At 45.5% G+C, this 57,671-nt stretch carries 41 protein-coding genes and 2 pseudogenes (1 of these 43 running past the window's edge); 10 read left to right on the top strand and 33 right to left on the bottom strand.

Going from position 1 to position 57,671, the window contains the following annotated elements; all coding sequences use genetic code 11:
* On the bottom strand, positions 1-560 hold the 5' end (the start) of the coding sequence (locus D8886_RS06465; RefSeq protein ID WP_125434695.1) for a bifunctional DnaQ family exonuclease/ATP-dependent helicase. It extends 1,885 nt beyond the left edge of the window; 560 of the gene's 2,445 nt are visible here — the first part of the coding sequence; it begins with the start codon at positions 558-560; its stop codon lies off the left edge, out of view.
* Between the two features lie 135 nt (positions 561-695).
* Between D8886_RS06465 and D8886_RS06460 the strand changes: the two genes are divergently transcribed.
* Positions 696-1,331: an MBL fold metallo-hydrolase gene (locus D8886_RS06460; protein ID WP_002930033.1), complete on the top strand. Its 636-nt coding sequence runs from the start codon at positions 696-698 to the stop codon at positions 1,329-1,331.
* Positions 1,332-1,413: 82 nt separating this feature from the next.
* On the opposite strand, the gene ftsX is transcribed toward D8886_RS06460, so the two are convergent.
* From ftsX to prfB, 3 genes are all read right to left on the bottom strand, one after another.
* On the bottom strand, positions 1,414-2,340 hold the full coding sequence (ftsX, locus tag D8886_RS06455; RefSeq protein WP_002930032.1) for a permease-like cell division protein FtsX: 927 nt from the start codon (positions 2,338-2,340) through the stop codon (positions 1,414-1,416).
* Positions 2,333-3,025, bottom strand: a complete 693-nt coding sequence (gene ftsE, locus D8886_RS06450) for a cell division ATP-binding protein FtsE (RefSeq protein ID WP_002895890.1) — start codon at positions 3,023-3,025, stop codon at positions 2,333-2,335. Before ftsE ends, ftsX begins: the two co-directional genes overlap by 8 nt.
* 44 nt (positions 3,026-3,069) lie before the next feature.
* Positions 3,070-4,165 (bottom strand): peptide chain release factor 2 gene (prfB, locus tag D8886_RS06445; RefSeq protein ID WP_125342290.1). Its coding sequence is split into 2 segments (ribosomal slippage): positions 3,070-4,092 and positions 4,094-4,165, totalling 1,095 coding nucleotides; the frame shifts between segments, so codons are not numbered across the junction.
* Positions 4,166-4,476: 311 nt separating this feature from the next.
* Here prfB and D8886_RS06440 point away from each other — a divergent pair.
* Positions 4,477-5,337, top strand: coding sequence for a metallophosphoesterase (locus tag D8886_RS06440; RefSeq protein ID WP_002930031.1), 861 nt, complete (start codon positions 4,477-4,479; stop codon positions 5,335-5,337).
* On the opposite strand, the gene D8886_RS06435 is transcribed toward D8886_RS06440, so the two are convergent.
* From D8886_RS06435 to D8886_RS06425, 3 genes are all read right to left on the bottom strand, one after another.
* Positions 5,331-6,122: a DUF2785 domain-containing protein gene (locus D8886_RS06435; RefSeq protein ID WP_002930030.1), complete on the bottom strand. Its 792-nt coding sequence runs from the start codon at positions 6,120-6,122 to the stop codon at positions 5,331-5,333. The two genes, D8886_RS06440 and D8886_RS06435, sit on opposite strands and share 7 nt — an antisense overlap.
* Before the next feature lie 88 nt (positions 6,123-6,210).
* Complete coding sequence (locus tag D8886_RS06430) at positions 6,211-8,907, bottom strand: cation-translocating P-type ATPase (protein WP_125434693.1); 2,697 nt, start codon at positions 8,905-8,907, stop codon at positions 6,211-6,213.
* A 285-nt stretch (positions 8,908-9,192) separates the two neighbouring features.
* Positions 9,193-9,579: a YwiB family protein gene (locus tag D8886_RS06425; protein ID WP_185761267.1), complete on the bottom strand. Its 387-nt coding sequence runs from the start codon at positions 9,577-9,579 to the stop codon at positions 9,193-9,195.
* 115 nt (positions 9,580-9,694) lie between these two features.
* Here D8886_RS06425 and D8886_RS06415 point away from each other — a divergent pair, with 115 nt between their 5' ends.
* From D8886_RS06415 to D8886_RS06400, 4 genes are read left to right on the top strand one after another with little or no spacing between them, the layout of a single operon-like run.
* Positions 9,695-10,996 carry an HD domain-containing protein gene (locus D8886_RS06415; RefSeq protein WP_125434687.1) on the top strand — a complete coding sequence of 434 codons (1,302 nt, stop codon included), beginning with the start codon at positions 9,695-9,697 and terminating at the stop codon, positions 10,994-10,996.
* A 1-nt stretch (position 10,997) separates the two neighbouring features.
* Positions 10,998-11,807, top strand: a complete 810-nt coding sequence (gene yidA, locus D8886_RS06410) for a sugar-phosphatase (protein WP_125434685.1) — start codon at positions 10,998-11,000, stop codon at positions 11,805-11,807.
* Positions 11,807-13,021 (top strand): aminoacyltransferase, encoded by a 1,215-nt coding sequence (locus D8886_RS06405; RefSeq protein ID WP_185761266.1) that lies wholly within the window; start codon positions 11,807-11,809, stop codon positions 13,019-13,021. Before yidA ends, D8886_RS06405 begins: the two co-directional genes overlap by 1 nt.
* Before the next feature lie 14 nt (positions 13,022-13,035).
* On the top strand, positions 13,036-14,271 hold the full coding sequence (locus D8886_RS06400; RefSeq protein ID WP_125434681.1) for an aminoacyltransferase: 1,236 nt from the start codon (positions 13,036-13,038) through the stop codon (positions 14,269-14,271).
* A gap of 33 nt (positions 14,272-14,304) precedes the next feature.
* On the opposite strand, the gene D8886_RS06395 is transcribed toward D8886_RS06400, so the two are convergent.
* The 7 genes from D8886_RS06395 to pcrA all read right to left on the bottom strand — a co-directional run bounded on the left by D8886_RS06395 (position 14,305) and on the right by pcrA (position 25,302).
* A complete protein-coding gene (locus D8886_RS06395) occupies positions 14,305-18,183 on the bottom strand; it encodes a GBS Bsp-like repeat-containing protein (RefSeq protein ID WP_185761265.1) in 3,879 nt (1,292 codons plus the stop codon).
* Between the two features lie 63 nt (positions 18,184-18,246).
* Complete coding sequence (tpiA, locus tag D8886_RS06390; protein ID WP_125434679.1) at positions 18,247-19,005, bottom strand: triose-phosphate isomerase; 759 nt, start codon at positions 19,003-19,005, stop codon at positions 18,247-18,249.
* A 279-nt stretch (positions 19,006-19,284) separates the two neighbouring features.
* Positions 19,285-20,139 (bottom strand): dTDP-4-dehydrorhamnose reductase, encoded by an 855-nt coding sequence (gene rfbD, locus D8886_RS06385; RefSeq protein WP_125434677.1) that lies wholly within the window; start codon positions 20,137-20,139, stop codon positions 19,285-19,287.
* Between the two features lie 72 nt (positions 20,140-20,211).
* The gene (locus tag D8886_RS06380; RefSeq protein WP_125434675.1) at positions 20,212-21,138 is read right to left on the bottom strand and encodes a glycosyltransferase family 2 protein; all 927 of its coding nucleotides are present in this window, start codon (positions 21,136-21,138) and stop codon (positions 20,212-20,214) included.
* A gap of 101 nt (positions 21,139-21,239) precedes the next feature.
* Entirely contained in the window at positions 21,240-22,520 is a 1,281-nt protein-coding gene (locus D8886_RS06375; protein WP_125434673.1) for an O-acetylhomoserine aminocarboxypropyltransferase/cysteine synthase family protein, read from the bottom strand.
* A 98-nt stretch (positions 22,521-22,618) separates the two neighbouring features.
* Positions 22,619-23,017: an NUDIX hydrolase gene (locus D8886_RS06370; protein WP_061602706.1), complete on the bottom strand. Its 399-nt coding sequence runs from the start codon at positions 23,015-23,017 to the stop codon at positions 22,619-22,621.
* Positions 23,014-25,302: a DNA helicase PcrA gene (pcrA, locus tag D8886_RS06365; RefSeq protein ID WP_125434671.1), complete on the bottom strand. Its 2,289-nt coding sequence runs from the start codon at positions 25,300-25,302 to the stop codon at positions 23,014-23,016. The genes D8886_RS06370 and pcrA overlap by 4 nt, the downstream gene beginning before the upstream one ends.
* Positions 25,303-25,562: 260 nt before the next feature.
* On the opposite strand from pcrA, the gene D8886_RS06360 reads away from it, so the two are divergent.
* The gene (locus D8886_RS06360; RefSeq protein ID WP_125434669.1) at positions 25,563-26,759 is read left to right on the top strand and encodes a cation diffusion facilitator family transporter; all 1,197 of its coding nucleotides are present in this window, start codon (positions 25,563-25,565) and stop codon (positions 26,757-26,759) included.
* Positions 26,760-26,791: 32 nt separating this feature from the next.
* On the opposite strand, the pseudogene D8886_RS06355 reads toward D8886_RS06360, so the two are convergent.
* Together D8886_RS06355 and lepB are read right to left on the bottom strand one after the other, a co-directional pair.
* A pseudogene (locus tag D8886_RS06355) lies at positions 26,792-27,417 on the bottom strand (hydrolase).
* A gap of 141 nt (positions 27,418-27,558) precedes the next feature.
* Entirely contained in the window at positions 27,559-28,116 is a 558-nt protein-coding gene (gene lepB, locus D8886_RS06350) for a signal peptidase I (protein ID WP_125434667.1), read from the bottom strand.
* 295 nt (positions 28,117-28,411) lie between these two features.
* On the opposite strand from lepB, the gene D8886_RS06345 reads away from it, so the two are divergent.
* Positions 28,412-29,668 (top strand): ISL3 family transposase, encoded by a 1,257-nt coding sequence (locus D8886_RS06345; RefSeq protein ID WP_125434665.1) that lies wholly within the window; start codon positions 28,412-28,414, stop codon positions 29,666-29,668.
* Positions 29,669-29,721: 53 nt separating this feature from the next.
* Here the strand turns inward: D8886_RS06345 and pyk are convergent, their stop codons facing one another.
* The 3 genes from pyk to D8886_RS06330 form a co-directional block, all read right to left on the bottom strand.
* Entirely contained in the window at positions 29,722-31,227 is a 1,506-nt protein-coding gene (gene pyk, locus D8886_RS06340) for a pyruvate kinase (RefSeq protein ID WP_125434663.1), read from the bottom strand.
* Between the two features lie 55 nt (positions 31,228-31,282).
* Positions 31,283-32,293, bottom strand: coding sequence for a 6-phosphofructokinase (gene pfkA, locus D8886_RS06335; protein WP_125434661.1), 1,011 nt, complete (start codon positions 32,291-32,293; stop codon positions 31,283-31,285).
* Between the two features lie 84 nt (positions 32,294-32,377).
* A complete protein-coding gene (locus D8886_RS06330; RefSeq protein WP_312023308.1) occupies positions 32,378-35,488 on the bottom strand; it encodes a DNA polymerase III subunit alpha in 3,111 nt (1,036 codons plus the stop codon).
* A gap of 180 nt (positions 35,489-35,668) precedes the next feature.
* On the opposite strand from D8886_RS06330, the gene D8886_RS06325 reads away from it, so the two are divergent.
* Positions 35,669-36,376 carry an ABC transporter ATP-binding protein gene (locus tag D8886_RS06325; RefSeq protein ID WP_125434657.1) on the top strand — a complete coding sequence of 236 codons (708 nt, stop codon included), beginning with the start codon at positions 35,669-35,671 and terminating at the stop codon, positions 36,374-36,376.
* A 14-nt stretch (positions 36,377-36,390) separates the two neighbouring features.
* Positions 36,391-37,224, top strand: a complete 834-nt coding sequence (locus D8886_RS06320; RefSeq protein ID WP_002910114.1) for a hypothetical protein — start codon at positions 36,391-36,393, stop codon at positions 37,222-37,224.
* A 42-nt stretch (positions 37,225-37,266) separates the two neighbouring features.
* Here the strand turns inward: D8886_RS06320 and D8886_RS06315 are convergent, their stop codons facing one another.
* The 14 genes and pseudogenes from D8886_RS06315 to D8886_RS06250 all read right to left on the bottom strand — a co-directional run.
* Positions 37,267-37,962: an LrgB family protein gene (locus D8886_RS06315; RefSeq protein ID WP_125434655.1), complete on the bottom strand. Its 696-nt coding sequence runs from the start codon at positions 37,960-37,962 to the stop codon at positions 37,267-37,269.
* Positions 37,955-38,335 carry a CidA/LrgA family protein gene (locus D8886_RS06310; RefSeq protein WP_002900667.1) on the bottom strand — a complete coding sequence of 127 codons (381 nt, stop codon included), beginning with the start codon at positions 38,333-38,335 and terminating at the stop codon, positions 37,955-37,957. Before D8886_RS06310 ends, D8886_RS06315 begins: the two co-directional genes overlap by 8 nt.
* Positions 38,336-38,508: 173 nt before the next feature.
* On the bottom strand, positions 38,509-38,730 hold the full coding sequence (gene asp5, locus D8886_RS06305; RefSeq protein ID WP_125341668.1) for an accessory Sec system protein Asp5: 222 nt from the start codon (positions 38,728-38,730) through the stop codon (positions 38,509-38,511).
* A gap of 1 nt (position 38,731) precedes the next feature.
* On the bottom strand, positions 38,732-38,914 hold the full coding sequence (gene asp4 / locus D8886_RS06300; RefSeq protein WP_002904193.1) for an accessory Sec system protein Asp4: 183 nt from the start codon (positions 38,912-38,914) through the stop codon (positions 38,732-38,734).
* Positions 38,907-40,259: an accessory Sec system glycosylation chaperone GtfB gene (gtfB, locus tag D8886_RS06295; RefSeq protein WP_125434653.1), complete on the bottom strand. Its 1,353-nt coding sequence runs from the start codon at positions 40,257-40,259 to the stop codon at positions 38,907-38,909. Before gtfB ends, asp4 begins: the two co-directional genes overlap by 8 nt.
* Positions 40,243-41,763, bottom strand: a complete 1,521-nt coding sequence (gtfA, locus tag D8886_RS06290) for an accessory Sec system glycosyltransferase GtfA (protein ID WP_125341670.1) — start codon at positions 41,761-41,763, stop codon at positions 40,243-40,245. The genes gtfB and gtfA overlap by 17 nt, the downstream gene beginning before the upstream one ends.
* Positions 41,764-41,775: 12 nt before the next feature.
* On the bottom strand, positions 41,776-44,157 hold the full coding sequence (gene secA2 / locus D8886_RS06285; RefSeq protein WP_125434651.1) for an accessory Sec system translocase SecA2: 2,382 nt from the start codon (positions 44,155-44,157) through the stop codon (positions 41,776-41,778).
* The gene (gene asp3, locus D8886_RS06280; RefSeq protein ID WP_002895934.1) at positions 44,150-44,629 is read right to left on the bottom strand and encodes an accessory Sec system protein Asp3; all 480 of its coding nucleotides are present in this window, start codon (positions 44,627-44,629) and stop codon (positions 44,150-44,152) included. Before asp3 ends, secA2 begins: the two co-directional genes overlap by 8 nt.
* On the bottom strand, positions 44,626-46,155 hold the full coding sequence (gene asp2 / locus D8886_RS06275; protein ID WP_125434649.1) for an accessory Sec system protein Asp2: 1,530 nt from the start codon (positions 46,153-46,155) through the stop codon (positions 44,626-44,628). Before asp2 ends, asp3 begins: the two co-directional genes overlap by 4 nt.
* Positions 46,145-47,725 (bottom strand): accessory Sec system protein Asp1, encoded by a 1,581-nt coding sequence (asp1, locus tag D8886_RS06270; RefSeq protein WP_125434647.1) that lies wholly within the window; start codon positions 47,723-47,725, stop codon positions 46,145-46,147. The genes asp2 and asp1 overlap by 11 nt, the downstream gene beginning before the upstream one ends.
* Positions 47,726-47,733: 8 nt before the next feature.
* The gene (gene secY2, locus D8886_RS06265; protein WP_125434645.1) at positions 47,734-48,957 is read right to left on the bottom strand and encodes an accessory Sec system protein translocase subunit SecY2; all 1,224 of its coding nucleotides are present in this window, start codon (positions 48,955-48,957) and stop codon (positions 47,734-47,736) included.
* A gap of 32 nt (positions 48,958-48,989) precedes the next feature.
* Complete coding sequence (locus tag D8886_RS06260) at positions 48,990-49,994, bottom strand: sugar transferase (RefSeq protein WP_049543071.1); 1,005 nt, start codon at positions 49,992-49,994, stop codon at positions 48,990-48,992.
* A gap of 16 nt (positions 49,995-50,010) precedes the next feature.
* Positions 50,011-53,235, bottom strand: a complete 3,225-nt coding sequence (locus D8886_RS06255) for an SP_1767 family glycosyltransferase (RefSeq protein WP_125434643.1) — start codon at positions 53,233-53,235, stop codon at positions 50,011-50,013.
* A gap of 344 nt (positions 53,236-53,579) precedes the next feature.
* Positions 53,580-56,840: pseudogene (locus tag D8886_RS06250) on the bottom strand (LPXTG cell wall anchor domain-containing protein); the annotation flags it as partial.
* Between the last annotated feature and the right edge of the window lie 831 nt (positions 56,841-57,671).

Raw genomic sequence — 57,671 nt, 5'->3', positions numbered from 1 at the left:
ATGCTATCTGCCAAAGTTAACATTTTCTCAACCAAGGCCTTGGGTAGGCTCTTGATTTTGTCTTGTATTTTTAAAAATAGCTGAGCCGTTGCTTGAGCATCTGCCAGAGCAGTATGGGCGTTTTCCAAAGAAATATCCAGCAAATTGCAAAGATTGCCCAAAGAATATTTATCAAAGGTCGGGTAGAAGACCTGAGCCAACTCTACCGTGTCCACACGCGGTGTCAGCAAGTCAAACCCTTCCCAGAAAAGGGCCTCCGCTAGTAGATTGGCATCAAACTTGACATTATGAGCGACAAAAATCGCATCCTGAATCAACTCATATACCTCAGCTGCTACCTGAGAAAACTCCGGTGCTCGGCCAAGCCGCTCATCATTCAATCCCGTCAGCTCTTTGATATGTTCATCCAGTTCCTCATGAGGATTGACATCTGTTTCATAAGTCTTGGTAATGATTCCATTCTCAATCAGAACAATGCCAATCTGGATAATCTTTGCACTGCTGCCCGTTCCTGTAGCCTCCAAGTCCACAACGGCATACTTATAATCATTTTGTGTCATACTGCTAAGATTATATCATAAAAGCCATTCTGAGACATCTGAAAATTTTCAGCTCTAGCCTAGAAAGCAATTCTGTGCAAAAAAACCGCTTTTCTGTTACACTCAATAGCAGAATATATTTTCCGAGGAAATCAGATGAAAATTCATAAAATTATCAACCTTGTAGCTTTTGAAAATACCTATATCTTAGAGAATGATCAGGGCCTCCTAGTCGTCGATCCTGGCAGTGACTGGAAAAAGATTGAGCGAAAGCTGGAGGAACTCGCCAAGCCTGTTATTGCTATTCTTTTGACTCACACCCATTATGACCACATTATGAGCTTAGAAAAGGTCCGAGAGCACTATGCTGCCCCACCTGTCTATGTGGCTGAGAGTGAAAGCAGCTGGCTTTACACACCGACAGATAACCTATCTGGTCTGGCGCGCCATGCTGATATGGATGATATCATCTGTCGACCAGCAGAGGAGTTTTTCTCCTACGAGACAGACAATGACCTTGGAGGCTTTCATTTCTATGCGCTTGCAACACCTGGCCACTCTATCGGAGGTGTCTCTCTAGTCTTTCCAGATGACCGCCTTGTTTTGACGGGCGATGCCCTCTTTCGGGAAAGCATCGGACGAACGGATCTGCCGACAGGAAACATGGAACAATTGCTGACGTCCATTCGTGAAAAACTTCTGGTATTGCCCAAAGACTATGCTGTTTATCCTGGTCATGGGCATGACACCACTATTTCACATGAAAAAGTCTTTAATCCATTTTTAGCTTAGTAGACATTTAAGCAATTACCTATAGTTATCTATAACAAAACCAGAGTTTGAAATTCTTCAAACTCTGGTTTTTTATGTATTATTAAATCTTCAAGAAGCGTCTCATAGAGAAGACAGATCCCAATGATCCGATAAGAATACCCAATACGAAGAGTATTGCTATCATAATCGGACTAAAGAGTTTCGGATCAATCATAGAAAGCCCTTGACCGACTAGGCTCTTATTCATAGTCTGGAAGGCTATTTTGTATATAAAATACACTGCCACTGACGGAATTGTTGCCCCTAGCAAGCCAATCCAGGCCCCTTCAAACAAGAAAGGTCCACGGATATAGCTATTCTTGGCACCAACCAAGCGCATGATTTGGATCTCGCGACTGCGGGAAATAATGGTAATCCGAATAGTATTGGAAATGAGAAGGACAGCAACAAAAATCAGAAGCGCTGCACCAATCAAGCCCCACGTTTGGATAAAATTAGAAAGCGCAAAGAGCTTTTTGGTATTGGTACCACCATTTTGAACCTCTGAAACACCATCAATCTTCCGAGCATCTTTTGTAACAGATTCTACATACTTAGGCGCCTTGGTCTCAACAATATAAGCATCGTAAAGTGGGTTGGCATCACCGTCAAAAATCTTCCACTCGCTACCCATGGTTTCTGTCAGCTGCTCATATTGTTCTTCCTTACTAGAAAAAGTAACCTTATCTACATTTTTCATAGAAGTCAGAGCATCATAGACCTTATGGTAGTCCTCATTCTGAACTGTTTGGCCTTCTTTTACAATCGTTTCGCTATTGTCGGCAACATCCTTACGCATGTAGACCATAACGCGGACATTATTTGAAATATCATTTGCCAGCTTAGCTGTATTTAAAATTACTGAAGCAAAGACAGCCACTAAGCTCAAGGTAATCATAACCGAGCTGACAGCCGCTACAGTCATCCAACCATTCCGCGTAAGACTCTTAAGCGACTCAATCAAATGGCGAAAAAATCTTCTAATCATCGTATCCGTATTCTCCTTCCGCTTCATCACGTACCACACGGCCATTTTCAATAGCAATAACGCGGTGACGCAGAGTATTTACAATCTGGCTGTTGTGGGTTGCCATCAGGACAGTCGTTCCCTGAAGGTTAATCCGCTCCAGCAGGTTCATAATCTCCCAAGAATTATCTGGGTCCAAGTTTCCTGTCGGCTCATCCGCAATTAGGACTTTAGGATTGTTAGCAATAGCACGCGCAATGGCAATCCGCTGCTGCTCACCACCGGAAAGCTCGTTAGGGAATGAGCGAACCTTATGCTTAAGGCCAACTAGGTCCAGCACTTCCATAACCCGCTTTTTAATATTGCGGCGGCGCTCACCGATAACTTCCATGGCATAAGCAATATTCTCATACACTGTCTTTTTAGGAAGAAGTTTATAGTCTTGAAAGACGACTCCAACCTGACGGCGCAGCATTGGAACATCACGCTTCTTAATCTTAGCTAAGTCAAAATCAGCTACTTTCAGACTTCCCTTATCCAGCTTTATCTCCCGGTAAAGCAAACGAATAAAGGTTGACTTTCCCGCTCCTGAAGGGCCTACAATATAGGCAAACTCCCCAGGTTCTACGTTAATAGACACACTACGCAGGGCAGTGGTCCCGTTGCCATACTTCTTGACAACATCTTTCATTTCAATTATTGACATCTATTGAAATTTCCTTTCAATCTAATTCTAATCTCTTACACTTCCTAGTTCAAACGCCATTTCAAATAAGCGTCGATGAAACCATCCAAATCTCCATCCATCACCTTGTCCACCTGTGCTACTTCGTAACTGGTCCGATGGTCTTTGACCATAGTATAAGGCGTAAAGACATAAGAGCGGATTTGGCTGCCCCAGGAAATCTCCTTCTTATCTCCCTTGAGTGAATCAACTTCGGCTGCTTGTTTCTCTTGCTCTAGCTGATAAAGCTTAGCCTGCAGCATCTTCATCGCCCGATCACGGTTTCCATACTGGGTCCGGTCAACGGTAGACTGCACCACAATTCCCGTAGGAATATGGGTCAGTCGCACACCGGTAGAGACTTTATTGACGTTCTGCCCGCCGGCTCCTCCCGAGCGGAAAGTGTCCATCTTAATATCGTCATCGCGAATTTCCACCTCAATGGTGTCATCCAGCTCTGGCATGACCTCTACTGAGGTAAAGGAAGTATGGCGACGCTTAGCTGAGTCAAATGGCGAAATCCGGACCAAACGGTGGACTCCCATTTCTGACTTGAGCAAGCCATAAGCGTGCGGCCCTTCAAATGAAAGAGTCACTGACTTGATGCCTGCTTCATCACCAGCTTGATAGTCCAAGACCTCTACTTTGAAGCCCTTGGCATTGCCAAAGCGTGTATACATACGCAGCAGCATATCTCCCCAATCCTGGGCCTCTGTACCACCAGAGCCCGGGTGAATTTCAAGGATAGCATTGTTATTGTCATAAGGCTCAGATAGGAGCAGGGTCATTTCATAGCTGGTCATCATTTTCTCGAGTTCGGCCAGCTTTTCTTCTAACTCACCCTGAACCGACTCATCTTCAGCCAGAAAATCAAGCAAGATTTCCGATTCATCAAAAAGCTCGGTCATCTGATGGAAATTTTCATAGGTTTGCTTGAGTTCATTCAGATCTTGAGATGTCTTTTGGGCTGCAATGTTGTCATCCCAAAAGTCGGGTTCTGTCATCTTATTTTCTAAGATGGCAATTTCTTCTTCCAGACCTTCTAAGTCAAAGAGACCCCCTGAAAGAAGCTAATTTTTCACGATTTGCGTCAATCTTTTGACGAATTTCTGAAATGTCCATAAATACCTCTTTTCACATATCGTTTAATTATAACATAAATTAAACAGTTTGCCTAATCTCACATTCAGCAGCTTACATTTTATCGGATTTTCCCTAGCTAGGCAAGACAAGCGACTCCTTGTCACCTAATTGTTAGAAAAGTAATATAATGACATGGGGTTGGAAGAATTATTTCAAGACTTCCTAGACTTCATTCATGGATAAACGAAATACAAGATTACGAAAATTTATGAGGTGTTTTGATAAAAAGGGAGACTCTCCATAGGGCCTTAAGCATTTTCAAGTTTTGAAAAATATGCTAGACTAAAACCATGACAAGAATCGGATTTATGAGCGACCTCCATCTGGATTCCAATCAATTTGGAGACTTTGAGCGACAAGCACTCCGCCAGCTTTTAAGAGAAGAAGGGATTGACCACCTACACATCGCAGGGGATTTGTCCAACGACCTGACCAATATCAGTTTGCCCTTTCTTGAAACTTTGAAGCAAGAGATTCCCCTTTCTTTTAATCTGGGAAATCACGATATGCTGGGACTTTCTGAGCAAGAAATTTCAAACTATGATTTTCAGGTCCAACAGTTCGGCCAGACCAAGCTCGTCAGCTTTTCTGGCTGGTACGACTACAGCTTTGTTCCAGAAAAAAGCAAAGAAGAGCATCTGCGCACCAAGACCAATTTCTGGTTTGATCGCAGATTAAAGAGAGCCTTAGACGACCCTAGTATTACAGCTCAGACGTTGCAAGAGTTAGAAAAACTGCTGATGACTTTAGATGGTCCCATTATTGTTGCTCTGCATTTTGTCCCCCATCAAGACTTTCTATACGACCATCCCTATTTCCAGCGCTTCAACGCCTTCCTAGGAAGCCAAGCTTTTCATCAGCTCTTTGTCAAATACAGGGTGAAAGAAGTGATTTTTGGTCATCTCCACCACCGCCACCAAAGCCGTGTTATCGAAGGTGTCCGTTACCATATGCGTCCTCTGGGCTACATCCGCGAATGGGAACTGACTCGGAACTTTTTTAATGACTTTCCTCAGTATAAGATCCCCCAGATGTACCGCCTGCACAAGCGTTATAATGCTGTTAAAGATTTAGTCGAATTTCGAGACTATAAGAAAAAACACCTGGCAGCTGAACTGCGAGATGCTTTAACAGTAATTGAAGTTCAGTAATGGAAATGTTGAATAGCAGCTCTCAGCTCATCTGAGAGCTGCTTTTTGCTGTCCAACTTCACATAGACTTCTAATAAGCAGGAGCGAAAATTGGAAAAAGAAATGAAGTCTTGGTTGTTTTCCAATGGAAAACTCTGTGATTGAAGCCATAGTCTAAGTTCACGCTGCGACAGTTTTTCCTTTAAGACAGCTTGATAGAGCATCTGGGCTAAGCGCCAATCCTCATCATTTCCGAAACGGACTGAAACTCTTTTAAAAACTTGATGAATGACCTCTAAAACCTCTGGCATCCTACTAGAGGGAAAGTCCGGATGACAAGCCACTTCTGTCAATAAGTCTGCTCCATGAGCGAAGGCATGAACCCAACCGTATTTCCTGGAGTAACCCCTTGTGTCTCTTTCTACTGACAGGTAGGTTAGCCCCTTATCTAGTAAATATTTTCTTCCTTGCACTGATAATGCCTGATAATACGAAGAGTTTGGATTACCATCACAGTTTAAGAGATTGGCATAAAGTAAAGCTGTGAAGGAGCGTGTTAAGGTAGCTTGACCATTTTTATCACTCTTGTAAAAAAGTCCTTGTCTGTTAACTGCTTCTTGAGCCAAGAAACGAAACTGTTCAGCTGAAAATATGTCAGTCTGAAGTCCCCTTGCTAAGGACGAAAAGACTAACTCATCACGGATTGTCGCTTCTGGATGACCAATATGATCCAGTAACCATAAGATTTCTTCCTCATAATATAAAGGAGAAGCCTCTTCCAACTTCTTTCGTAAGTTTTGATACATACTTTCACCGTCCTTTCGAGTTCCTTTCTTTGAATTTGATTATATCGCCTTGTACGCAAAAAAGCCATCCGCAGATGACTTTTTGCTGTTAAATAGCATTCCTATCCATACCTAATTTACGTTGGATGAACTTAACAATCTCAACAATAACAATCATGGCAAAGCTACCAATCAGAACAACTGTCCATTGTGACAAGTCCAGCTTGGTTACATGGAAAATCTTTTCCAGCGGATCGATTACAATAGTTGAAATCAATAGGATGAAAGAAACCAGAATAGACCAGTTAAAGGTCTTAGACTTGAATGGTCCAACTGTAAAGATAGACTGGTAAACAGATTTCACATTATAAGCATGGAAGAGCTGGATGAGTCCAAGAGTTGCAAAGGCCATTGTCAGAGCGTCCGCATGGATAGCCTTGATATCACCGACATGGACGGGATTAGAGATAGCATAACCATAAACCGCCAGAACCAAAGCTCCCTGCAGGACACCCTGATAGATGATAGAGCTCATCACTCCACCTGAGAAGAAGCTAGACTTACGGCCACGAGGCTTATGACTCATGACACCTGGCTCAGCAAGTTCAACCCCCAGAGCAATGGCAGGGAAGGTATCCGTTACTAGGTTAATCCAAAGCAGATGAACTGGCTGCAGCACATCCCAGCCAAAGAGGGTTGCCAAGAAAATAGTCAGTACCTCAGCTGTATTAGCTGAAAGGAGATACTGGATAGTCTTTTGAATATTAGAGAAGACCTTACGTCCTTCTTCCACGGCTACAATGATGGTCGCAAAATTATCATCTGCCAAAATCATGTCAGAGGCACCCTTAGATACTTCTGTACCTGTAATTCCCATACCGATACCGATATCAGCTGTCTTCAGAGCTGGTGCGTCATTGACACCATCTCCTGTCATGGCTACGACCTTACCTTGGTTTTGCCACGCTTTGACAATCCGAACCTTGTGCTCAGGTGAAACTCGGGCATAGACAGAGTATTGGCCAACAACCTTTTCAAATTCTGCATCAGAAAGCTCATTGAGCTCTGCACCAGTCAGGACATGGTCTTCAGTATCTCCTTCTTCAATAATACCCAAGCGCTTGGCGATAGCTTCTGCTGTATCCTGATGGTCACCGGTAATCATAATGGGACGAATACCAGCTTCCTTGGCTACGCGAACAGCTTCTGCTGCTTCTGCACGTTCTGGGTCAATCATACCGATTAAACCAGTAAAGATTAAATCATTTTCTAGATTTTCAGATGTCAAGTCAGTCGGAACTGCATCAATAATCTTGTAGGCACCTGCAAGAACACGCAAAGCTTGATGAGCCATGTCTGAGTTGTTAGACTTAATCAGCTGTGAAGTAGCATCATCAATCGCTGCAACATCTCCAGCCTTATCACGGGCAACACAGCGTTTCAATAGTTGATCTGGTGCACCCTTTACTGCCACAAGGAATTTCCCATCTGGCAATGGATGGACAGTAGACATGAGCTTACGATCTGAATCAAATGGCAGCTCGGTTACACGAGGATATTTCTCTAAAAAGGCCTTCACATCATAGCCCTTGTCCAAAGCATACTGGATAAAGGCTGTTTCTGTTGGGTCACCAATCAGCTTTCCTTCTTGGTCAATCTTGGTATCATTGGCCAAAACAACTGAACGTAAAAGAGGCAGCTCCAGTCCAAGTTCAATATCTTGACCAGCTTCATTCAGGACTCCGTCATAAAAGACTTTTTCGACCGTCATCTTATTCATGGTCAGGGTACCAGTCTTATCTGAAGCGATAATCTCAGTTGATCCCAAAGTCTCAACAGCCGGAAGCTTACGGACAATCGAATTCCGCTTAGCCAGAACCTGAGTTCCCAAGGCCAGCACAATGGTAACGATAGCTGGCAGACCTTCAGGGATAGCCGCAACTGCCAAGGCTACAGAGGTCATCAGCTCATCCAGTGGATTTTTCCCTTGAATGAAGACACCAACTACAAAAGTCACTGCAGCAATCACCAAGATAGCATAGGTCAGAACCTTAGACAGACTATTAAGATTTTGCTTGAGCGGTGTGTCCGTTTCATCCGCATCCTGCAACATACCCGCGATGTGACCGACTTCCGTATACATCCCTGTATTAACAACCAATCCAACCCCACGACCATAGGTCACATTTGAGTTTTGGAAGGCCATATTCACACGGTCGCCAATACCAGCATCTGCAGCTACCTCAACTGTCAAATCTTTCTCAACCGGCACAGACTCACCTGTCAGAGCCGCTTCTTCGATTTTCAGTGAATTAGCTTCTAAAAGTCGCATATCCGCTGGGACAACGTCACCGGCTTCCAATCTAACGATATCACCAGGTACCAAGTCCTTAGAATCCACTTCTGTGACATGGCCATCACGCAGGACACGCGCAGCCGGGCTGGACATAGATTTGAGAGCCGCAATGGCTTCTTCTGCCTTGCCCTCCTGGTAGACACCGAAGATAGCGTTAATGATTACGACTGCTAAGATGATTAAAGCATCTGCGATGTCTTCGCCACCTGATGTGACAACAGACAAGACAGCTGCTACCAACAAGATGATAATCATCAAATCCTTGAACTGCTCCAAAAACTTCATTAAGAGAGATTTTTTCTCCCCTTCATCCAGTTCATTGCGGCCATAATCAGCTAAACGCTTGGCAGCTTCTTGACTGGACAAACCTTGCTCTGAAGCGTCCAAAGTTTTGAAAATTTCCTCAGGACTCTGGGTGTAAAAAGCTTGGCGCTTTTGTTCTTTTGACAATGTATTCCTCCTCTTGGCCTCTTTTATTTCTGAACTTTTCTAACCACTACGACTCATCATCTCAAGCCGAATCAGTCATATCCAAAAAGTCAGAAACAAAAAAGAGACCTGTTTATTAACAAGTCTCGCTATTTCATACAAGGCCGGAAATTTCTTTCGTATTGACGACCTTGTAACGGTTATTCCGTTAGCTACTCCCTTGAGTTAGAAACTATTATACCAAATTTTCAAGCTTTTGCAAGGGGAAACATTATGATTTTCAAGAGTTTTCTCGGAGAATAGCAGCTAACCCCAGCTAATCTCCATCTCATAGCTGGCAAAAATCTGCTCTCCGTCAACAGTTTTCAGCTGATAATGAAGTTGCAGAACCTGCTTGGTCAAATCAACCTTATAGAAAGGAGTATCGGTCACAAACTGCTGCACGCCCACAGGTGTATAGATGCCAACCAGCGCCTGCCCTTGACTGATGAAGCGCATGATGGACTTAGGCTCAGAAAAGCGGGTCATAACCAACTCTTTATCGTGAAACTTCAGAACTACTTTCTCTCCTTCTTCATTTTTGTATAGCAGATAATGATAGTTTCCTTTTTGCGTCCAGTCCGTATCGTAGATTTGATCAATTAGCTCGGTATGCCCGTCCAGCTGGATGTGATTTTTTATTCTGATTTGCATCTTTATCTCGTTTCTCTTTTTCTTTCCCTATTTTATCAAAAAAAGGACAAAATTGCTCTTCTTTCAGTCGCAGCTTTGATTTTTTTCCTACTATGATTTGTGGTATAATGGTAGTATGATTGAAAAAGTATTTCGGGACCCGGTTCATAATTATGTTCATGTGGACCATCAGGTTATTTATGATTTAATCAATACCAAAGAATTTCAACGGCTGCGCCGCATCAAACAGCTGGGCACCTCCGGCTATACTTTCCACGGCGGGGAGCACAGCCGTTTTTCGCATTGTCTGGGAGCTTATGAGATTGCCCGGCGCATCACCAAGATTTTCAATGAAAAATACCAAGCCAACTGGGACAGCCACGAAAGCCTGCTGACTATGACTGCTGCTCTCCTGCATGACTTGGGACACGGAGCTTATTCACACACCTTCGAGCGGCTCTTTGATACTAACCACGAGGACATTACGCGGCAAATCATCACCAGTCCAGAGACAGAGATTCATCAGGCTCTGGTGCAGGTTTCGCCGGATTTCCCAGAAAAGGTGGCTAGCGTCATCAACCATACCTACCCCAATAAGCAGGTGGTCCAGCTGATTTCCAGCCAGATTGATGTGGACCGGATGGATTATCTCTTGCGAGATTCCTTCTTTACTGGCGCTTCCTATGGGCAATTTGACTTGACTAGAATTTTACGAGTGATTTGTCCTGTAGAAAAGGGCATCGCCTTCAAGCGCAATGGCATGCATGCGGTAGAAGACTACGTAGTCAGCCGCTACCAGATGTACATGCAGGTCTATTTCCACCCGGCCAGCCGAGCTATGGAAGTTCTGCTGCAAAATCTGCTCAAGCGGGCCAAGTTTCTCTATCCAGCTCAGAAGGATTATTTTGCCCTATCATCTCCCAATCTCATTCCATTCTTTGAAAATAGAGTGACCCTGCAGGATTATCTGGCCTTGGATGATGGTGTTATGAATACCTATTTCCAAGTTTGGATGGCTAGTCCAGACAAGATTTTATCTGACTTGGCTCAGCGTTTTATCAACCGCAAAGTCTTTAAGTCTATCGTCTTCTCTCAGGAAAACGAAGCGCATTTGGATATCATGCGAGACCTAGTTGGACAGGTTGGTTTTGACCCTGATTACTATACTGCTATCCATCGTAATTTTGATTTGCCTTATGATTTCTACCGGCCTGACGTTGAAAAACCTCGGACCCAGATCGAAATTCTGCAAAAAGATGGCAGCTTAGCAGAACTGTCCAGCCTGTCACCTATCGTCCATTCGCTAGCCGGGACCAGACAGGGTGATAATCGCTTCTACTTCCCCAAGGAAATGCTGGCAGAGACCGGACTTTTCAGCGAAAAAAACCAGACCTTTATGCACTATATCAAAAACGACCAATTTACCTACGGAGAATAATATGTCTATCAAATTAGTTGCCGTTGACATTGACGGTACCCTTTTAAATAACCAAAAAGAAATCACTCCTGAAGTCTTCAGCGCTGTTCAAGATGCCAAGGCTGCTGGTGTAAAAATCGTTATTGCAACCGGCCGTCCTATTGCAGGAGTTCAAAAGCTTCTCGAGGAGCTAGAGCTTAATCAGCCAGACAACTACGTCGTTACCTTCAACGGCGGACTGGTGCAGGATACTGTTACTGGCGAAGAATTAATCAAAGAAACATTGACTTATGAGGACTATCTGGATATCGAACTGCTCGGGCGAAAATTAGGCGTTCACATGCATGCCATCACCAAGGACGGCATTTATACGGCCAATCGAAACATCGGCAAGTACACTGTTTACGAGTCCAATCTGGTCAGCATGCCTATCTTCTACCGCACACCTGAGGAAATGGTCAACAAAGAAATCGTTAAGTGCATGTATATTGATGAGCCGGAAATTTTGGATGTGGCCATTTCTAAGCTGCCACCGGAATTATCTGAAAAATATACACTGGTTAAATCAGCTCCTTTCTATCTGGAAATTGTCAAAAAGACTGTCAATAAAGGCGCTGCTGTTCTGCATCTAGCTGAAAAACTTGGCTTAAGCAAGGAGCAGACCATGGCTATTGGTGACGAAGAAAACGACCGCGCCATGCTGGAAGCCGTTGGCTCTCCTGTTGTCATGGAAAATGGCAAGGAAGAACTCAAGAAAATCGCCAAATATATCACCAAATCGAACGACGAATCCGGCGTAGCACACGCTATTAGAGAGTGGGTTTTAAAATAATGTTTAGTTACAAAATTGGAATTTCAGCTCAGGAACACGACGATTTTGTCACGGCTCATCCGCAGGCCAATCTTCTGCAGAGCTCAGCTTGGGCTCAGATTAAGGATAACTGGGCCAATGAGCGCTTGGGCTTCTATAAAGACGACCACTTGGTTGCTGCAGCCAGTGTCCTGATCAAACCACTGCCCTTGGGGATGACCATGCTTTATATCCCGCGCGGTCCCATCATGGACTATAGTGACAAGGAGCTGCTGACCTTTGTTTTGGCGTCGCTCAAGAAATTTGCCAAGGAGAAAAAAGCGCTCTTTGTCAAGTTTGATCCTAGCCTCTTTCTGGCAGAAAGCAAGATGGGCAGTGAATTGCAAGACAAAGCAGAGACAGTTGAGCTGATTCAAGAACTGCAGCAAGCTGGAACTGTCTGGGTCGGACGGACTGAATCTCTGGACGAAACCATCCAGCCTCGCTTGCAGGCCAATATCCATAAAGAAGATTTCAGCGAGGATCTGCTTTCTAAAAGTACTCGGCAGGCTATTCGTACAGCCCGTAACAAAGGTATTCAAATCCAATTTGGCGGAGCAGAATTACTGGATGACTTTTCAGCCCTGATGAAGAAAACGGAAAATAGAAAAAACATCCACCTACGCGGCAAAGACTATTACCAAAAACTCTTGGATACTTATCCTGACCACTCCTATATCACCTTATCCAGCATTGATCTAAAGGCACGCTTGGAAGACTTGCAGGCTCAGCTGACCAAGACACTTAAAGAAGCAGAGAAATTTACCGAGAAAACCAAGCCCGGCAAGATTGAGAATAACCAGCAAGAACAGAAACGCCTCCAGGAAGAGATTGACTTCCTACAGGACAAAATCAGCCAAGGGACTGCTGTCGTTTCCCTGTCTGGCACCTTGGTCTTAGAATACGGCAAGACCTCTGAAAATATCTATGCCGGAATGGACGAGGAATACCGTCGTTATCAGCCAGCCATCATCACTTGGTATGAAACGGCCAAACATGCTTTTGAGCGTGGAGCTGATTGGCAAAATATGGGTGGAATCGAAAACGACCTCAAGGGTGGTCTCTACAGCTTTAAATCTAAGTTCAATCCGACCATTGAAGAATTTGCTGGTGAGTTTAACTTGCCAACTAATCCTCTTTACCACCTCTCCAATCTGGCCTACACACTCAGAAAGAAACTGCGCAGCAAGCATTAAAAGAAAGGAAGCCTATGACCTTTAAACTTCTCAGCCAAGAAGAATTCATCCAGCATACCTCAGCTAGCTTCCAACGCTCTTTTATGCAGACCGTGGAAATGGCAGAGCTGCTGAGCAAGCGTGGCTTCAGTACCCAGTATGTTGGCTACACTGACCCACAGGGACAGGTAGTGGTGTCTGCTGTCCTCTACAGTATGCCGATGACTGGCGGCCTCCATATGGAAATCAACTGCGGCCCTGTCTCTACCGATGCTCAATACCTGACCCTCTTCTATCAAGCTTTGCAGGCCTATGCTAAAGAAGAAGGCGCTCTAGAGCTGATCATCAAGCCCTACGAGACTTATCAGACCTTTGACAGCAATGGCCAGCCCACATCTGATGAAAAAGGCCAGCTTATCCAGCAACTGACTGATTTGGGCTTTGACTTTGACGGCTTACAGACGGGCTATCCAGGCGGGGAGCCTGATTGGCATTATGTCAAAAACTTACATGGTCTGACGGAGAAAGACTTGCTCAAGTCCTTCAGTAAAAATGGCAAGGCGACCGTCAAAAAGGCGAATACCTTTGGCATCAAGCTAAAAAGGCTAGAACGTGACCAACTCAGCATTTTTAAAGACATCACAGCCGCTACTTCTGACCGGCGGGAATATGATGACAAGCCGCTAGACTACTATCAAGATTTTTATGATAGCTTTGGTAAGCAAGCGGACTTTATGACAGCCAGTCTTAACTTCAAGGACTACCTTCAGAACTTACAAAAAGACCAAGAGAAACTGGGCCAGAAAATTCAGAAACTGCAGGCGGACTTGGAAAACAATCCTCAATCTGAAAAGAAGCAAAACCAGTTGCGAGAGCTTTCCAGCCAGTTTGATAGCTTTGAAACCCGCAAAGCAGAGGCCAAAGAGCTGATTGACAAGTACGGCGACCAAGACCAGATTCTGGCTGCCAGTCTCTTTATCTACACCCCTCAGGAAACAACCTACCTCTTCAGCGGCTCCTATCCTGAGTTTAATAAATTCTATGCTCCAGCCCTGCTGCAGGAATACGTTATGACCGAAAGCATCAAGAGAGGCATTCCATTTTACAATTTCCTCGGCATTATGGGAATTTTCGACGGTTCTGACGGTGTTCTGCGCTTCAAACAGAACTTCAACGGCTTCATCGTTCGAAAAATGGGAACTTTCCGCTACTACCCTAACCCTCTCAAGTTTAAGCTGCTTCAGCTCATTAAAAAAATTCTAAGACGTTAAAAAACCAAGGTCCCCCTTGGTTTTTTTGTGTGGTTATTTATAACGAGGTGTCGCAAAACCACGGATATTTCCATGACCGATGCGGTAAGTGTTGCGTTTAACTACGTTATTGCTGTTGCCTTCAATCGTGTGAATGATGCCATTTTTGACTTTTTCGACAATACCGATATGATCAGCCCAGCCATCGTTTTGCTGGGTATCTTTGTCCCAGTTAAAGGTGATGATATCACCTGCGCTAGGTGTCGAATTGCCATCTTCATTCCAGATGCCTAGTCTCTTGAAAATATGAATATGACGCTCTACACCACACTCGCGGCCAATAAGATCGCTCAAGCCCTCTCTTTGGAAAATAACCGTCGTGAAAATGTCGCACCAGTCATCTGTGTTTTTTACAGCATAGCCAACCGGCAGAGGTCTGACACTGTTATAATCGTTGACCAAGCGTTGATGCTCAGCACTGCCTCCCTTGACACCTACCATAGCAGCTGCCGCCGCAAGAACGCGGTCTCGCTGACTAGCTGACTGAGGACGGTTCACAGAGATAGAGGTCTTTTCTCCGCCTGCTCCCTGTAGCTGATTTTGATTATTTAAGTAATACAAGTGAACATTATACTCGCCTGCATTATTCTTATGGTCACGTGCGTAAACATGCTTACGATAAGTACCGTCAGCCTGACGATCAGCCGTGTACCATTGGACATCATCTTGTCCGTTGGCCTCTGACCAAGTCGGCAGGTAAACTGTCTTGAGACCTTCTGGTGCCACAATGCCTGATACTACAATATCAAACTCTCCAGTATCATTATTTTTATTTTGAATACTGATTTTACCCTGCGGCTTACTGATAGACACATTGGTCTTGATGCCGCCTGCTCCTACTAGCTTGCCATCATTTTGCAAATAGTAGAGATGCACATTATACTCGCCCTGAACGTTGTTATGGTCACGCGCATATACATGCTTACGATAAGTACCATCAGCCTGACGATCCGCTGTGTACCATTGGACATCATCTTGGCCATTAACCTCTGACCAAGTTGGCAGGGAAACAGTCTTGAGACCGCCTGGAGATACAATATCTGAAACCACAATATCAAAATCGCCGGTTTCGCTGTTGCGATTCTGAATGCTGATTTTACCTTGCGCTTTTGGTTTCTCAATGGAAATAGTCGTTTTAGTGCCACTCACACCAACCAAGCTACCATCATTCTGCACATAGTAAAGGTGCACATTATATTCACCCTCAACATTATTGTGATCACTCAGACGGACACGCTTACGATAGGTGCCATCCGCTTGACGCTCAGCATCGTACCACTTGATGTCATCTTGGCCGTTGGCTGTAGACCAGGTTGGAACAGAAACACTCTTCACCCCCCCTGGGGATGAGATCCCCGAAACCACAATATCAAAATCACCGGTTTCATTGTTGCGATTCTGGATGCTGATTTTGCCCTGCGGCTTGCTGATAGAAACGTTGGTCTTGATGCCGCCTGCTCCTACTAGCTTGCCATCATTTTGCAAATAGTAGAGATGGACATTATATTCGCCTTGGACATTGTTATGATCGCTCAGGCGAACTCGTTTCCGATAAGTGCCGTCAGCCTGACGTTCTGCGTCATACCATTTGATGTCATCTTGGCCATTGGCCTCTGACCAAGTTGGCAATGATACGCTTTTGAGACCGCCTGGAGAGACAATACCTGAAACCACAATATCAAAATCACCGGTTTCGCTGTTGCGATTCTGGATGCTGATTTTGCCTTGGGCTTTTGGTTTTTCTATGGAAATAGTCGTTTTAGTGCCGCCAACACCGACCAAGCGGCCATCATTCTGCACATAGTAAAGGTGCACATTGTACTCACCCTCAACATTATTGTGATCACTCAGACGGACATGCTTACGATAAGTGCCATCAGCCTGACGCTCAGCGTCATACCATTTAACATCATCTTGACCATTCACAGTAGACCAAGTTGGCAGAGAAACGCTCTTCAGACCGCCCGGAGATGAAATACCTGAAACAACGATATCAAAATCGCCAGTTTCTTTGTTTCGATTTTGAATACTGATGGTCCCCTTAGGTTTGCCAAGAGAAACGGTCGTTTTAGTGCCGCTTACACCAACCAAGCGGCCGTCATTTTGGACATAGTAGAGATGGACATTGTACTCGCCCTGCACATGATTGTGATCACTTATGCGGACTCGCTTACGATAGGTGCCGTCGGCCTGACGTTCAGCAGTATACCATTTGATATCATCTTGACCATTGGCCTCTGACCAAGTCGGCAGAGAGACAGTCTTAAGACCACCAGGGGATGAGATACCTGAAACCACAATATCGAAATCACCAGTTTCGCTGTTACGATTCTGGATGCTGATTTTGCCCTGTGGCTTGATGATAGATACATTGGTTGTAGTACCGCCAACACCGACTAATTGACCGTCGTTGCGGACATAGTAGAGATGGACATTGTACTTGCCAACCGAATCCTTATGTCTGCTAGAATCAACAGAAACTTTATAAGTACCATTGGCCTGCTGAGTGGCTTTGTACCAGATAATATCGTCTTGACCATTAGCTTCAGACCACACTGGAACACTAACAACAGACACTCCATAAGGAGCAGAAACGTTTGAAATCACAACATCAAAGCTGCCGTTGACATTATTCTTATTCTGAATACTGATGTTACCCTTTAAAGACTGCTTAGCAAGAGCAGACTGCTGGGTAAATCTCCCAGTGTAATCAACGCTATGGTCAAATACATGCTTGCCAGCTAACAGCTGAGCCTGGGCTGTAAACTGCCATGCTCCAGCGCCACTATTGTATTTGAGAGATTTAGCTCCATCAAGATTTAAATTAGAAGACGGATACTGGGCCACCCAGAAGTTGCTATAGCCAAATTGCGATGTATTAACCGGTCCCTTGCTGCGAAGATTATTTTGATCCAGCCAGCTGGCACTGGTATAGTACATCAGGTTAGAATAACCCAGTCTGCGCATCTCATCCGCCCAAGCCTGGGTATGCTGGTTGATCCCATTTTGCATTTTAGGATCTTCCATGTCATTGACCATGACTGTGTTTTTAGGCAAACCTAGTCTATTAGCAAAGGCAGCATAATAACGAGCTTCTGCTCTCGCTTCTTCATCACTGGTATAGTGCGAGAAGGCATAGGTCGATACTTGTAAACCGGCTCCCTGAGCATTTCTCACCTGAGACTCGGCAAATGGATTGGTGTAATGGGTTCCTTCAGTTAGTTTGACAACGACACCGCCAACCCCTTGCTGGGCTAATTTACGATAGTCGTCTACGCTGATATGGCCATTGTGGCTGCTGACATCTACAAAGGAAGTACCTTTAATCTCTGCTTGGGAATTCCCGCGGGCTGCCTGAGCCTTTGACCCAGCATTATAAAATACAGTTTTTCCAGCATTACTAGCTTTTGGTGCTGATGCTACTGCAGGACTGGCCTTTGGCTCTGAGGCAATAGCAGAATCTGCAACAGAAGAGCTTGCTTTTGCTGACTGATCAGCTGCAGTTTCATTCTGATTAAAATTATTTGCATCTGACTGAGTTTGCCCTTCTGGCTTAGCAGGTGCCACCTGAGTTTCTACAGTAGCTGATTGAGCTGCTCCTCCAGACTCAACAGCTGTTCCTACAGCATTCGTTATTTGCTCCTCTTGCTTAACTGCTTGAACTGACTGTTCTGCAGATGATACTCCTACAATCGGCTGATTAGACGCTTGCGATGCAGCCGCATTCACTATCTGATTCTGGGAACTAACAGACCTTTCTGTTTTTAAAATTTCTGACTCAGCGATTGTATGTTCCTCGGCTTTTGCAACATTGGCAGTCGCTGCCAACAAAATAGCCGTACTCGCTAAATAAACCAATTCTTTCGATTTCAACTTTTCTCTCCAACTTTTAAAAAACTTGTCACCTTTGGGAGGACAAGTCTTTTTCAACATTTTTTATTTTACAAAATCAAGCAATGCTAAGAAGCTTTCAGCTTCAAGTGATGCACCACCAACAAGAGCACCGTCAACATCTGGACAAGCCATGTAAGACGCAACATTTTCAGGTTTTACAGAACCACCGTACTGAACACGAAACTTGTCTGCTACTTCTTGACCAAAGTCGGCTGCTACAATGTCACGAACTGCTTTACACATCTTTTGAGCGTCGTCTTGAGTTGCTGACTTACCAGTACCGATAGCCCAGATTGGCTCATAAGCTATAACCAATGATGCAACTTGCTCAGCTGTCAAGTCTTTCAAAGCAGCTGATACTTGAGCACCAACGAAATCTACAGCTTTGCCAGCTTCGTAAGTTTCAAGCGATTCACCACAGCAGATGATTGGCACCAGACCATTGCGGAAGATTGCNTGCGCTTTTTTGTTGATGTCTTGGTCTGTTTCATGGAAATAATCGCGGCGTTCTGAGTGACCGATAACGATGTAGTCAACTCCAACTTCTGCAAGAACTTTAGGGCTGTTTTCACCAGTGAAAGCACCTGCATCTTCAAAGTAAGCGTTTTGGGCTGCAACTTTAAGATTGCTTCCTTTAGCTGCTGCCAAAACAGTTGTCAAATCAAGTGCTGGAGCAGCAATACCAGCTTCTACCAAGTCTGAAGAAGGCAGCTTAGCAGCAACCGCTTCTACAAAAGCCTTTGCTTCTTCAGGATTTTTGTTCATTTTCCAGTTACCAGCAATAAATGGTTTACGTGACATATTCACACACCTCTTCTATTTTATTTATAGTAACATTGTAACACAGTTGCATGAAATAATAAAGGTTATCCACAGAATTTCATCAAATTGAAACATCTTTATTTTAAGGGGATAAGATCTGTGGAAAATTCTTCTCATTCTCATTTTCCACCCGCATCTTCAAGCCAGCTCTTTCTCCACCAGAGCACGCACCTGAAAATCACTTCTTGAGTCTGCTAGAAAAAAAACAGAACCTAGTCTGAGACTAAGTTCTGTCGCTGTTATAAACTTCAAAGAATATCACTGTTTCTTCTCTTGCTTGTAAAACTCTTTCAAGGCATCCTGCCAAGTCGGAATGACAAAGCCTGTAGACTTGGCCTTGGTCAAGCTCATAGTTGAGTTGAAAGGCCGCTTAGCCTTGGCCGGGAATTTGCTGGAATCAACCGGTTGGACTTCCACATCTGTATCTTTGAGAATTTCCACTGCAAAGTCATACCATGTCGTGTCCTCTGCCGCATCATTAGACAGATGGTAATAACCAAATTCCTTTTGATTTTCAGCCAAATGAGTCATAAATTCAGCCAGCGTACGAGTCCAAGTCGGACGGCCATGCTGGTCATTGACCACGGTCAGAGTTTTGTGCGTCTTGGCAAGATTTTGCATGGTAAAAACAAAGTTTTTACCGTAGTTACCAAAGACCCAGGCAGTACGGATAATGTAGAAACGGCTGGAATGTTTCTCAACCAGCTCCTCGCCCATACGCTTGGTACGGCCATACTCAGTCTGCGGATCCGGCCGGTCATCTACTTCCCACTCCTCACCGACAGGCTTTTGTCCGTCAAAGACATAGTCTGTTGAGATGTAGACCAGGGTTGCCCCGTGTGCTTCTGCAGCTTTTGCCACATTTTCAGTCCCAGTCACATTGATGGCATAGTCCAGCTCTTTTCCTTCGTCCTCTGCCGCATCAACAGCGGTATAGGCTGCGCAGTGATAAACCAAGCTTGGCTTGACCTCCGCAAAGACCTTGTCCACCATTTGGTCATTGGTAATATCCATTTCTGCTACATCAACAGCCACATACTCCTCATTGCGCTCATCCAAAAGATAGCGAAGCTCTGTACCCAGCTGTCCATTCGCACCTGTAATTAAAATCATTTGTCTTTCCTTTCACATCATAAACGTTCAATGAGTTTATTATAACAAAAAAAGCAGAAAAAATCTGCTANCTTATTTACTCTTCTCTTTTATCACATAAATTGGACGATGCTTGGTTTCCATGAAGATTTTGCCGATGTATTTACCTAGGATACCGATGGTCAGCAGCTGGAATCCTCCGATAAGGAGAATGACGGTCATGAGGGACGGCCAACCCGATGTCGGATCACCAAAAACCAAGGTACGGATAATAATTACTGCCATCAGGATGAAGGCTAAAATCCAAGACAGGATGCCCCCTAAAAAAGCGATGTTGAGCGGTGCATCAGAGAAATTGACGATGCCTTCCAAAGAATAGTTGAAAAGAGACCAGAAATTCCAAGAGGTCTTACCAGCCACTCGTTCAACATTTTTGTATTCCAAGTACTCGGTATTGAAGCCAACCCAGGCAAAAATTCCCTTAGAGAAGCGATTGTACTCTGAAACTTCCAGAATGGCTTCTACCATCTGGCGGCGCATCAGTCGGAAGTCACGCGCACCATCTACCATCTCTACCTGACTAATCTTGTTAATCAGCTTATAGAACAAATTGGCAAAAAAGCTTCGGATTGGCGGCTCTCCCTCACGAGTAGTGCGGCGGGTTCCCACACAGTCCAGCTNAGGATTCGAGCCCAGCATAGCCTTCATCTCAATCAAAAGCTCTGGCGGATCCTGCAAGTCCACATCCATGACTGTCACCAAATCCCCGCTCGCCTCTTGCAAACCAGCATAGAGGGCTGCTTCTTTCCCGAAATTACGAGAAAAGGACAGATAGTGCACATCTGGACAGCGACTGCTGAGCTCACGCAAAACAGCCAAGGTTTGGTCTGTCGATCCGTCATTGACAAAAATATATTCAAACTGGTCACGGATTTGATATTTCACCGCTTCCATAGCTTCATGAAACAAAGGAATAGATTCTTCTTCATTAAAGCACGGAACAATCACCGAAATTGTCATTTAAATTACCTACTATTTTTATATATTCCATTCTATTATAACAAAAAACTAGGCGAAAACCTAGTTTTATTCTTATTTGCTCTGTCTAGAAGCCTTGAAAATTAGATAGATTCCAAGGCAATCCTCAAATCCTCAATCAAGTCATCCACATTTTCAAGGCCAATAGAGAGACGGATTTGATTTGGTGTAATGCCTGCTGCCAGCTGATCTTCTGGCGACATCTGACCATGAGTCGTCGTAGCTGGATGGACGACCAGAGACTTAGCATCTGCTACATTGGCCAAGTCAGAGAAAATCTCCAGGCTGTCAATAACTTTACGAGCTTCTTTCTCCCCACCTTTGACATTAAAGGTGAAAATTGAGCCCACGCCTTTAGGAAAATATTTTTCTGCTAAAGTATGATAAGGACTGTCAGCAAGCTTGGGATAATTGACCTGCTCAACCTTAGGATGCCCTGCTAGGAAATCTACAATCTTCTCGGCATTGGACACATGGCGCTCTACTCGCAAAGAGAGAGTTTCCAAGCCCTGCAGGAAGAGAAAGGCATTGAAGGGGGACATGGCTGCGCCCGTATCACGCAAGAGCTGAGTCCGGACAGCAGTGACAAAGGCTGCTGCTCCGACATCGCGCGTATAACTGATATCATGATAACTCGGGTCCGGATCAACAAACTGTGGAAACTTGCCAGAAGCTTCCCAGTCGAAGCGACCGCTGTCCACAATCACACCGCCGATGCTGGTTCCGTGACCGCCGATAAACTTGGTCGCAGAATGCACCGCGATATCCACTCCATGAGAAAAGACATTGATCAAATAAGGCGTAGCAAAGGTATTGTCAGAAATCAACGGAATCTTGTGAGCATGAACCAGCTCTGCCAAAGCTTCAAAGTCAGGAATATTAATCAAAGGATTGCCCAAGCTTTCAATCAGAACCAGCTTGGTATTGTCCTGAATGGCTGCTTCTACTTCAGCCAGATTTTCAATATCCACAAAAGTCGTGGTAATGCCATAGCGAGGCAGGGTTTCCTTGAGCAAATTAAAGGTGCCGCCGTAGATGGTGGAGGCTGCCACTACATGGTCGCCAGCATGCGCCAAAGCTAGAACGGTATAGGTAAGGGCCGCCATACCAGAAGCTGTTGCTAGGGCTCCGACTCCACCCTCCAAAGCCGCAATCCGCTCCTCAAAAGCAGACAGGGTCGGATTGGTAATCCGAGTGTAGATATTTCCCGGCTTGCGTAGGGCAAAGAGATCTTCTCCCTCCTGAGTATCGTCAAACACATAGGAAGTTGTCTGGTAAATAGGCAGAGCCCGCGACTTAGTTGTCGGGTCCACTGTTTGTCCGGCATGAAGCTGCAGGGTTTCAAATTTAAATTCACGTGTCATAAGGTCACCTCACTATAGTTATGTGATAAGTCTACCACTAAACGTCTCGCTTGACTAATAGAATTTCCTTATCAAAAGAAATAAAGAGAAGCTATATCTTATAGCTTCTCAGTTATAATCTCAAAAGTCGCCTGATTGCTGGGCCAGTACAGCTGCGACGAAACTTTGTCTAAAGCTACCCACTGAGCTCCTACATGCTCATCTGAAAGCTGGATTTCCTTCTGTTCTGTCAGAACTAGAAAAAGATTCTTGTGGATAGACAGATTTTCATCAATCTTTACCGTAATATCTCCAAGACTAGTCAGATTTGAACAAGCTAAGAGCAAGCCGGTCTCCTCTTTTATTTCACGAAGGCAGGCTTCTTCTGGGCTCTCACCGCTCTCAATCCCACCAGTAATGGGCTGCCAAAAGGAAACTTTCTCATCCTCCACTTTCAAGAGCAGGATTTCTCCATCCTCTGGATGATAGATCCAGGCTTCAATCGACTGTCTCATCATGATTTTTTCTCAATCGGTGCTATGCTGGCCAGCACTTTCTTCAGACCAACTTCTGGGAAATTAATCTTGAGCTCTTGACTGTTTCCACTGCCAGAGACTGCCAAAACTGTTCCATCGCCCCATTTCTTATGGTGGACAATATCTCCGATAGCCCAAGCAACTTCAGGCTTAGATGGCTGGCTCTGACTGCTCTTTCCAAAAGGCAGACTGCCAGTAGAAATCGAATTAGGAGCCGCCTGACGCTTCCGCTCTTGTAGAGCCTGGGCTAGACTCATGCCCTGACCGAATTTGCTAGTATCGCTATTGGTGTAACTGACCTTAAAGGAGCTATTTGCCGGCCGAGCCAGTCCCTGATAGTCTAGCAAGTCTGAACTGATTTCTCTCAAGAAGCGAGTAGGATGATTATAGTTGGTTTTACCATAAAGCATACGGGAATTGGCATTGGTCAGATAGAGAATCTTCTCTGCTCGGGTGATGCCAACGTAAGCAAGACGCCGCTCCTCTTCCAATTCATCCTCATCTTCAGATGCTCGGCTCAGAGGGAAGACATTTTCCTCCATTCCAACTAGAAAGACGACTGGAAATTCCAATCCCTTAGCCGCGTGAAGGGTCATCAAAGTCACTTCAGAACTCTCCTGATCTCCGTCGTCTGTATCTGCAATCAAGGCTAAGTCATTGAGAAAACGGCTGAGCTTGTCAAGACCAGACTCATCAGCAGGATTGTCTGGACTTTCATCAAAGTTCTTGGTTACAGACAGGAATTCTTCAATATTTTCAATCCGTGCTTGGCTTTCCAAGGTTGCCTGGGCTGCCAAGTATGCAGTATAACCTGTCTTTTCTAAAACGGCTTCTACCAGCTCCGTCACTGTAAAGTCATTCAAGCGCTCCCGTAAATCCAGAAGCAGATTGGCAAAATCATAGACCGCCTGAGCTGCCTTGCCCTTGACTGGCGACAGCAGGATATTAGCCGACGCATCTAGCAAGGAGATTTCCTGACTGGCTGCAAAATTCCGAATTTTCTCCACCGTTCCTGGACCGACACCACGTTTGGGCTCATTTACCACTCGCTCATAGCTGATATTGTCGCTAGGATTGGCAATAAGATTGAGATAAGAAATAACATCGCGTATCTCCTTGCGGCTGTAGAACTTGGTGCCACCGACCATAGTATAGGGAATATTGGACTTTAGCAGGGCTTCCTCCACTGTCCGTGACTGGGCATTGGTCCGGTAAAGAACTGCAAAATCCTTATGACTGTATCCTTCTCGGCTCAGCTGATCAATAGTTCGGGCGACAAAGAGAGCCTCGTCCTGCTCGTCATTAGCCCGATAGTAGACAATTTCCTCACCGTCTTCGTTTTGAGTCCAGAGATTTTTAGGACGGCGGTTTCGGTTGTTTCGGATGACTTCATTAGCTGCCTGAAGGATGGTTTTGGTGGAACGATAATTTTCCTCCAGAAGAACTACCTTAGCTTCTGGATAATCTTTTTCAAAGTCCAGGATATTCTGCATATCAGCTCCCCGCCAGCCATAGATAGACTGGTCAGCATCTCCGACCACACAGATATTCTTAAAGCGGGAAGCCAAGAGCTTAACCAGCTGGTACTGGGCATGGTTGGTATCCTGATACTCGTCCACATGGATGTACTGATAGCGTTGCTGGTAGTAGGTTAGGACGTCAGGATTTTGATCAAAAAGTCGCAAAGTAAGCATGATCAAGTCATCAAAGTCCATGGCCTCAGACTGGCGCAATTCCTTTTGATAGGTCGTGTAACACTTAGCCACAATCTCTGTATACATATCACCAGCTAGATTCGCATAGGTCACCTCATCAATCAGGTCGTTCTTAGCATTAGAAATAGTACCCAGAATGGCGCGCTCATTCCACTTTTTAGGATCTAGATTGAGATTTTTAAGAATCCGTTTCATCAGAGTCCGCTGTTCGCCTGGATCAACGATTGTGAAGTTGCGGTTGTAGCCAATATGGTCTGCCTCTCGCCTCAGGATGCGCACACACATGGAGTGGAAGGTGGCAATTAAGCAGTCTTGGGCCTCCGTTTTAAGTTTTTCAGCCCGTTCTCTCATCTCCCGCGCAGCCTTATTAGTAAAGGTAATGGCAAGGATATTCCAAGGATTGACCATCTTCTCATCAATCAAATAGGCAATACGGTGGGTCAGGACACGGGTCTTACCCGAACCAGCTCCCGCCATTATCAGCAAAGGCCCTTCTGTTGTCTGGACCGCCTCAGCCTGACGGTCATTCATACCGTTTAATAAAGGATGCATTTTTCTTCCTCTTTCAAAGTCAATGCTACTATTATAACAAAAATCCTGATGAAGCTAAACCAGAAAGAAGAGGAATTTCTGATTTTAGATTAGATTTTAGGAAAAGTCATTTAAGACGCCCTAAGCCCGAAGGAAATTGAAAATCAGGCCTATTTTTGCTATAATATGCCCATATGAGACTTAGAACATCTGTCCAGAGATGACATTTCTTCTCAAGTCTCTTTTCCATTCTGCTGCCCCACTTAGAAAGAAAGGCTGTCATGAAAAATCCTAGTAACAATCTGAAGCTAGCGGAGAGAGGAGCCATCCTTTCCATCGCTACCTATCTGATTCTCTCCGCGGTCAAGATTATCGCAGGCTCCACTCTCCAGTCCTCCAGTCTGACAGCCGATGGCTTCAACAATGTCTCTGATATTGTGGCTAATATCGCCGTTTTAATTGGCCTGCGTATGGCCAGAAAACCAGCCGACCGTGACCATCGCTTCGGCCACTGGAAGATAGAAGATCTGGCCAGTCTCGTCACATCTTTTATCATGTTTTTCGTTGGATTTGATGTCTTGATAGAAACCATTCAGAAAATCATCTCCAACCAAGAAACCAAGCTTGACCCTATTGGTGCCGTGGTCGGAATCATCTCGGCAATCATTATGTTAGGTGTTTATTTTTACAATAAAACACTGGCTAAAAAAGCTCACTCCAAGGCTCTGGATGCTGCAGCCAAGGACAACCTGTCAGACGCTGTCACTTCTATCGGCACTTCAGTTGCTATCATTGCCAGCGCCTTTAACTTTCCAATAGTTGATAAGCTGGCAGCCATTGTCATTACCTTCTTCATTCTTAAGACAGCCTATGACATCTTTATGGAATCTTCCTTCAGCCTGTCCGACGGCTTTGATGAAAGCCTGCTGCAGGACTACAAGCAAGCTATCCTGGAAATTCCTAAAATCACTCAGGTTAAGTCCCAGCGGGGTAGGACCTATGGCAGTAATATCTATCTAGATATTATTCTTGAAATGAATCCAGATTTATCTGTTTTTGAAAGCCATGAGATTGCGGACCAAGTTGAGGATATGTTGATGGAGCGCTTTGGGGTCTTTGACATTGACATTCATATCGAGCCCGCTCCCATTCCTGAAGATGAGAGATTGGAAAATCTTTACCCAAACTTGCTCATGCGTGAGCAGCTCGTGGAGCAAGGCAGCCAACTGGATACGCTTCTGTCAGCAGAATTTCTCTATATTTCCCAAGATGGCCGACAGCTGAACAAGGCTGAATTTCAGGTAGAAAGAGCCTCAAAAACACCTATCAAAAACTTTGAACTGCTTTCTGTCAGCCAGAAAACCAAGCTCATCCGCTATGAAATGGACGGTGTCATCCATACCAGCCTCTGGCGCCGCCACGAAGTATGGCAAAACATCTTTCACCAAGAGACACGAAAAAACCAGTCTGATGACTAAGTCAGTCTGGCTTTTTCATTGCAACACATCATTCATTTCCCCGTATAATAGATAACAGTAATACTATCTAGACTTTGCAAATTTGTTGGTTTCTCTTTAGCTTTCAGGCCGTCTTTTTCAGGATTATAAGACAAATGATAGTTGTCATAGCTATCATCTAGGTAGGTATAAATCTTTATCTTATCATTAACAAGGAACGTAGTTTCTCTTGCCTGTCCAAAAGGCTTTCTTGAAATCTTTGTAAATTCAATTTTTTCAACATTTTCATAGTGATTCAGTAAAAATAAAGCCAGCCCCTCTTCCTGATTGCGCACCTTTACTTTTTCCTCAGTCGTCAGCCAAGCATTTTGTCCAGAGTAAATAACATCCGTCTCACCCGCATCTTTAAAACTTGTGACCTTCTCTTTCTTTTTCAGACGAAAAGTCAATTCTGTCGAATCAGTGTGAGAGCTATCATTTATATTATAGTTTTCATCTTTTGAGTCCAAAGAAACATGTGGGATATAACTGGTGTCATTTACTATGAGACTAACGGAATCCTCTTTCCATAAATTTCCCTTGGATTTTCACCATCTCTATTTACTATACTGCTGCATGCTGTCAAAAAATTTAGAGCCAGTATAGCAAAAAATAATAATTTCTTCTTTCTTGACTTCAAAAGCAATCTCCTTTTTGCGGTCTTTTGATATTAGTATACCACATCAGGACAAGTATCTTTATGTTTACTTGTAACTTTAAAGTTGATTTTCAAAGAAAAAAACCAAGGCTCGCCCTGCCTTGGTTGAAAATAGACTTCAATTTACTTATTCNTAATAAAACCAAATTCATTAAGANGTGAGAGTCGGAACTCCACCACTCCCTTGATTTGACTGGCTTTTATGAGTCCAAATTCTCGGCTGTCCTTGGTATTTTCACGTCGGTCATTAAGAATCAGATAAGAATCTTTAGTAATTTTATCAGACTTTGAGTCTTTTAAATCCATAATAGAGAAATCATGAGTATAGTAACCCGAACTTCCTGCTGAAGCCAAATATTTCTCGCGCATTTTCTCAATGTATTCTTCCGACATGACCTGGCCGTTCAGGTAAAGGAGATCATCCATATAGGTTACCTGATCTTTTTCTTGGGCAATGACCCGGCCGACATAGTCTTTACCGTCCACTTCATAGAGGACAAAGTCTCCACGCTTGATGTCTTGCTTTCTCGTCGCCAAGACCAAGTCATTCTTTGCCACATAAGCATTGCTGTCTTGTTCAGTCACCCGATAAGGCGTATAAATAAAAACTCTCAACCCTATAATGATAGCTGCTAGAACTGAAAAAATAATGACATTTCTTAATAAATCTCTCTTTAACATCTGTCTCTCCCATCTCTTTTATACCATTATATCATTTTTAGACAAAATAGACAAAGGGACAATCTTATTTCAAAAATCAAAACGCTGACGTGTCCTTCTTCCCACACAAGATAATGATCATCACTTCGACNAGAGAAAAAACCGATGATTTTTCAATCAACGGTTCTTTTTTGGCTCTATAATTTCTGTAGTGGGTAAAACTACCATAGGAATTATGGAGCCTATTTTGTTGTAGAAAAAAAGTCCCATAAGACCTATAATGAAAAGTGACCAAACCATCATTAGAAAGAATCTTATGGAACAATTAAATTTTATCACAAACTTACTCGGAATTAAAGACAAGAACATTATAATCTTGAATTATCTGGATTCTAAAACACATAAAGAAATCATCGCTAAGCTTGATTACCCTGCATCTAAATGTCACAACTGTCATGGACAAATGGCTAAATATGACTTCCAAAAAGAATCTAAAATTCCCTATCTAGAGTGTGCGGGCTACAAGACTCTCATTCGATTGAGAAAACGACGTTTTCGTTGTAAAGTCTGCGGGAAAATGGCTGTCGCAGAGACTTCCTTAGTCAAGAAGAACCACCAAATCTCAACGATCGTCAACCAGAAAATCACTCAAAAATTAATCGAGAAAATCCCTATGACTGCTATCGCCGAAAGTTTATCCATCTCTACTTCAACAGTCATTCGTAAATTGAAAGAATTTAAATTCAAGACAGATTTATCTTCCCTTCCAACTCACATGTCTTGGGATGAGTATGGCTTCAAGAAAGGTAAGATGAGCTTCATTGCACAGGATTTTGATTCCAGAAAGATCGTAGCTATCCTTGATGGGCGGACTCAAGTAACTATTCGCAATCATTTCCTTCGTTATTCTAGACAGGTGAGAAGTCGTGTGAAAGTCATTATCATGGACATGTTTAGTCCCTACTACGATATTGCTAGAAAACTTTTTCCAAATGCAAAAATTGTTCTCGACCGCTTTCACATTGTCCAGCATCTCAGTCGAGCTATGAATCGTCTTCGCATCCAAATTATGAATCAGTTTGATCGGAGATCGCACGAATATAAAGAACTGAAACGTTACTGGAAACTCATTCAACAGGATAGCCGTAAACTCAGTGATAAACGTTTTTATCGACCAACTTTTCGGTCACACTTGACCAATAAAGAGGTTCTAGAAAAGCTGCTTTCATACTCTCAAGAACTTAGACAGCACTATAATCTCTATCAACTCCTACTCTTTCATTTTCAAGAGAAACAAACGGAACATTTCTTTAGTCTTATTGAAGAAACAATTTCTTCTGTAAATCCTATTTTTCAAACTGTTTTCAAGACCTTTTCGAAAGATAAAGACAAGATCATGAATGCACTGGAACTTCCCTACTCAAACGCAAAACTAGAGGCTACCAATAATATCATCAAAGTCATCAAGCGAAATGCTTTTGGCTTCCGGAACTTTGACAACTTTAAAACTAGAATTCTCATTGCTTTGAACATCAAAAAGGAGAGAACCAATTTGGTCCTCTCCAGGGTATAGCTTTTCATCAACCCACTACAGTTGACAAAGAGCCTCTTTTTTATTATCTTAGATTAACGTACTGTACGGATACGCATTGTGTTGGTACGAACTGCTTCACCAAGCGGCACACCAGCAACGATAACGATATCATCACCAGATTCAACCAAGCCTTGCTCAACCGCAATCTTTTCAGCGATGTCAAACATATCATCTGTGTTAGATGGCCTGTTTGTAGTCACTGGAATTACACCCCAGTTCAGCATAAGACCGCGTTGAGTCAATTCGTCGAAAGTGATAGCCAAGATATCAGCATTTGGACGGTATTTAGAAATCAAGCGAGCTGTGTGACCAGTCTTAGTAAGGGTAACTACCAACTTGATATCCATTGAGTTTGTAGCATCTTTAACTGCTGAAGCCATAACTTCAGTCTTAGAGTTACGCTCAAAGTTATCAGTTGTCAAACGGCCATATTCGTTAAGAAGGGTTTGAGCATTCTTATCGATAGTAGCCATTGTTGTTACTGACTCAAGTGGGTATTTACCATTTGCAGACTCGCCTGAAAGCATAGTTGCATCAGTTCCGTCGATAACAGCGTTAAATACGTCTGATACTTCTGAACGAGTTGCACGTGGTTTTTCTGTCATGGTTTCAAGCATGTTAGTTGCTGTGATAACCACTTTACCAGCTGCATTTACCTTAGTGATGATCATCTTTTGGTAAACTGGAACCATTTCGAATGGTACTTCGATACCCATGTCACCACGGGCAATCATGATACCGTCAGCAGCTTCAATGATTTCGTCCAAGTTATCGATACCTTGTTGGTTTTCGATTTTCGCGAACAATTGAACATGGCCATTACCAGTTTCTTCACAGATTGCACGAACTTCGTTGACGTCTTTTGCAGTACGTACAAATGAAATAGCAATGAAGTTAATTCCTTGCTCAAGACCAAAGCGGATATCGTCATTGTCACGCTCAGCAAGTGCTGGGAAAGGAATCTTAGTGTTAGGGATGTTCACACCTTTTTGCTTAGCAATGATGCCGTCGTTTTCAACTTCTACTTCAAATTCACGAGTAGCATCGTCTTTAGCAATAACACGAAGACCAAGTTTACCATCGTCAACCAATACTTGACGGCCAACTTCAACATCATCGTAGATGTCCAATCCGCCAGCAACGTTCAAAGCAATTACTTCACGAGTAGATTTGATACCTTGCTTAGTAGCAACACGGATTTTTTCACCAGTCTTGTATGAATACTCTTTTGCATCGCCTTCGAACAATTCTGTACGAATTTCTGGTCCTTTTGTATCAAGAAGGAAACCAACTTTTTGGCCAGCAATTTCTTCTGCACGCTTAACAGTTGCCATGCGCTCTCCTTGCTCAGCATGGTCACCGTGTGAGAAGTTGAAACGGAATGTGTTTGCGCCAGCTTCAATCAACTTAGCAATGTTTTGAGCTGATGCTTCAACATCCAGCTTTTCTCCCCAATATCCGTCATCACCGAATTTTTTACCACCGCGGATTTCTACCGCAGGACCTAATGTTGCAACGATTTTTACACGTTTATTCATGATTGTATGAAACTCCTTCTCTATTTGGCCTCTTGGCCTGAATAACAAATAATAATTAAATATTGATGCTGCGGTTCAAATCAGCCAAGTCCAGATCAGCCTTGTGCGGATTATTGACGACAATCTTGCCTTCAGCAGTCAAGCTAAAGAGTGCTCCTTCTTCAGCAGTTCCCAGGATTGGGCTTTCAACCATCTGCTCATTGCGGATTCCAACAGCAACTCCGCCGATACCTGCTTTAAGCAGTTTAACAGCATGTGCTCCCATACGAGATGCAAGAACACGGTCACGCGCAGTCGGTGAGCCTCCACGCTGGATATGTCCGAGCTCTGTGACACGCAAATCGCTCATATCTCCAGCTTCTTTCAGCTTTTCAGCAAATTCATCCGCTGACATGACACCCTCAGCCAAGACGATGATGTTGTGCTTCTTACCCTTGGCATAGCCACTCTTAATGCTTTCAACAACTTCTTCGATCTTGAAACCTTCTTCAGGAACGATGATTTCGTCCGCACCAGATGCAATACCTGCCCAGAGAGCAATATCACCAGCATTACGTCCCATTACTTCGATAACGAAAGTACGACGGTGACTGGATGAGGTATCCCGAATCTTGTCAATCGCATCCATGGCTGTAGTAACAGCTGTATCAAAACCGATAGTGAAGTCTGTTCCGACGATATCATTGTCAATGGTTCCTGGAACACCGACAGCTGGGAAGCCATGCTCTGTCAAGCGCATCGCACCGTGGTAAGATCCATCACCACCGATAACAACGACACCTTCGATTCCATGTTTTTTAAGCTGCTCAATCCCTTTCAGCTGCCCTTCAACTTGGGCAAACTCAGGGTAACGAGCAGAGTGAAGGAAAGTTCCACCGCGAGAAATAATGTCACCAACTGATGTCGCATCAAGTGGATAAATCTCGCCAGCTACCATTCCAGCGTAACCATCATAAATCCCGTAAACTTCCATTCCTTCGGAAATTGCTTTACGAACAACCGCACGGATGGCAGCATTCATACCAGGGGCATCACCACCACTAGTCAAAACAGCAATACGTTTCATTTCGCTTTTTGCTCCTTTTTCTTTTTAACATTCTTATAGATTATACCACAATCATCATGAAAATTCTCTTATTTTCCATATTTTTTAACGAAAAATCGTTTTCATAGTATAATTCTTCAATTCCTCTTGCAGCTGCTCCGATTTCTCCACTCGGAAATGCGGTGCAGATATGGTTCGCTTCTCATCTTCATAGCGCAGGACAACCGGAATATTACCGGGGTATTTCTGCAAAATATGAGATATTGCCCGATCATGCTCATGTCCAGCAAGTTTTATCCAGAACCGTTCTGTAGTGGCTTCTTCTATATCTGACAAGACCAACTGTAAGCGTCCATCCCGTTCCTGCATCTTGCCGGTCAAGTAGTAAATCCCCTTCTCCTTAATACGTTCGGCCAACTGACGATAGGTATCAGGAAAGAGGGTAACATCCAGTTTTTTCTTCGTATCTGAAACCTGCAAGAAGGCCATATTCTCGCCCTTTTTGGTCCGGATAGTCTTAATAGACTGGACTTGAGCTAAAATCCTAGCTCTGCTATTTTCGGTCAGCTCACTAATCCAGCTAAAGGGCTGGTCCGCTTCTTTGGCCAGTTTAACCAAGGGGTGATCACTAAGCCCCACACCGATAATGCTCTGTTCCAGCTCAAACTTTTCAGCATCGCTAAAATCCTGAGCCTCTGTCCAAGAGTAGGTCGTATCCGCAAAGAGGCTGCCCAGCTCATCCGCAAATACAAATAGATTAGGCAGATTGGCTAGAATTTTTTGGCGATTTTTCTCAAAACTGTCAAAGAGCCCCAGCTGGATCAGAGGAGTCAGCAGCGGAATCTTATGGTAATTCTGAGGCAGGCGCAGAATAAAGTCTTCTACCCCAGTAAAGGCAGCATTTTGTCGCTCTTCGATAATCCAGTATGCCAAATCCCTAGGCAAGCCTTTGATATTTTTCAGGCCTAAAAAAATCTTCTTATCCTGAAACTTATCATGGTAGGGGATATTGTTAATACTGAGGGGCGCTGTTTCAAAGTCAAAACTCAGGGCATCGGTGATATAGTCGCTGCTAGAATAATTGAGCATGACATCAAAGAAAACATCTGGATAATGAGCCTTGAAGTAAGCCAACTGAAAGGCCAGAGCTGAGTAGGCGTAGGCATGGCTGCGGTTGAAGCCATAACCAGCAAACTTCTCCATAATAGCAAAGACTTCCTTGGCTTTGGATTCCGAGTGACCTAGCTTGAGAGCACCTGCAACAAAGTCCTCCTGCATGCGGTGCATTTCAGCAGCACTTTTCTTACCCATTGCCCGCCGCAAAATATCGGCTTTCCCCAGACTAAAGCCACCAAAACGCTGGGCTACCTGCATAACCTGCTCTTGGTAGAGCATGATACCGTAAGTCGGAGCTAGAATATCAGCCAAACTGTCATCAATCAGCTCCACCTGCTCCAGCCCATGCTTTCTCTTGACAAAATTGTCGATGTAATCACTGGCTCCAGGACGATTGAGAGAGGTTGTGGCCACTACTTCTTCAAAGCAAACTGGCTGAACCCGCTTGAGCAGGCTGATAGCACCCGGCTGCTCAAACTGGAAAATGCCCTTGGTCTGGCCAGCCGCAAAGAGTTTCAGAGTTTCTGCATCCTCCAAGTCAATCTCTGCAATCTCAATATCTACCTCATATTTTTTCAGGGTTGCTTCTTTCATCCGCTGGACAAAGGTCAGATTGCGCAAGCCCAGAAAGTCCATCTTAAGCAGACCGTTGCTCTCCACACCGTGGGCATCATATTGGGTGATATACATGTCCTCACCGTATTTGAGCGGTATCTGGTCTGTCAGGTCATTGTCACTCATCACAACGCCGGCTGCATGGATAGAAGTCTGACGGGGATGACCTTCAATTTTTTTAGCAATATCAAAGGCCTTTTGATATTCTAGTTTGCTATTGATAATCTGACGAAAGCCCATATTTTTCTCATAAGCAGAGGTCAGACTATCCCCGAAGCGGATTTTCTTGGTGATATTGGTTAGCTCATACTCTGGCAGACCGAAACGCTTGAAAACATCGCGAATGGCCTGCTTGGCTCCGAAAGTCGAGTAGGTCACAATCTGAGCCGCATGCATACTGCCATAGCGGTCACGAACATAGCGGATAAACTCTGGCCGGTAAACATCAGGAATATCGATATCAATATCGGGCATGGTATAGCGCTCTAGATTGAGAAAGCGCTCAAAGAGCAGGTTGTTCTTGACTGGGTCAATCCCAGTAATCTCCAAAGCATAGGCCACCAGACTGCCAACAGCAGATCCTCGGCCCATGCCCATATAGTAGCCCTGACTGCGACCAAAGCGCAGCAAATCCCAGACAATGAGAAAATAATCATCAAAGCCCATCTGATGAATGACAGCCAGCTCCTGGTCCAGCCGTTCCTGATAAAGTTTACCTGTTAAACCGCGTTTTTTTAAGCCAGCTTCGGAGCGCTCCCGCAACTCTTCCACGGCTGGTCGCTCCCGATTAAAGCGGGGCAGTTTCAGCTCCCTATTGATATCATAGTGAACATGACGGACTAGCTTCTCAAGATTAGCCAAACTCTCTGGGAAAGTTTCCTTAAAAGCTCCTGCCAGAGCATCTGGTGCCAGCAAAAACTCATGATTGGGAAGGCTGCCAATCTCCCGCAGGCTGGCATTTTCTCGAATAGCCCGGAGCATCTGCAAGGTTTCCAAATCCCCCCTATCAAAATATCGGACGGTATGCAGGGGCAGGGTTGGTCGACCAAACTCCTGCTGGAGCGTTGCTGGAAAGACTCCAACATAAAAATCCAACCCCAAATCCAGATCTGCTACTCCGTCAAAAGCAGGAACAATCACAGCCAACCCCTTAAAGAGATGCTGGAAATCCTCCCAGTTTTTTTGTCCCATCATCTTGAGAGTCGAGACTTTCATCAGATTGCGATAGCCTTGACTGTCCAAGGCCAGCAGACGGAGATGAAGCTCCTGCTCTGCCTTGATCAGACTCAGCTCCAAGCCTAAAAGCGGCTGCAGTCCCGCAGATTCGGCTTCCTCTAAGAAATGATAAGCCCCATAGAGATTGTTCACATCCATCATGCCCAGATGACTGTATCCTAACTCCTTGGCTTTTTGCACATATTTCTTTATCGGGATTAAGCTATCCATAAAACTGTAAACAGTCTTGGTATCAAGTTGTATCACCACATTTTTCTCCTTGAACATGCTTTGCTTCTTCTTATAACTATTATACCGCAATTCACTGAATGAGGGAAATAGGAGTTTGACCGAACAGAAAGATTCCATTCATCCTTTCCGGCTTTCTTTGCCATTTTCCTAAGGAAAAGGTATAATAATTGTAAATTGAAGAAAATAAAGGAGACATGTATGAATCAGTATCCTCTGGTCTATCTTGACCATGTCCATAAAAATTATGGTGACGCACCCGCCCTCTATGATGTAAGCTTAAACATCCAGCCTGGCAGAATCATCGGACTTCTAGGTCCTAATGGCAGCGGCAAGACAACTATTATCAAGCTTATCAATGGTCTCTTGCAGCCCACCTCTGGCCATATTTATCTCAAAGGCGTGGAACCTTCACCTGAGACCAAAAGAATCGTTTCCTATCTGCCAGATACGACTTATCTAAGCGACAGCTCTAAAGTGATTGAAGCTGTAAAATATTTCCAAGATTTTTATGATAATTTTGACAGCGCGAAAGCCATGCAGCTTCTAAAGGATCTTCATATTGATCCTCAAGCGCGCATCGGAAGCCTTTCAAAAGGAAACAAAGAAAAAATGCAGCTCATTCTGGTCATGAGCCGCCATGCGGAACTCTATATCCTAGACGAGCCTATCGGTGGTGTCGATCCGGCTGCTCGCGACTATATCCTGCAGACCATCATTCAAAATCGCACACCTCAGTCTTCTGTCATCATTTCCACCCACTTGATCGCAGATATCGAGCCAATATTGGACGAAGTAATCCTGATTAACCAAGGTCAGATCTTTTTGCATGAAAATGCTAATCAGCTGCGTCAACAGTACAATCAATCCATTGATAATCTCTTCCGCAGCCAGTTTCGCTTTTATTAGGAGGACTTCATTATATGTTTGGAAAACTATTTAAATACGACTTTAAGTCTAATTACAAATGGTATTGTATCACCTTTGCCATTCTTCTCACTCTATCAGTCTTTATGGGAATCATAGCTGGCAGCATCCTAAGACCTGAGGCAATGAATCGCTATAGTGAACATCCATTGTCTATTAGTGGTGTTATTATCACTTTCTATCTACTATTTCTCTTGCTGTTTTCTGCATCTTGCGCAGTCTTTCTATCCAATACCATCATTATTATCCGTCGATTTTATAAAAATGTCTTTGGGCGAGAAGGCTACCTGACTTGGACCTTGCCGGTCACCCCGCATCAGATTCTTCTGTCCAAGCTTCTTTCCGCATTTGTTTGGACCCTCTTGTGTATGCTGACCATGTTTATTAGTGGTTTAGTCATCTTTGGCATTGCGCTTCCCCTTGTAGGCTTTTCATTCAATGAGATTTTTAAATATATCGGTGAAATACCAGATTTGTGGCTATGGATTGTCAAATACGGCTTCCTTAATCTCCTTCAAATCCTTTCTGGTATCCTCTTCTTTTACCTAGCAATCTCAGTCGGACAGCTTTTCAAGAAGAATCGGATTATGATGGCTGTGCTCTTCGGATTTTTGATTTGGACTGTTCTGGCAGTCCTGTCACTCTTATTACCTAGTTCTTTTGATTCATATGGACTACTTAGTTTATATGATTATAGTTACTCCTCTTCGGAATTTGAACAGATGCTAGATGGTTTCATTATTATCCGAATCGTCTTTGAACTCGTCAAAATTTTCGGTTTCTATTTTACAATCTATGCCATCGTAAAAAACAAACTAAATCTGCAATAAGCAAAACAAGGTTGAAACAAAACGTTTCAACCTTGTTTATTTTTACTTCAGAATAATCGCTGCCACGATGGGGCTGACCAGAACGTACATGAGGCCGGTCACGCCAATCGCAAGTCCTGCCATAGCTCCTGCGACCTGGCCGTATTTAAAGGCGGTTCCCGTTCCTACCGCATGGCCTGTTCCCCCTAAAGCTAGACCAATAGCTACCGGGTCTGTGATTTTTAAGAGCTTAAGAAGCGTTGGTCCTAATACACTGGTCAGAATGCCCGTCGCAACCACCACCACTAATGTCACTGTGGCAAGCCCTTGCAGCTTGTCTGTGATACCGACAGCCATGGCCGTTGTGACAGATTTCGGAAAAAGAGAAACAGCCAGAAAGAAATCCATTCCNAAAAACTTAGCCAGTAAAGCAGTGAAGCTGGTATTGACTACAACCGCCGCAAAGGTCCCAATCAAAATACTGCGTGCATGGTGCTTCATCAAATGAAAAGTCTTGTAAAGCGGAATCCCCAAAGCAACCGTAGATGGCACAATTAGGTTGTTTAAATAGGAGCCGCCGACATAGTAATCCTTGTAGGAAATACCGGTTAATTTTAAAAATGCAATAACCAAAACTGCTGCAATCAGCAACGGTGTTGTCAAAGGATGAGGAAATCTCCGAAAAATCAATAGACCACAAAGATAGGCCAAGATAGATAAGGCAAGGCCAAAGAGAGGGTTGCTCCATAAATCAGACATTGCTGGCGTCTCCTTCCTCATAATCTCCTTCAAAACGAGTCTTAATCAGCTGCACCACAACTGCAATCACGCAGACATTAAGCACAATCGCTCCTAAAACAATCAAAATAATCGGCAGCAGATAAGGCGCGATGACCTGAAATTTATCCATGATACCAACCGCAGGAGGCAGAAAAAGGATGGTCATATTTGCCAAAAGAAAATTGCCAACCATGCTGATATGACGCAGGCGTAGGAGCTTGAACTGCAGAGCCAAAAACAGCAAAACCAGACCTATGATACTGCCCGGAACAGGCAGGTGGAAAACACTTGAAATCCCTTCTCCAACGAGGGAAATCATAAAAATAATCATCAACTGAACGTATAATTTCATACCAAACCTCCATCACTTGTATATCCAGTTTACTCCTTTTCAGAAAAATATCAAGGTGCTTTCAGAAATTAAAACCTTTACATCCAAAATTTGCTTATAAAAATTCCCTCCATTGTCTATAATAGAGGGTCTTTCTTATTTAGCAGTCGTCTGAGTAGTTTACTAGACAGATGCTAGATGGATTGAATTATAAAGAAAATCATGAGCACAATCAGGGAAAGGCTTGCTAAAAGAACTAGGATTTTCTTTGCGAGGTGGGTTTCCCAGTAGCCTGACTTGCCAATCGATGTATTAGTTTCTCTATAAAATTGCTGGTTTTCTCTGGGAAGCAGACTAACCAGCAAAATCAAGACAAGGGCTGCTACAATGGTAAGTGTAATCAATATTGTTTGCATTTTATTTCCTCAAGGCTCCAATCAATGTAAAAATCAAGCCAATCAAGATCATCAAGCCCAAGGCAATGACAAAAACCTTGTTGAGGTTTTCACCCAGGCTGGCCTTCTCCTTCTTGGGCTTGCCATGCTTAAGCTCATCTAACCGTCCCTCAATATCCTTATGAAATAAATCTTTTTTAGCCATGCTGACCTCCTAACAAGCTTTGGAGAGTCTCCTGATAAAGACTGACGGGTACATCATTGGCATGTCGGCCTTGAGCTTGCAAGGCTGACCGCATCTGCTCAACACCAGATAAGGCTTCTTCCAAAGTTGATGCCAGTTGAGCTGGCTGGCTGCTGTCGAAAATATGCTGTTGGGCAATGTAGTGCCTATCATGCAGTGTCTGCTCAAAGCCTAGAATCAAGAGATTGTTCTCAAAAGCCTTGCGCACTGCCTGCAGGACCTGACCGCCGTGATTGATATCCAGATAAATGTCTGATTCCAAGTAGAGCTGCTCGATCTGCTTGAGACTGGCATTTTGATAAAGGACGACATTCTTATAGGACAGCATAGACAAGAGCTTAGGCGACATTTCCGTAAGGGCAGCAATGCGAAAGACTAGCTGCGGCAGGGACTGAACCAAGGTTTCTAAGCCTTCAATCTGATCCGAATGGGTCAGGATTAAGGCATCTTTTCGTAGGTAGTTGTCCCGCTTGAAGTCATAATGATAGCCCAGATGTAGGAACTTCTGCTGCTGGTCAGCTGCAGCTAGACTCTTGGCCTTTTCATAAGTTGCTAAATCTGGAATGACAATGGTCTGCGCCCGCAGCTGACTATTTTCTAGAATCAGCTGCATATTGCCCGGAAGCTCATCATACAGAGGCTCCTGCCAAAAGAGAATATCCTGGCCAGACCGGCCGGTCAAGTTGTGGGAAACTAGGAAAGAATAAGCCAGCGAATTAAAGAGAATGTGATCCAAGTCAAAGTCTAGCCGCTCTAAAAAGAAACGGATAAAATCCACTCGGCTTTTAAAAATCCGCAAGGGCTCTTGGTCTAAAGTCAGGATGATGTCACCAGTGGCATGATTTTCCACGATACGCTCCTGACCATCAGTGCTGTAATAGGTTGTGTTGAAAGCTTCCTGTCCTGATTTATAGGCTGTTTTAGCAAAGCAGCGGCCTTGCTTATTATAGCGCTCACTCAGTCGTAGCTGGCCTTTTTTATCCAGCCAGTCTACCTGCTTGACCAGCCGGCCCTTGGCTTGACTGGCATAGTGAATCCGTGCCCTTTCTTCTCCCATGTCACTGACACGCGCCGACTGATGGTCACCTGTGATTTCCCAGAAAGGTGGCACTGGTACTTGATTGAAAAAGAGCGGATGGTCTACTCCCTCTTCATCCCCCAGAAAGTAAGTATAGGGGGAGATCATGTCATCCGGCAGAAAGCCATTGGCCTCAATGACAATGGTCGGACAGTCATAGCCAGCTGCAAGGAGGGAATCATGCAGATCCTGGGTTTCCTGATTGTAATAATCAAAGAGCTGAATCATCTCTGACCTCCTTTAAAAGCTGGGACCAAGCCGCTTCAACTCGGCTGGTCAAATAATTCTCGGCCACTTGATAAGAGTGTTGGCTCATCTCCTGCTGGCGTCCTTGGCTAAAAAGAGCTACTATCTTCTCCACAAAAGCAGCAATAATCTGATCCTCGACCTGATTGGAACTGACCGGTATCAGATAACCATTTTTACCATCATCGATAAAAGTCTGATTGCCATAGCGGACATCAAAGCCGATGAGAGGCAGACCCGATCCAACTGCTTCCATGAGCGTTAGACCAAAGCCTTCACTGGTTGAAGCCGTCAGATAAAGCTCATAACCTACATAAATCTGGCTCAAATCTGCATGCCCCTTGAGCCGAATGTAGTCCTGAGCTCCTGCTTCCTCAATCCTGCGGCGCAGCTTCTCCTCTTCGCCCCCCTTACCGTAAATGTCAAGAGTCAGCTCAGGCAGCTGGGCATGGGCTTGGACAGTCGCTGCCACTAGCCAATCGATATGCTTTTCCGTAGCGAGACGCGAAGCCGTAATCATAGAGAAAGGCTTGCGAGGCTCTTTGGGATAAGTCAACTGGTCGAGACTCCCCACCGGTATGGTGACAATCTTGGGCTGCTTGTCCGAGTAATGCTGAAACTGCTGCTCTAGAATCGCTTTCTGAGCCTCTGTTGCCACGATGAAAAAGTCCACCTTATCAGCATTGGTAAACTGGTAGTCATAGAAATTATTCCAGAGAATGTAGTCGTCACTGCTGGCATTTTCACTAAAATGCTCTGCATGGACCACCACTCCCAGCTTAGCCTTCTGACTCTCCTCAAAGACAACCTGACCAATCCCAGTCTCCCTATCCAAGATGACCACATCATCAGATTTCAACTCCAAGCTCTGAAGAAAATAACGAACCAGCTCAGCCTTGGAATAGAAAATCCGATCCGGAAAGCGATAGAGCTCTTCCTGACCATCCTCTATCAGCATGTCATAGGCCACACTGCCGTCTTCGTGGTAAAAACGGCGCTGGTAGAGGGTTGCGGCGTCATTGTGGGGTGCGAAGTACTCACTGGCATAGCGGACATAGGAGAAATAATCCTTGCGAATCAATCTCCCCCGCGAGACATACTCCACATGCTCGACAAAGTCCTGGTCTTCCTGCCGCAGATAGCAAGTGATAAACTGATCATCCTGCGGATAGAAATAGCGGACAATCTTGCCCTCTCTCTCCGAGCGCTCCGGCTGACCTGCGACTTGAGCCAGCACCTGATCCAGCGTCACCGTCGTTGGTGCAATCTTGACATCAGTAAAGTAATTATAAAGCCAGATAACTTCCTCATCCAGAAAACCAATATTTTCCGTCAAATGCTGAATATTATCCGCTAAAATCATATCCATAAAGATAAACTTAGCCGGCTGCTGGATCCTGCGCAGAAGCTGGGCCCGATAAGCTTGGGCGTATTCTACACCGCTGCTGGCCCAGCCAATGCCTAAGTTGATGTTATATACTGTCATATTCTCCTCGTCTTACGGGAAGTACATGATGACTTCTCCTTTAGGGTTGAGTGCCAATTCACTCATCAAAAGATTCTTGACAATCTGCTGTTTCATGCGCTCCTTCATATATTCAAAGCCATCGTAAGCCTCTTGATAATATTCTACCAGAGGATTTTTCATAGAGAAATGCTGACCGCTCAAGGCCGTCTTGAGTTGCTGCAGATAGTCCACCTGCTCGACCCAGTTCTCATCAATAGCCTTGAGAACGGACACCCGCTGAAAATGGGTGAATAGCTTGTCAGACTTGAGATAGGCTTTCTTTGCCTGCAATTCCTGCTCAGCAATATCCTGCAAGAGCTCTGCAATTTTCTCCGGCGAATAAATATCAAAATCATAAGGAATACGCTCAGCATGGTAGCTGAAATGGTCTAAAATAAAGCGATAGAGGTCAGCCCGTGTCGCATAGGACTGCTCATAGGCCGCCTGATGAATAACCTGACGGAGGACGCTGCTGATTTCTTCATCGATCCGCTCCTCAGCTTGAATCAGGCGATTGCGCTCAGCATAGGTAATCTCCCGCTGAATCTTCATGCACTGGGCATATTCCAGCGTCATCCGACGGGACATCTTGGAGCTGCTTTCACTAGCTCTCTGAGCCTTAGCCACCAAGTGTCTGAAACGACGCTGTCCCAGCTGGACTGGATGCTGCTGAACTTCTTCAGTTGAATAGTCCTTGTAGAGCTTCTTGAGCCAATCTGGCCCCCACTTCCTGAGCAGATCATCCTCTAGCGAGATGAAAAACTTACTAATCCCCGGATCACCTTGGCGGCCTGAACGGCCACGAATCTGTAGGTCAATCCGCTGGTTCTCCATCCGCTCAGTACCAATCACCACGAGACCACCCAAATCAGCGACACCCGGTCCCAACTTTATATCCGTACCGCGGCCGGCCATGGATGTAGCCACCGTCACAGCACCTTTCTGCCCAGACTCTGCGATGATCTGCGCCTCACGCGCCGCATTGTTGGCATTGAGCAGATTGTGGGCGATGCCTTCTCTCAGCAGTAGGGAAGAGTAAATCTCTGACATCTCCACTGAGCCGGTGAAAATCAAGAGTGGATTGCCTTGAGCATGGTAGTGCTTGACCTCGTCTAGTGAAGCAAAGACTTTTTCTGGCAGAGTCTGATAAAGCTGGTCTGGCAAATCCTGTCGAATAACTGGCTGGTTGGTCGGGATCTTGATGACAGACATGGAGTAAGTCTCCATAAACTCGCTCTCCACCACCTTGCCGGTTCCAGTCATACCAGAGATTTTCCGGAAGAGCCGGAAGAGATTCTGATAGGTGATGGAAGCCATGGCCCGCGTTTCCTCCGTCAGCTTGACATGCTCCTTGGCCTCAATGGCCTGGTGCTGGCCTCCCTGAAGCCGGGTCATTTCCAGCAGACGGCCGGTTGCGCGGTCCAGAAGTACAACTTCTGCTTCTTTGTCACCCTGGCGGACAACATAGTCCTTATCCTTCTTGTAGAGCTTGTGGGCCCGCAAGGCTAGATTGAGGTGGCGGACCAACTCTTGATTTTCCTTGGAAAAAAGATGCTCCAAGTCAAGAAAAGACTCTGCCGCCAGAATACCTTTCGATGTCAGCCAGACTTCATTTTTCTCGTCATCGTAGTGGTAGTCCTCTTCTTCTTTCAAAGTCGTAATGAAGGTATCCATGATACTATAGAAGTTTGACTGAACCCGAGGAGCACCAGAGATAACCAAAGGTACCTGAGCGCTATCCAAGAGAATGGAGTCAATCTCGTCTATGATGACATAGTTGAAAGGACTAAGATATTGGCTATCCTTATTCTCTGCGAGATTCTCAATCAAATAGTCAAAGCCCAAGGCACTATTGGTCGTATAGACAATATCCGCCTGATAAATCAGACGCTTCTGCTTGGGCGTCAAATTTTCAGTCTCATCAGCTACCACCGCTGCCTCAATAGTCAACCCCAGAAAACGATAGACCTGCCCCATTTCCTGAGCGTCCCTCAGAGCCAGATAGGTATTGGTGGTCACCAGCATAGCTCCTTGACCAGACAGGGCATTGAGATAGAGCGGCATGGTAGCCGTCAGAGTCTTGCCCTCTCCCGTAGCCATCTCAGCGACATTTCCTTCATGGAGAACAATCGCCCCCATAACCTGAACATCGTAGGGAAACATGCCCAGCACCCGCTTGTCCGCTTCCCGCACCACAGCATAAGCCTCCGGCAGCAAGTCGTCTAAAGTCTCACCTGCGGCCAGTCTCTCCTTAAATTCCTGAGTTTTCTTCCGCAGCTCAGCGTCTGTCAGACCAGCCATTTCTGACTCAAAGCTCTTGACTTTGGCTAAGATTTTCTTTAAGCGCTGAATTTGAAAATGATTTTTAATCATCAGACTCCTCTATGATTTGGTCAATGTTTAGGCAATGAAACTCTAAGGACTCAACTCCTGCACTCAGCAGCTGAACCTTATAACTATAGGCTTCGTTGGGATAGGTGAAGATCATACTCTCCGAGCGCTCCACTTGATTGCTGATTTCTTTCTCATAGCGGTCAAAGAAGATGATTTTCAGAAAGACGCTGGATTCAGGATAGGTGGTCATATCTCTAGACAGGCAATAGCGAGCTCCCTTTTTGAGCAAGGGGAGAGCAGGCACCTGCCGGTCTCGCTGATAGTTCCATTTGGAAGACCATTCATGGATGGTCTGTCCGGAGGCCATCAGTTTATTTTCAAAAAATATATGTGAAGGGGAATGAATAATAAGGGTAGTTCCATAGAGATAGGTAAAGTCAGTCATTTTACCAGCTGCCGAAACCCCTCTCAGCTCTCCCCAGTAAATGCCCTTTCTTTTTTGAATGTTCATTTCTTTCTCCCAAATTCCTTTTCCAATATCATTCGATAATAATTCATAAACCAAGACACAGACACAGCTAAGTCGTCATTATGCCGTCCTGGGACACCTCTGCTAATCAGCTTAGCCTCAGTCAGATGAAGAGCCGCTACCAGGTCCTCATAGGCCGTCGGATCATAGTCTTCTTCCTTCATATAGGCGATACCAAAGGTCGTCCGACTGAAATCAGCCTTCTCAAACTTACGCCAGTAGCGTTGATTCAGCTCCTCTACATGCTCCTTATCTTTGCCACCCGTGTGACGGTGAAGGACATCTAGAGCCGTCGGAAAGACCTCGGGCAGGCGTAAACGGCCACGTTGGGCAATAGTGCCTAGATTTCCCAAGGGCTTGGACAAAACGATAGCCCGCGGACGAAACTCCGATCCGTAATAAACAGCACCGTAGGTCCCCATTGACATCCCCGACAGGATTAGGTCCCGCTCGGTAAAGCCCAGAAAGTCCAAATGCTCTTGGATAATCTTATGAATACTGCTCTCCAGCTCCTGACTGCCCAGATAGAACATACCGCCATCCACGCGCGGATCTGAAAACAAGAGAAAAGGACAGCCCAGACTCCGCATCATTCCGAAGCCCTCGAAGCCTTCCGCCCGACGGTAACCAGAGAAATAAACAGCCAAAGGTGGCTTCAAATCTCCTGGATAAAAGAAGTAATTAAGCTCTTGTCGATGGCTATCGCGAAAAATCTTCCCACCCAGAACATACTTACCAAACTCAAAGCGGGTCAGACGCTGATGCAGAGCACCAACCTGAATCTGTCCCTTGCCTCTAGCCTCCAGACTGACGCCCAGATAGGAAGTAAAGTCATTGTCCAGAACCATGGATTCCCGCATATCCTCTTCTGCGAAAACAGTCTCGCGAGCAATGTCCGCAGTCGATCCTTCCTGGATGTTATAGAGGCGCAGCCGCAGCTCACAGCTGCCTGACTTTTCATANTCAAGCCAGAGTTCAACTGGATTGAACTTGTTGGCAATAATATTATATTTCCAAGACAGGATTGGCTGAAAGTCCTGACCAAAGTCACCTTCCAGCTCTAGATTTTCATAGCCATTGTAGCAAATCTTCCCGCGAAAGCCGGGACTGACCACCATATCGAGCGGGGTCATCTTATCGCCATACTGACCGGAAAAGAGAGCCTTGGACAGCTTGCGGAGCAGGTCAGCTCGATCGCTCATATCCGTTGGCTGAGCGCAGTGACGCTTGAGAAAGTACTCAATATCCGCTTCCTGGGTTTCCTGTTCCTGATCATAGAAAACCGTATAAGGGATAATCTTGGCCTCAATCATAAACAAATCTGGAATCCGACGCAAATCGTCCACCAGAATCGCATCAAACTTGCCAATCTTATCCATCTCCATGACCTTTTTGATAGCTAGATTGGAGTTGGGAAAGAAATAATACCAGGCCATATTGTCCGGAATAGCAAGCTCTTTGCTCCAGTCGCTTGAACCAATCTGTAAGATTTTCAGCTTATTTTGCATTCTCAGCCTCCTTGAGCCACTGCTCCCACCGGCCAATCAGCTCTAGACCAGTATTATGATGGATTTTTTCAATGGAATAAATCAAGGCCTGGTTCCAATTTTTCAAACCTTCCAAGTAATAGTTTGCAGCAGTCGGTAGATCAGAGATAGAGTCCAAGATATAGCCATTTTGCAGATGGGTCACATAGTCCGAGCCCACCAGATTGATCTGCGGAATCCCGGCAGAAATCCCAGCAATCTGCGTATAGAGATTGGGCTGCTCACTCAGGTCAATGATTAACCGCGTATCATCCAGCTCCTGAATCAAGCTAAGCTCGTCCGTGATATTCTTAATGGTGAAGCGGAGGTCCTGTTCCTGATTTTCCAGCAGGGCATTCTCAGCCTGCTCACTGCGGCGGTAGTTCTTGATAAATTCATAGCGATTCAGATACTCATCAATAACCTCCTGCACCTTGGTCTCCACCTTTTGGATTCCTTCCTGCCAAGCATTGTAAACACCGACAGTCAGCTCCGTATCCGGATGCTTGGCCACATAGTGGAGAACCTTGAAGATGGCATAGTCATTAATCCCTTCTTCCAGATTAATCTGATAAAAAATCTTGGATTCGCGGCGGCGTTGGCTCTTGCCCAGCTGCAGACGGGTATCAAAAGGCGACAGGTAATGCACCTTCTGAGCCTGCCTAGGCAGGTAACGCTGAATAGCCTTCTTGAAGTCCATGCGGTCAGTCAAGACTAAATCTGCCTGCTGCAAATCTTCTTCTAAAGCTGGCCAATCCACTGTATGATTGCGCTCGTGGAAAAAGCTGAGAATGATTTGAACATTCTTGGGCAATAAACGCAAAATAGCTTGGTTGTATAAAGGATGCGCTGCCAGGACGAAGCGGCTGTCTGCTCCTGCATTGCGCTCCATATAGTGGCCCAGCTTCTCCAAGATCAAATCCGGCATGCGGTCATACTCCAGCTTATCAAAGTCCAGTAAGTAAGCCGGATTGACCTCTACTCGACTATCGTCAGGCTTCAGATGCTCGCGAATCCGCCAGTCACCATCCGGCTGCAGGTAGTCCTGATAAAGGGGCTGCCCCTCTTCATAATAGGTGATACTGGAGACAAAGCCCCGATCATCAAAGATATAAAACTTGTCCAGCTGGTCATTCGTGAAAAACTTGATGAAGCTGATAAAGCCTTCTACTCCAAACTCGACATGGGCATAGAGCTGTCCCTGCCTGCGAACCATGATTAGAAAGGGCGTATAGATAAATTCACAGTCTGGTTCCCAGTCCAGATCCTTGATTTGCAGGACCTGCATGTCCTTAGAGTCAATCCCCTGAATCTCGTCAAAGACCGAGTAATAGTCCGTCTCAAAAATATCCTGCCGATGCAATAGGTAGCGGGCATGCGGCATATAGGCTGGCAAAAGCAGCTGGACTGGCAAATTTTCACTTTGAAAAATCCGAATCTGATGAATCGAGTCATCAAACTCCAGTCGCTGCATAGAGCGGTACCAAGGGATAATATCCCGGTGCCAAATCCGATCCCCACTGCCACTCCATGAAGGAATAAAGTAATACATAGTTTCTCCTACAACAATGAACGATAACGGTCATTAAGCGTCAAGGCATCCACCTCGTCCTTAATAGAAAAGACCATTCCGATAAAAATCATAAAAATCCCCGGAATCATACTGAGCCTCAGATAGCGAATGTCCAGAAGGACCACCATCATAGGCAGACCAGAAATCAGGATAAGATAGAAAGCCCCCACTAGTGCAAAATAGGTCACCAAACCATTGATATACCGGCGGGTTGCTCCTCCCGGATAAACATTTTCAATATACTCTCCACTCTTTTGCATCCGTTCAGCAATCTGGTCGCCACTTATATTGATAAAGGCGAAGGCCAGCGCCAGGATGAAAATGGTCAGCAGATAAAGGATAAACCAAGCTGGACTTCCCATAGACAGCGCTTCTATCCACTGATCAATCAGCTGATTGTTCGGCTGGAGAAAGTGGATAATCAAAAGGAAATACTGGGGAATGCTGACCAAGGTCATAGCGTACATAATCGGCATCCCACCAGCAGGGTTTAGACGAATATCCAGATAAGAGTACTTCTTGAAACGGTTATGAATATTGATCTTATTGACTGGAATTCGGTACTTGGACCGCTCAACTGTAACAGCCAGATAGAGAAAGACTAGACTGAAAACCAGCATCAAGGCTAGCCAAAGTGAAGAAATCTTCAGCTCCTTGATGGAGTTCCAAATATCCTGTGGAATGTAGGCAATCATGCTGGCCATGACAATCATGATGGAGCCGCCAAGTCCCATGGCAGCATTCAAATCCGTCAACCAAATGAGAAAGTAGGTCCCAGCCATCAAGACCAAGGTATCTAAGACCATAATCGTAGTCATATCCACCCCACCTGCTTCTTGCAGAGGCAGGTTTAAGACCAGCGCCACGGACTGAATCAAAGCAATGACCAAAGTCAGCAGCATCCGCCGCCTTTCCTGTACTTCCAGAGGGAGCTTACTCAAGCCTAGGCGCTTAGACACAGCAAACATCTGCCAGATCAGCATAGAGGACATCCAAGGAGACAGACCGACAGAAAAGAGCGACATACTGCGCAGATTCCCACCCATCAGAGCTGTCGCATAGTTCAAGGTAGTAGAGGTCCCGTCCATGGCAGCTGCCTTACTCATATCGATGAAAGGCAGGGTCAGCTTGGTTCCCAAGACATAGATAAATAAGAAAAATAAGGTCCACAGAAACTTCTTGATAATGACCGGTTTAAAAAATGACTTCACACTGACTCCTCATGACGATGGCTGGAAAGGCTCTAAGATAAGACTTCCATCACCGCATCTACTAAGACTTTCTTGCTAAAATAACCTTCCTTGAGCAGGAAAGAGAACTTTCTAACCCGCTCGACCATAGCCTGATATTCCTCTGCAGTCAGATTTTCAACGATCCGACTGGCCTCTTCCAGACTGTCTACTACAAAGCCCAGACCGCGCTCGCGAATCAGCTCTGCATTGGACAGGTAAGAAGGGACGATGACCGGAATCCCAGCTGCCAGATAGGTGGCAGACTTATGAGAGATATTGAGGCCGTAGTATTCCGGCTCGTCTGCTGGATTTTCCTCAACACCCCAGACCAGACCTAGACCGCCCTTGGACAGCTCCAAAAGCAACTCTGGCCGGCTGACCCAGCCGCGATAGCTGACATTGGCATCTGGATTTGATTCTTCCTCAGGCGAAAAAATCTCCAGCGGCGTTGCATAAGACCAGTTGCTCAGATGCGGAAAACGCTCCACACTTCCCGCGAAATACAGCTTAGGCGCAAACTGAGGCTGGTGCAAGGGCAAATCATAGGGATGATCCCACATGCGTTGGATCAAAATCTTGTCCACAGTCAGCCCCTCTGCCTGAAGCTTGTCCCGCATCTGCTCAGAAGGCACGATGACCGCATCTGACTGATTGTACATATCGATATACTCTGGCATCAGATAGTAGTTTGACGGGAACATCAGCGGCGGTACATCATGGATAAAGGTCACCAGCTTGGCCTGCAAAATCTTCAGCTTGCTGATAAAGGCCTGGTCAAACTCCCGGCCGTTCCAAGTCGGCGACTGATAGATAACCACATCGCCATAGCCCACACTGGCCATGATACCGTCCAGACGACGACTGAGTTCCGACTGGCTGTCACTGTATATATCGTAAAAATAAAAACTCAATTCATTGAAGCCCAGCTGCTTGGCTAGCTTGGTCACATCATTCTGGGCAATCAAGGCCGTACTCTGGCCAGACATACCGTATAGATTGGTAATATTAACTTTCATATTCTTTTTCTAATCTTCATTCCTGAGCCAGATTGGCAACAATCTGACTGTCATAAGCTTGGTCGTCTCTAAACTCAATATCTTGATCAAAGTTGTGCTCAGCTGTATGCTTGTGTGACAGCTTGACCTTGTGGCTAGCTCCCATCTGGAACCATTCATACTCTGAGTCAATATGCCCAATATCCAACGCTCTATAGCCTTCTTGAACCAGTTCATAGACCAAGACCTTAGCCGTCGGACCCAGCATGGTCAAAATCAGACGATTATCCGCATGCTCTCGAACTGCTTGCTTAATCGCCTCCAGTTTGCTGTAGGCATTGCGCGAAGGACAGATAATCCGCTTGATGGATTTAGCCCCGTCAAAGAGGTCATTGCCCACACCAGAGCGAGAAGTCAAGCCCTCTACGATCAAGAGGTCTTTGTCCTGCCAAAGCTGCTTAAGCTTTGCAAAATAGCCCGCAGACGGCGTCTTATCTTCCAAGTCAATATAAGGACGGGAAATAAAGGTCGATCCATACCAAGGTGCTCGGCAAATATTTTTATATTTCTCAAGAAAATGTGGCAAATGATTTAGACTCCAAAAATTTTGGGCATCAATGGAATAGCGCTCTAACCCTGTAAAGACATCGGGCAGACAAATCATCAAACGCTCATCGCTTTCCATAGACATAATCTCTCTCAAGCGCGCTGACAGTTCTGGATCAAAGTCCTGATAGACGATACTACGGCCCGCAACCAAATCCATCTCCCCATCTCCAAAACGAACCACTGAAGCACCTTTCTCCAAGAGATAATCCAGCGACTGGTTGATAGAGAGTACAGAAATCTGCCGCTCCTCAGGCTCGGCTAAGCCCAGCTTCTCAATAGCCTGCACCATGACTTCAGGGTTATCAGCTGGAAAGACTTCCTGCCCCTGCTGATCATGGGCTGTACTATCAAAGGCAAAGACTGGCTTGCCAGCAGACTTAAAGCGAGCAATAATGTCCCCTACCTCATCACCAGCATTGATATCCAGCAACAGCTGAGACTTGGTTTCCAGCGACTCCAAGAGAGCCGGAATGCCCGCTATATCTGAACTGACGCTGACATTAGGATACTGGAGCAGACGCGTGATTGGCTCTGCCACCACTACCGGTGCCGCGATGTAGAAATGACAGGCAGGCAGGGCTTGAATCAGATAGTTGATATGCATCAGGTCACAAGAGTAGGTGTAGACTAGGCAGGACAGACTTGAGCCCTCTTCCCCTTCCACCATCTTTTGAGTCAGGGCTCCGACTGGCTCCTGCATATCCGACCAATCCAGCCCCTGATAGAACCACCAAACCTCACGATAGATGGACTGGGTATACTCTTTCCAAGGCTTGCGCTCGGTCAGATAATGAATCACAGGCGGATAGAGACCTTTTTCTGGCTCATAGTCCGAAAAGGTCGTGTGCAGCGTAATGCAGTTATAAGCAAAAGGCAGCTCCATCCAGCGGTTTTCAAAGAGCATATTGAGAATGCTTTGATCATCCTGAGTAACTTTATCATGTAGGTTATCAGTCATCTCAATCAATTGGCCTGCAATATCGTTTTCTCTCCAGTAGTTCACATTAATTAGTAAAACACCTGAATTAAAAATCTGCTCGCCAAAGTATACTTCTCCACCCAGATCTCTTACCGCTCCAAGCGGATAGGAACCTAAATCAACTGCAAAAATTTCTGATAAATCACGTGTTACTACAATATCGCAGTCCAAATAAAGAGCTTGATCTTCCTCTACAAAAGTAGCCGTAAAATATCTCAAAAAAACTGAATAATGGATATTTGTCTTATATTGACTAATATGACTGCCATCCACCCGAGCATTGACAATCTGGCAGTCCAGCTTGGCCAGCTTTTTCCGCATGCTGACAAACCACTCTGTCGGAAAGTCACTGTTGATGACATAAAACTTGATAAAGCGATTGTGGCAGACGATGGACTTAATGGTGGTTAAGACCTGCTCACTATAGGCAGCATTAGCCGCCAGCACCACAGCCCGAAAGGCTTGCGGCTTCTCTTTTTTCATCAGACTGCGCAGCTTTCTCACCATCTCCTGAGGGTGCTCATGGGGATAGACCAGTTCTTCCTTTTCATTTTTCTTAGTATTGTCAAAAGCCAGAACCGGCTTGCTAAGTGCCTTGAAACGACGGCTCAGTTCATAGTGCTCGTTCCCATGGTGAATATCCAAATAGACCTGGCACTTATCAATGAGCTCATCCAGCACTGCATGGATAACCTGTGGATAGAGATGGATATTTTCATAGCGATCCAAAGAACGCAGATAATCTCCCATATCTGTGTAACAGGCTATATAAAAATGAACGTTAGGCAGGGACTGGGCTAAAAACTCTATCTGCTCTAGCTCCTGTACATCTGTCAGGAGCATGCAGTTCAGAGCTGCCTTCTCCCAACGGTCTTGCATCTCAAACTCTCCCCGATGATGGGCTGAAATCTCCGCCAAGCTCAAGGCCTGAAAGTCCCACCAAAGCTGACGATAGCGATAGCTAACTTCCGAGTTCCAAGGCTTGCGGAAGGTTGTATAGTGGATAATCAGAGGTTCCTGATCCAGCTCAAAATGACCATTCCAGCCGCTGTAAAAGGCCACTAAGTCATGGCCTACCTGCAGATTGTAAATCTTATCCAAGGGCAGCCAATCCTGAGCCAACACATGATTTAAAACCGTCTGATCGCCGTTGAAATCCTCCATCTGGCCAGACTGGACCAAACCTATGATGCGATCCGTTTCCTTGATAAAGGTCTCCTGCAGCTGCTTTTCTTTCCATGCTCGATTATCAATTAGCAGAACGCCAGAGTTAAAGCCATAACCTCCAGCATCTCCAACCGCAGCCACAAGCTTGCCTTCCAGAGAAATATCACATAAAGGCTGCAAGTCCCCATTGACCACCAAATCGCTGTCCAGGTAAAGGACACGCTCCTCTACCACAAACTGCGGAATGAAATAGCGAGCATAGGCTGCTGAGCTGATATGGTCCTGCGTCAGCCACTCTGGACTGATAGTCACTTGGTCCAAGCTAACATTGACTAATTCACTGTCCAGCTGCTCGGCCAGATCATTAAAATCACGGAACCATTCGTCACTCAATCCCTGATTGAAAACATAGATTTTTACATTTTTATTGTAATATAAAATCGACTTAATTGTAGTCGAAACTTGCTCCTGATAGGCCTGATCCCCAACCAAAACAATCGTTTTCATTTCTTCCCTTACTCTTTCATTTCATAAACTCATAAACATCATTTCTATACTTGATATTATATAAAATATTGTCCAAAAAATCTATATTCTCAAGGACTTTCCTGCAGAATAAAGAACACTTTTTTTCTACTAAATTGTCAAAAAAACAGGAAGTTGTCAAAACTTCCTGTTTCTATTGCCTATCAGTTTCTTTTTACTAGTTTCTAGTCTAGGATTTTAGGAAGCAAGTACCAGAAATAACCAAGTTATTTCCTTAAGACTTGCTCTGTCCATCACTTCCACAGCTCACTAATTGAGTGAACTTTCGACAGACTAAAAGATAAACTGATCTGCTCTATTTACTGCTACTCCTCAGAGTCGCTTTTCTTTTTACGTCTCTTGAAGGCCAAGCCCAATGCTCCTAAGCCCAGAGCCAGGATGGAAGCCTTGCTCTCCGTTTCCCCTGTCTGAGGCAGACGACCTCTGGAAATCAGATCCAGCTCAGACTGTCTTGCTGAAGCGGACAGACTTTCAGATGTGCTCTGACTAGCTGACAGACTCGTCGACAGGCTTTCCGATACAGACTGACTGACACGGGCAAGCTCGCTGAGACTGACTGCTACTGACAGTGACTCACTTGTAGAAAGACTGAGTGAGTAGAATTCCTTCTCATGAACCAGATCCAGCTGACTATGCAAGACTGAGGTGCTGGTGCTCACTGAGGTAGACTCACTGATTGACTGAGAATCGCTAATCGAAGCACTTTCCGAACCAGACAGGCTAGCCGAAATACTTGCGGATTCTGAAGCACTTACTGACGCATTCGTTGAGGCGGACGTGCTGGCGGATACAGAGGCACTTGTCGACGCAGATTCACTTGCACTTACGGACGCACTCGTCGACGCAGATGTACTTGCGGATACTGATGCGCTCGTGGATGCTGATTCACTCGCTTTCGCAGATGAGCTAGTTGAAGCTGACGTGCTCGCACTTACAGATGCACTCGTGGATGCAGACGTACTTGCGGATACTGATGCACTTGTAGACGCTGATTCACTTGCACTCACTGACGCACTCGTTGAGGCGGACGTACTTGCACTTACGGACGCGCTCGTGGAGGCGGATTCGCTCGCACTTACAGACGCACTCGTTGATGCAGATGTACTTGCGGATACTGATGCACTTGTAGACGCTGATTCACTTGCACTCACTGACGCACTCGTCGATGCAGACGTACTTGCACTTACGGACGCGCTCGTGGACGCGGACGTGCTGGCGCTGACTGATGCGCTCGTCGATGCAGACGTGCTGGCACTTACAGATGCACTCGTGGAGGCGGACGTGCTTGCTGATACAGACGCGCTAGTAGACGCGGACGTGCTGGCAGATACAGATGCACTGGTCGACTCTGATGTGCTTGCGGATACTGATGCACTTGTAGACGCTGATTCACTTGCACTCACTGACGCACTCGTCGATGCAGACGTACTTGCACTTACGGACGCGCTCGTGGACGCGGACGTGCTGGCGCTGACTGATGCGCTCGTCAATGCAGACGTGCTGGCACTTACAGATGCACTCGTGGAGGCGGACGTGCTTGCTGATACAGACGCGCTAGTAGACGCGGACGTGCTGGCAGATACAGATGCACTGGTCGACTCTGATGTGCTTGCTGAAACGGACGCACTCGTGGAGGCGGAAGTACTTGCGCTTACTGAAGCACTCGTTGAAGCGGATGTACTTGCAGATACGGATGCGCTAGTTGATGCTGACGTACTTGCACTTACGGACGCGCTGGTTGACGCAGACATGCTGGCAGATACAGACGCACTTGTTGATGCCGACGTGCTGGCAGATACAGACGCGCTCGTGGACGCGGATGTACTTGCGGATACAGAAGCGCTGGTAGACGCGGACGTACTTGCGGATACGGATGCGCTAGTTGATGCTGACGTACTTGCACTTACAGACGCGCTCGTGGACGCTGACGTGCTGGCACTCACTGACGCGCTGGTTGACGCAGACATGCTTGCAGATACAGACGCACTTGTTGATGCCAACGTGCTGGCAGATACAGACGCGCTTGTGGACGCTGANGTACTTGCACTTACAGACGCACTCGTTGAGGCAGACGTACTTGCACTTACTGATGCACTCGTTGAGGCAGATGTACTTGCACTTACAGACGCACTCGTTGAGGCAGATGTACTTGCAGATACAGATGCGCTAGTCGATGCGGACGTACTTGCAGATACTGACGCGCTAGTCGACGAAGACGTGCTTGCACTTGTAGACGCGCTCGTTGAAGCTGACGTACTTGCAGACACTGATGCGCTTGTGGACGCTGACGTACTTGCAGATACTGATGCACTCGTTGAAGCTGACGTACTTGCACTTACTGATGCACTCGTCGACGCTGACGTACTTGCAGACACAGACGCGCTTGTGGACGCTGAAGTACTTGCACTTACGGATGCACTCGTTGAGGCGGACATACTTGCACTTACGGATGCACTCGTCGATGCAGACATACTTGCGGATACAGAGGCACTCGTCGATGCGGACGTACTTGCACTTACGGATGCACTCGTCGACGCTGACGTACTTGCTGATACGGACGCACTTGTGGAAGCGGATGTGCTTGCAGATACAGATGCGCTGGTAGACGCAGACGTGCTTGCACTTGTAGACGCGCTCGTTGAGGCGGACGTACTTGCAGATACTGACGCACTGGTTGACGCAGATTCACTTGCAGATACTGACGCACTCGTCGATGCGGACGTACTTGCACTTACTGACGCGCTAGTCGACGCAGACGTGCTTGCACTTGTAGACGCGCTCGTTGATGCGGACGTACTTGCAGATACTGACGCACTGGTTGACGCAGATTCACTTGCAGATACAGATGCGCTGGTAGACGCTGATGTGCTTGCAGAAACTGATGCACTCGTTGAGGCAGATGTACTTGCAGACACAGACGCGCTTGTGGACGCTGACGTACTTGCACTTACAGACGCACTCGTTGATGCGGACGTACTTGCAGATACTGACGCACTGGTTGACGCAGATTCACTTGCAGATACTGACGCACTGGTTGACGCAGATTCACTTGCAGATACTGACGCACTGGTTGACGCAGATTCACTTGCAGATACAGATGCGCTGGTAGACGCTGATGTGCTTGCAGATACAGATGCGCTGGTAGACGCAGACGTGCTTGCACTTGTAGACGCGCTCGTTGAGGCGGACGTACTTGCAGATACTGACGCACTGGTTGACGCAGATTCACTTGCAGATACTGACGCACTCGTTGAGGCGGACGTACTTGCAGATACTGACGCACTGGTTGACGCAGATTCACTTGCAGATACTGACGCACTCGTTGAGGCAGATGTACTTGCACTTACCGACGCACTCGTTGAGGCAGATGTACTTGCAGATACAGATGCGCTCGTTGATGCNGACGTACTTGCAGATACTGACGCGCTTGTGGAAGCGGATGTGCTTGCAGATACAGATGCACTCGTCGACGCTGACGTACTTGCAGACACAGACGCGCTGGTCGATGCGGACGTACTTGCACTTACTGACGCGCTAGTCGACGCAGACGTGCTTGCACTTGTAGACGCGCTCGTTGAAGCTGACGTACTTGCACTTACTGACGCACTGGTTGACGCAGATTCACTTGCAGATACAGATGCGCTGGTAGACGCTGATGTGCTTGCAGAAACTGATGCACTCGTCGACGCTGAGGTGCTTGCGCTTACTGATGCACTCGTTGAGGCAGATGTACTTGCACTTACCGACGCACTCGTTGAGGCAGATGTACTTGCAGATACAGATGCGCTCGTCGATGCGGACGTACTTGCAGATACTGACGCGCTTGTGGAAGCGGATGTGCTTGCACTTACTGATGCACTCGTCGACGCTGACGTACTTGCAGACACAGACGCGCTGGTCGATGCGGACGTACTTGCACTTACTGAAGCGCTAGTCGACGCAGACGTGCTTGCACTTGTAGACGCGCTCGTTGAAGCTGACGTACTTGCACTTACTGACGCACTGGTTGACGCAGATTCACTTGCAGATACAGATGCGCTGGTAGACGCTGATGTGCTTGCAGAAACTGATGCACTCGTCGACGCTGAGGTGCTTGCGCTTACTGATGCACTCGTTGAAGCCGAGATACTTGCGCTCACTGACGCGCTGGTAGACGCGGACGTACTTGCACTTGTAGACGCGCTCGTTGAAGCTGACGTACTTGCAGATACTGACGCACTGGTTGACGCAGATTCACTTGCAGATACTGACGCNCTCGTNGANGCNGATGTACTTGCACTTACCGACGCACTCGTTGAGGCAGATGTACTTGCAGATACAGATGCGCTCGTTGAAGCTGACGTACTTGCAGATACTGCAGATACTGACGCGCTTGTGGAAGCGGATGTGCTTGCAGA

Origin of the sequence: Streptococcus sanguinis (assembly GCF_003943655.1) — a bacterium.
Classification (GTDB): Bacteria; Bacillota; Bacilli; order Lactobacillales; family Streptococcaceae; genus Streptococcus; species Streptococcus sanguinis_F.
The sequence above is the reverse complement of the archived record's forward strand: the minus strand, read 5'-3'. Positions and strand labels throughout refer to the sequence as shown.

What these genes read in the sequence shown, in the direction of transcription:
- D8886_RS06460 (WP_002930033.1), top strand. Translation starts at nt 696, where the DNA reads ATGAAAATTCATAAAATTATCAACCTTGTAGCTTTTGAAAATACCTAT.
- ftsX (WP_002930032.1), bottom strand. Translation starts at nt 2,340, where the DNA reads ATGATTAGAAGATTTTTTCGCCATTTGATTGAGTCGCTTAAGAGTCTT.
- ftsE (WP_002895890.1), bottom strand. Translation starts at nt 3,025, where the DNA reads ATGTCAATAATTGAAATGAAAGATGTTGTCAAGAAGTATGGCAACGGG.
- D8886_RS06440 (WP_002930031.1), top strand. Translation starts at nt 4,477, where the DNA reads ATGACAAGAATCGGATTTATGAGCGACCTCCATCTGGATTCCAATCAA.
- D8886_RS06435 (WP_002930030.1), bottom strand. Translation starts at nt 6,122, where the DNA reads ATGTATCAAAACTTACGAAAGAAGTTGGAAGAGGCTTCTCCTTTATAT.
- D8886_RS06425 (WP_185761267.1), bottom strand. Translation starts at nt 9,579, where the DNA reads ATGCAAATCAGAATAAAAAATCACATCCAGCTGGACGGGCATACCGAG.
- D8886_RS06415 (WP_125434687.1), top strand. Translation starts at nt 9,695, where the DNA reads ATGATTGAAAAAGTATTTCGGGACCCGGTTCATAATTATGTTCATGTG.
- yidA (WP_125434685.1), top strand. Translation starts at nt 10,998, where the DNA reads ATGTCTATCAAATTAGTTGCCGTTGACATTGACGGTACCCTTTTAAAT.
- D8886_RS06405 (WP_185761266.1), top strand. Translation starts at nt 11,807, where the DNA reads ATGTTTAGTTACAAAATTGGAATTTCAGCTCAGGAACACGACGATTTT.
- D8886_RS06400 (WP_125434681.1), top strand. Translation starts at nt 13,036, where the DNA reads ATGACCTTTAAACTTCTCAGCCAAGAAGAATTCATCCAGCATACCTCA.
- rfbD (WP_125434677.1), bottom strand. Translation starts at nt 20,139, where the DNA reads ATGATTTTAATTACAGGTGCGAATGGACAGCTGGGTACAGAGCTTCGC.
- D8886_RS06375 (WP_125434673.1), bottom strand. Translation starts at nt 22,520, where the DNA reads ATGACACGTGAATTTAAATTTGAAACCCTGCAGCTTCATGCCGGACAA.
- D8886_RS06370 (WP_061602706.1), bottom strand. Translation starts at nt 23,017, where the DNA reads ATGATGAGACAGTCGATTGAAGCCTGGATCTATCATCCAGAGGATGGA.
- pcrA (WP_125434671.1), bottom strand. Translation starts at nt 25,302, where the DNA reads ATGCATCCTTTATTAAACGGTATGAATGACCGTCAGGCTGAGGCGGTC.
- D8886_RS06360 (WP_125434669.1), top strand. Translation starts at nt 25,563, where the DNA reads ATGAAAAATCCTAGTAACAATCTGAAGCTAGCGGAGAGAGGAGCCATC.
- D8886_RS06345 (WP_125434665.1), top strand. Translation starts at nt 28,412, where the DNA reads ATGGAACAATTAAATTTTATCACAAACTTACTCGGAATTAAAGACAAG.
- pyk (WP_125434663.1), bottom strand. Translation starts at nt 31,227, where the DNA reads ATGAATAAACGTGTAAAAATCGTTGCAACATTAGGTCCTGCGGTAGAA.
- pfkA (WP_125434661.1), bottom strand. Translation starts at nt 32,293, where the DNA reads ATGAAACGTATTGCTGTTTTGACTAGTGGTGGTGATGCCCCTGGTATG.
- D8886_RS06325 (WP_125434657.1), top strand. Translation starts at nt 35,669, where the DNA reads ATGAATCAGTATCCTCTGGTCTATCTTGACCATGTCCATAAAAATTAT.
- D8886_RS06320 (WP_002910114.1), top strand. Translation starts at nt 36,391, where the DNA reads ATGTTTGGAAAACTATTTAAATACGACTTTAAGTCTAATTACAAATGG.
- D8886_RS06310 (WP_002900667.1), bottom strand. Translation starts at nt 38,335, where the DNA reads ATGAAATTATACGTTCAGTTGATGATTATTTTTATGATTTCCCTCGTT.
- asp5 (WP_125341668.1), bottom strand. Translation starts at nt 38,730, where the DNA reads ATGCAAACAATATTGATTACACTTACCATTGTAGCAGCCCTTGTCTTG.
- asp4 (WP_002904193.1), bottom strand. Translation starts at nt 38,914, where the DNA reads ATGGCTAAAAAAGATTTATTTCATAAGGATATTGAGGGACGGTTAGAT.
- gtfB (WP_125434653.1), bottom strand. Translation starts at nt 40,259, where the DNA reads ATGATTCAGCTCTTTGATTATTACAATCAGGAAACCCAGGATCTGCAT.
- gtfA (WP_125341670.1), bottom strand. Translation starts at nt 41,763, where the DNA reads ATGACAGTATATAACATCAACTTAGGCATTGGCTGGGCCAGCAGCGGT.
- secA2 (WP_125434651.1), bottom strand. Translation starts at nt 44,157, where the DNA reads ATGATTAAAAATCATTTTCAAATTCAGCGCTTAAAGAAAATCTTAGCC.
- asp3 (WP_002895934.1), bottom strand. Translation starts at nt 44,629, where the DNA reads ATGAACATTCAAAAAAGAAAGGGCATTTACTGGGGAGAGCTGAGAGGG.
- asp1 (WP_125434647.1), bottom strand. Translation starts at nt 47,725, where the DNA reads ATGTATTACTTTATTCCTTCATGGAGTGGCAGTGGGGATCGGATTTGG.
- D8886_RS06260 (WP_049543071.1), bottom strand. Translation starts at nt 49,994, where the DNA reads ATGAAAGTTAATATTACCAATCTATACGGTATGTCTGGCCAGAGTACG.
- D8886_RS06255 (WP_125434643.1), bottom strand. Translation starts at nt 53,235, where the DNA reads ATGAAAACGATTGTTTTGGTTGGGGATCAGGCCTATCAGGAGCAAGTT.